Annotated in this window: 31 protein-coding genes and 1 pseudogene (1 of these 32 cut by a window edge); 5 read left to right on the top strand and 27 right to left on the bottom strand. The window is 50.6% G+C overall.

Annotation, left to right across the window (positions count from 1 at the left end):
• The 13 genes and pseudogenes from BLR64_RS17115 to BLR64_RS17055 form a co-directional block, all read right to left on the bottom strand.
• A pseudogene (locus BLR64_RS17115) lies at window positions 1-436 on the bottom strand (hypothetical protein); the annotation flags it as partial.
• Between the two features lie 320 nt (window positions 437-756).
• The gene (locus BLR64_RS17110; RefSeq protein ID WP_090715976.1) at window positions 757-1,974 is read right to left on the bottom strand and encodes an NAD(P)/FAD-dependent oxidoreductase; all 1,218 of its coding nucleotides are present in this window, start codon (window positions 1,972-1,974) and stop codon (window positions 757-759) included.
• Between the two features lie 14 nt (window positions 1,975-1,988).
• Entirely contained in the window at window positions 1,989-3,227 is a 1,239-nt protein-coding gene (locus BLR64_RS17105) for an FprA family A-type flavoprotein (RefSeq protein WP_090715975.1), read from the bottom strand.
• Between the two features lie 266 nt (window positions 3,228-3,493).
• The gene (locus BLR64_RS17100) at window positions 3,494-4,630 is read right to left on the bottom strand and encodes a DUF4179 domain-containing protein (RefSeq protein WP_090715973.1); all 1,137 of its coding nucleotides are present in this window, start codon (window positions 4,628-4,630) and stop codon (window positions 3,494-3,496) included.
• Window positions 4,623-5,150 carry an RNA polymerase sigma factor gene (locus BLR64_RS17095; protein ID WP_244157740.1) on the bottom strand — a complete coding sequence of 176 codons (528 nt, stop codon included), beginning with the start codon at window positions 5,148-5,150 and terminating at the stop codon, window positions 4,623-4,625. Before BLR64_RS17095 ends, BLR64_RS17100 begins: the two co-directional genes overlap by 8 nt.
• 326 nt (window positions 5,151-5,476) lie before the next feature.
• Window positions 5,477-6,982 (bottom strand): glycoside hydrolase family 30 protein, encoded by a 1,506-nt coding sequence (locus BLR64_RS17090; RefSeq protein WP_090715970.1) that lies wholly within the window; start codon window positions 6,980-6,982, stop codon window positions 5,477-5,479.
• A 283-nt stretch (window positions 6,983-7,265) separates the two neighbouring features.
• Window positions 7,266-9,908, bottom strand: a complete 2,643-nt coding sequence (locus BLR64_RS17085) for a beta-glucosidase H (protein WP_090715969.1) — start codon at window positions 9,906-9,908, stop codon at window positions 7,266-7,268.
• Between the two features lie 1,035 nt (window positions 9,909-10,943).
• Entirely contained in the window at window positions 10,944-11,804 is an 861-nt protein-coding gene (locus BLR64_RS17080; protein ID WP_090715967.1) for an NmrA family NAD(P)-binding protein, read from the bottom strand.
• The gene (locus BLR64_RS17075) at window positions 11,801-12,232 is read right to left on the bottom strand and encodes a MarR family winged helix-turn-helix transcriptional regulator (protein ID WP_090715966.1); all 432 of its coding nucleotides are present in this window, start codon (window positions 12,230-12,232) and stop codon (window positions 11,801-11,803) included. The genes BLR64_RS17080 and BLR64_RS17075 overlap by 4 nt, the downstream gene beginning before the upstream one ends.
• Window positions 12,233-12,376: 144 nt before the next feature.
• Window positions 12,377-13,117, bottom strand: coding sequence for an SDR family NAD(P)-dependent oxidoreductase (locus BLR64_RS17070; protein WP_090715964.1), 741 nt, complete (start codon window positions 13,115-13,117; stop codon window positions 12,377-12,379).
• Between the two features lie 414 nt (window positions 13,118-13,531).
• Window positions 13,532-14,614 (bottom strand): hypothetical protein, encoded by a 1,083-nt coding sequence (locus tag BLR64_RS17065; protein WP_090715963.1) that lies wholly within the window; start codon window positions 14,612-14,614, stop codon window positions 13,532-13,534.
• A 40-nt stretch (window positions 14,615-14,654) separates the two neighbouring features.
• Entirely contained in the window at window positions 14,655-16,055 is a 1,401-nt protein-coding gene (locus BLR64_RS17060) for a sensor histidine kinase (RefSeq protein WP_090715961.1), read from the bottom strand.
• 1 nt (window position 16,056) lies between these two features.
• Window positions 16,057-16,716, bottom strand: coding sequence for a response regulator transcription factor (locus BLR64_RS17055; protein ID WP_090715959.1), 660 nt, complete (start codon window positions 16,714-16,716; stop codon window positions 16,057-16,059).
• Between the two features lie 166 nt (window positions 16,717-16,882).
• On the opposite strand from BLR64_RS17055, the gene BLR64_RS17050 reads away from it, so the two are divergent.
• Together BLR64_RS17050 and BLR64_RS17045 are read left to right on the top strand one after the other, a co-directional pair.
• The gene (locus BLR64_RS17050; protein WP_090715958.1) at window positions 16,883-17,368 is read left to right on the top strand and encodes a MarR family transcriptional regulator; all 486 of its coding nucleotides are present in this window, start codon (window positions 16,883-16,885) and stop codon (window positions 17,366-17,368) included.
• Window positions 17,369-17,524: 156 nt separating this feature from the next.
• Complete coding sequence (locus BLR64_RS17045; RefSeq protein ID WP_090715956.1) at window positions 17,525-18,934, top strand: DHA2 family efflux MFS transporter permease subunit; 1,410 nt, start codon at window positions 17,525-17,527, stop codon at window positions 18,932-18,934.
• Between the two features lie 28 nt (window positions 18,935-18,962).
• Here the strand turns inward: BLR64_RS17045 and BLR64_RS17040 are convergent, their stop codons facing one another.
• On the bottom strand, window positions 18,963-19,748 hold the full coding sequence (locus BLR64_RS17040; RefSeq protein ID WP_090715955.1) for a helix-turn-helix transcriptional regulator: 786 nt from the start codon (window positions 19,746-19,748) through the stop codon (window positions 18,963-18,965).
• A gap of 253 nt (window positions 19,749-20,001) precedes the next feature.
• On the opposite strand from BLR64_RS17040, the gene BLR64_RS17035 reads away from it, so the two are divergent.
• Genes BLR64_RS17035 through BLR64_RS17025 form a run of 3 tightly spaced genes read left to right on the top strand, consistent with a single transcriptional unit; the run spans window position 20,002 to window position 23,722 of the window.
• Window positions 20,002-20,922 (top strand): ABC transporter permease subunit, encoded by a 921-nt coding sequence (locus BLR64_RS17035; protein ID WP_090715953.1) that lies wholly within the window; start codon window positions 20,002-20,004, stop codon window positions 20,920-20,922.
• Window positions 20,919-21,878 carry a carbohydrate ABC transporter permease gene (locus BLR64_RS17030; RefSeq protein WP_244157738.1) on the top strand — a complete coding sequence of 320 codons (960 nt, stop codon included), beginning with the start codon at window positions 20,919-20,921 and terminating at the stop codon, window positions 21,876-21,878. Before BLR64_RS17035 ends, BLR64_RS17030 begins: the two co-directional genes overlap by 4 nt.
• Before the next feature lie 53 nt (window positions 21,879-21,931).
• Window positions 21,932-23,722 (top strand): type 2 periplasmic-binding domain-containing protein, encoded by a 1,791-nt coding sequence (locus BLR64_RS17025; protein WP_090715952.1) that lies wholly within the window; start codon window positions 21,932-21,934, stop codon window positions 23,720-23,722.
• A gap of 67 nt (window positions 23,723-23,789) precedes the next feature.
• Here the strand turns inward: BLR64_RS17025 and BLR64_RS17020 are convergent, their stop codons facing one another.
• From BLR64_RS17020 to BLR64_RS16960, 13 genes are all read right to left on the bottom strand, one after another.
• Entirely contained in the window at window positions 23,790-24,578 is a 789-nt protein-coding gene (locus BLR64_RS17020) for an alpha/beta hydrolase (protein ID WP_090715951.1), read from the bottom strand.
• A gap of 28 nt (window positions 24,579-24,606) precedes the next feature.
• Window positions 24,607-26,040 (bottom strand): family 43 glycosylhydrolase, encoded by a 1,434-nt coding sequence (locus tag BLR64_RS17015; RefSeq protein ID WP_090715949.1) that lies wholly within the window; start codon window positions 26,038-26,040, stop codon window positions 24,607-24,609.
• Between the two features lie 179 nt (window positions 26,041-26,219).
• Window positions 26,220-27,137, bottom strand: coding sequence for a carbohydrate ABC transporter permease (locus BLR64_RS17010; protein ID WP_415841092.1), 918 nt, complete (start codon window positions 27,135-27,137; stop codon window positions 26,220-26,222).
• Window positions 27,138-27,158: 21 nt separating this feature from the next.
• Window positions 27,159-28,133 (bottom strand): ABC transporter permease, encoded by a 975-nt coding sequence (locus tag BLR64_RS17005; protein ID WP_090715947.1) that lies wholly within the window; start codon window positions 28,131-28,133, stop codon window positions 27,159-27,161.
• A gap of 97 nt (window positions 28,134-28,230) precedes the next feature.
• Entirely contained in the window at window positions 28,231-29,931 is a 1,701-nt protein-coding gene (locus tag BLR64_RS17000; RefSeq protein WP_090715982.1) for a type 2 periplasmic-binding domain-containing protein, read from the bottom strand.
• Window positions 29,932-30,041: 110 nt separating this feature from the next.
• Window positions 30,042-31,808, bottom strand: coding sequence for a sensor histidine kinase (locus tag BLR64_RS16995; protein WP_341833388.1), 1,767 nt, complete (start codon window positions 31,806-31,808; stop codon window positions 30,042-30,044).
• Between the two features lie 28 nt (window positions 31,809-31,836).
• Window positions 31,837-33,408 carry a response regulator transcription factor gene (locus BLR64_RS16990; RefSeq protein ID WP_139172010.1) on the bottom strand — a complete coding sequence of 524 codons (1,572 nt, stop codon included), beginning with the start codon at window positions 33,406-33,408 and terminating at the stop codon, window positions 31,837-31,839.
• A gap of 219 nt (window positions 33,409-33,627) precedes the next feature.
• Entirely contained in the window at window positions 33,628-35,187 is a 1,560-nt protein-coding gene (locus BLR64_RS16985) for a response regulator (RefSeq protein WP_244157743.1), read from the bottom strand.
• Between the two features lie 22 nt (window positions 35,188-35,209).
• Window positions 35,210-36,922: a sensor histidine kinase gene (locus BLR64_RS16980; protein WP_139172008.1), complete on the bottom strand. Its 1,713-nt coding sequence runs from the start codon at window positions 36,920-36,922 to the stop codon at window positions 35,210-35,212.
• A gap of 60 nt (window positions 36,923-36,982) precedes the next feature.
• On the bottom strand, window positions 36,983-38,686 hold the full coding sequence (locus tag BLR64_RS16975; protein ID WP_090715938.1) for an extracellular solute-binding protein: 1,704 nt from the start codon (window positions 38,684-38,686) through the stop codon (window positions 36,983-36,985).
• A 95-nt stretch (window positions 38,687-38,781) separates the two neighbouring features.
• Entirely contained in the window at window positions 38,782-39,660 is an 879-nt protein-coding gene (locus BLR64_RS16970; RefSeq protein WP_090715936.1) for a carbohydrate ABC transporter permease, read from the bottom strand.
• An 18-nt stretch (window positions 39,661-39,678) separates the two neighbouring features.
• The gene (locus BLR64_RS16965; protein ID WP_415841095.1) at window positions 39,679-40,638 is read right to left on the bottom strand and encodes an ABC transporter permease; all 960 of its coding nucleotides are present in this window, start codon (window positions 40,636-40,638) and stop codon (window positions 39,679-39,681) included.
• A 354-nt stretch (window positions 40,639-40,992) separates the two neighbouring features.
• On the bottom strand, window positions 40,993-42,105 hold the 3' portion of the coding sequence (locus BLR64_RS16960; RefSeq protein ID WP_090715932.1) for an alpha-L-arabinofuranosidase C-terminal domain-containing protein. Its footprint extends 834 nt past the window's final position; only the last 1,113 of its 1,947 coding nucleotides appear in the window; its start codon lies beyond the right edge, outside the window; the stop codon is at window positions 40,993-40,995.

The following is a 42,105-nucleotide window of genomic DNA, read 5'->3' as shown; positions in this document are numbered from 1 at the left end:
AAACAAACTCAATGCCCTCCATTTTGGAGATAAGCAGCGAGTAGATCATGGCAGGAATGTTTAGCTCCTGCGGCCGACCACGGTGGTTCTTTTTCCGAAGGACGTGCAGGACCGGAGCCAGATCTAAGTGTTCAAAGATTTGGCAGTATTTATTTTCTGGGCGCATCAGGAGCAATTCCTCAAAGGAAAATAGCTCTTCTTGTCGAATTGAATAGATAGGGATTACCTCTTTTCTTTCTCGGGTGTCGGTTTGGTCGCCTATAACTTCGAGAATTTGGGGAGGTACTCCTTTTTCTATGCTCAAAAAATCCAAGCGCAGCAAGGGTTTTGGATTATGAAATTGTCTCCTCTTTACACTTAAATCGCCTGATTTTGGTCTGAGCGGGCACTTAGTTGTATTCGTTACACTTAAATTTCCTGAAAAAGTCCGTTTCACGCTAAACGGCCCATTATAGTTGTATGGAATACATTTAAAGTATGGATAGGTACAGGGGCGCTGGGTTTAGTTGTATGGACTACACTTAAAGTGTGCTCAGGGACGGCAGCGCCGGGTTTAGTTGTATAAACAGCAGTAAGCTACAATACCCGGTCATCCTCAACATAAGCTTGATCCGGCCTAAATCACGTACTCTGGGGTCTCTCCAGTTCACAAAACCAGCAAAACTTACAATGGCCGCGACTCCACAGCCACACTACTTCGCCGCCACTCCACTACTCGACTACTCACTTCCGTACTACTCACTTCCTACTAATCTCTCACTCCACCAGCGCCGTCATTCCGGCAATAACCGTCCCAAGACTGCCGCCCGCCACATCCAGCCCCTCCAGGCTCACGCCTTGCTCGACCGCTGACTTATACAGCAGCGAGGCTGCCGCACCGTCCCAGGCGAGCGCCCCGGCCAGCCGGTTATCCCTGACGTAAATTCGTGTGTACACGCCGTCTACTTCGCCCGCCGCTGACAGGTCACACTGCCGCTCATCCGTGTTCCCGACCGAGAACAGCGAGCTGCCAAAAGCGTTAAACAGCGTCACCGGAACCGGCCGGCGGTAATCGGCCGGTTCTGCCGCAGCCATATTCATTCCGGCCACTTTGCCCTGCTCAATCGCTCCGCCCCACAGCCCTTCAACCAGCCCATCCAGCTCGGCAATATCGCCGGCGGCATAGATATGGGGAGCACTCGTCTCCAGATGTCGGTTCACCAGCACGCCGGACCGGACATGTATCCCGGTCTCCCGCACAAGCTCCGTATTCGGCACGATGCCGATAGAGTACACCACATGTTCGCAGGGAACTTCCGTTCCATCGTCCAGCGTTACGCCGGAGACTGCTACATCACCGTTAATCGCAGTAACTCCAGCGTGCAGCTTAACCTCCACACCGGCCTGCTCCATAATCCGGCGCAGCCGCTCTGACGAAGCCTCATCGAGCTGACGGGCCATCAGGCGCGGGGCGGCTTCAACAATCGTCACCGGATAACCGGCCTCATGCAGCGCCCAGGCTGTCTCCAGCCCCTGCACCCCGCCGCCGATGACTACGGTGCGCTGCCCGGCAGTCAGCTCTTCTTTTAAACGATCGGCATCACCCAGATCCCGGATCGTGTGGACGTTCTGCAGTCCGGCACCGCCTACGGCCAGCGCCCGGTTACGCGCACCCATGCACAGCAGCATCTTATGGTAGGTTACCCGGCGTCCGTCTGCCGTCTCTACCTCCTGCTCCTCCGGATGAATCGAAGCAATCCGGCTGGCAGTATGCAGAGTGATCCGGTTATCGCGGTACCACTTCTCCTTCTTGATCAGCACCTTGTCACTATGCAGGTCGCTGAACAAGCCCTTGGTCAGCTTGATCCGGTTATAGGGCAGGTGGCTCTCCTCCCCAAAAATCGAAATCTCCGACTCCGCATCCTGGTCGCGGATCGCCTTTGCGGCATGAACCGCCGCTACACCGCTGCCGACAATGACATAATGTTTATTCATCTCCGTCCGCCCCCTTAGATTGCGCTCAGCAGCAGGTCAGAGACGAATTCGGCGGCGTTTCTGATCTTCTGTGTCTTCTCAGCTTCTTTCGGGGAAAAGCGGACGCGGATCGGGAATTCCACATGCGTCATTCCGGTGGACTTGATTACGTCGGAAGTGCTCTGGACGGTCATATTGGTTCCGTTCAGGTAATCCTGGATAACCTCAATCGCTTCACCGCTCCAGCCGTAGGAGCCGAAAGCCGCAGCCAGCTTGCCTTCCAGATTCATCAGCTGCAGCTCCTTAAGCAGCGGCTCCAGATTGCCGATCATATCGGCGTAACGGGTCGAGCTGCCGATGAAGACAGCGTCCGCCGCCTCGATGCTGTCCAGAATAGCAGCCATCTCGCTTTTATCCGCATCCCATACCGTTGCTTCGATCCCGTTCTCCTGCAGCGTAGCCTGCAGAATGCCGGCCATTTTCTTCGTATTGTTTTTGATGGTCGTGTACACGATAGCCGCTTTCTTGCCCTGGGTCGTCTCCCGGCTAAGCTCGGCATACAGATCAATGTACTTGCGGACGTCCTCGCGGATCAGGAACCCGTGCGAAGGGGCGATCATCTCAATCTCCAGATCCTTGACGGCTTCCATCAGCGTTCTTACATATCTTCTGTGCGGATGGATAATGGCGCTGTAGTAACCTTTGAAATCCTCCGTGATATCAAACCCGGCCTCATCGCTGAACAGCTTCTCCACTGCAACATGGGTGCTGAAAATGTCACACGGGTATAATATTTTATCCTCTATACAATAAGTAATCATCGTTTCAGCGGTATGCAGATAAGGGGTCTCCTTGAACAGCAGCGTTTTGCCGCCGATATCCAGCGTATCCCCGTCCCGAACCACCAGATAATTACGGCTGTGCAGCTTGTACATTTCCTGAATTTCCGGCACCGCAATCTCTGTGCATACAATAGTAGCGTTAGTCGCCCGCATAGCCAGCGCAGCCAGCCCGCCGGAGTGATCCGGCTCGGTGTGATTAATTACGATGTACGCAATGTCCAGCGGATCAATCAGCTCTGCCATCCGGTTCGCATATTCACGGCCAAACTCCATATCCACAGTATCAATAACAGTCGGCTTGCCGGTTTTCAGCAAATAGGAATTGTAAGTCGTGCCCTTCGCCAGAATCAGCCGGTGGAACGGCACCTCGCGGTTGTCGATTTTTCCTACCCAATACGTATCCTTGGCAATCTTAATATCCGAAATGTTCATCTCTCTTCGCCCTCCAATGGATCTTGTTTGTCTATCAGCACCCTCATTCTATAACGGGCACCGGGGTCAAAAGGAGGACTCTAATCAAATTTTGAAAAGTTTAAAAAAGCGGAGGTTACACATTTGAATATACACGGTTTGCGGGGGAGCGTTGTGTCTTGAGTCACGCTGGATTATATTGATTGAGGAAGCATTTTCGTTAAAAGCATACAAAGGGACATACCCGGTCAAGCCATTTCATAGCTTACGGATATGCCCCTTTTTTGTTATTTTGCCACTGGAAGCTCGATCTTCAGCTCTAGTCCCTTGATGAACTGCTTCTCCTCCACCGTCTCCGCGAAGTCATCCTCTACTATAAAAGGCTTTAACAGCAGATAGGAGGTGGTTCCGGATGTTGTTGCATATCTCGCGTCGAAGCTGAGTGCGTTGGCAGAATACTGGCCGTCCCCGTTCAGAGCCGGAAGCTGGCGCCCCTGATCGTCATAAACGGCAAGCCGGATCTTGTTCAACCGTTTTTCTTCCTTCTCTGTCAATGTATCTGCGTTGAACAAGGCTATGGAATAATGAACTCGGGTCGTTAAAGGAGTACTCTGCAGTTCTGCCACTGTAACGGATAGCTCGTCATTAGCGGACAGAGCATCAGGCTGCACATTGATGATGTCTTCGGTTGTTTTTTTGAACGGAATATCCAGCTTGAATTCGTGGTCGATTCCTTCCAGAGATAGCAAGGCTTCAGCCGTAAAGGTATCAGGAACAGTGCTGCTGCCGGATGCTTCAAACACCTCTTCAAAGATCAGCATATCCGGATGGGCTTCACCGGCGCCTGTAAAATAACCGCCCTGCAAAATAGAGCCGGGATCACCCTGCTGTTTGCCGTCTACCGTGAGCGTCAGATTGCTGATAGCATCGCTGAGCTTCACCTTCTTTTTACCGGTATCAAATTCGCCGTTCTTCAGATTCGGAGCCTCTACCTTCAGCAGAAATGCTGCCCGGCTGCCGTCAAAGACAGTTTCGGTGACCTCAAGCTTCACATCCCTGTATGACACCTCACTGTTCACACTGGAGGCCAGTCCGAGTTCGCCGGCGTTCCGCAGGCCAATGTCCCCTTCAATCGAGCTGAATAAGCTTCCGATAAGCGGTATGCTTTTGATCGAATCGGCCATAGCCGGGGATACAAAGCCTGAGGCAAACAGGCCTGCACCGAGAACGAAGGCTGCTGCTGTGGCAGAGCTCAACCGGCGGAGCTTCGACTGCGGTTTCCTTCTGCGTCCGGCCGGCTGCTCCGGCAGTGAAGCATAAGTCTCATCCAGACGGGCACGGACAAGCGGAGAGATGGGCATACCCGCAGCTGCATTTCCCTCCTTCAATCCTTGGAATTCCTGATCCAGGTTAAACTTATCCATAGTTTATCGTCCCTTCTTGGTTAATTGTAAAAACCTTCAGCAATGCTTCTCTCGCTCTCGCAAGCCGCATTTTTACCGCACTTTCTGAAATTTCAAGCACACTGGCGATCTGCCGCAGCGGCAGATCTTCAAAATAATGCAGGATGACCACAATCCTCATCTTCTCTTCAAGGCGTTCAACAGCCTCTCTCAGATCAACCTTGTCATATTCGTCCGAAGGGGAAGCCGACTCCGGAACCTCAGCGTACACAACCGTACGGGAACGGCGCGACAGGATGGAGTTACATTCGTTCATCAGAATCCGGAACATCCAGGTTTTGACGAACTGAGGCTCACGCAGGGAATGTATTGATTTGTAAGCCTTCAAAATCGTTTCCTGCAGCGCATCTGCTACATCTTCTTCCTTGCCCAGCATCGATTTGGCCATATAGTACAAGGAATTCTCCAGCTGCTTAACCAGGCTGATAAAAGCTTCACGGTCGCCCGCTTTGGCCTGAACCGTAAGATTGGCTAAATCCAATGTCATACACTCCTTTCTTCTTGTTGGTGTTTATTCTTTATAGATTGAACCGGTAAATCTCCGATTTGGGATTAGCCGTGACTCCAGAGAATGTTTGGACTTCCGGCCGCTGTTGTCTACAGATTTCTTGATTTATAAGTTTTAATGGTTGAAATCCGCAGACAAAGGCGGTCGCTACCGCTCCTACAGTTCCAAAATTCCCCTCCGCCACTTTTCCCTTAATTAAGTTTTTAAGTTCAATCTATAAATTAGACCCGCACGAGGGTCATATGGTCACAAAGAAATAAAATTCATATACATCATCGTACGCCTGGTTGTGTTCCGTCCTATGGCTGCCATTTGAAGGTCACCGCCGAACTCGCTTTTAAAGTAAAGGTAAAGGCACGCTCTCCCCACTGCACGCTGAACGCACGGTCCTCATCCGCCGGATTGAGCGCAATCAGGACAATGGAGCCGTCGGGATTACGGTAGGCGACATTCTCGATCCCGCCGGCCTGCGTCGAGCCGATGCGAACCGCTCCGGGATCAGTGAACCGGCTGGCATGTCCCAGCGCATAATATTCCACATTCCGTGAATAGCCTGACTCCCCTTGACCGTCTACGGTTACAACACCGCGGCAATTCGTACAGCCTCCGTTCGCCGGTCCGCCGTCAGGATTGAGAGCCAGATTCCACAGCAGTACTGCCTTCGCCCAGTTACGCGGCCCGCCGATGATCAGCTTGGACATCAGCCAGGTCAGGTTATCGCCGAAATCCTCACTCCACGCGCCTCCGCTGCACTCCGTTACATAGATCTCTTTTTCGGGATGGGCTTCGTGCACCTTGCCCATCACTTCCGGTGAACCCGCATAACAGTGATAAGCTGTGCCGTCAGTGTAGGCGTTCGCTTTTGCATCACTAAGTACGGTCTGCGTATAGCTCTCCGCGATGTCCCAGTTATGATCGAACGCCACAATTTTGGACATAATGCCTTGCTTGCTGAACTCCGGCCCCAGGAAATTTCCGATAAAATAAGCCTGCTCTTCCGCTCCCATACTCATGCTGGGATAATCCGCTGTCGTGTATTCCGGCTCGTTCTGTACAGTCAGTGCATAGATAGGGATACCCAGCTTCTCATAATCCTTAATATATCGTGCCAAATACTGCGCATAGGCAGAGTACACACGCGGTTCGGCATAGTTTAAATACCATCCGTTATGAATCTGCTCCCCGTATTTCATCCAGGGCGGCGCGGTCCAGGGCGTTCCCATAACCTTCACCGTTTCGTTCGCGTCAACAATACGCCGCAGCAGCTCCGTCACATCCTTGTCTTTGGCGGCGGAGAACTGCTCCAGCCCGTAATCCTCCCCGGATTCTGTGTCATCATAAGTGTAGCTCGCCGGGTTCCCGTCTGCATCGACCGAGAAATCGGAAGCGCCAACGGAGTGGCGGACAAAGCTCAGGCGTATCCCTTCGGGCGAGAACAAATCCTTAACCAGTGCCTCGCGCTGAACCTCAGACATTTGCTTATTAATCAGAAAAGCGGAAGACCCCGTAACGGAGGCCCCAAAACCGTCCATTGTCTGATATTCCTGGTCCGGATTCACCGTAATAACGGGTTGTCCGGCAGCTGAGTGTACCTTCTCACCATCCGTGTCTGCCGAATCCCGGAAAAAGAACGGCTCCTGCGGAGCAAGCAGACTGGACTGATCTCCCGTTGTCACCCAGGCATTCACTTCTATCTGAGACAGCCCGGTCTGTTCAGGTTTGTAATTGTACAGTATCACTGCGGTCAAGGCCGTTAGTGCGGCGGCGGCTGCAGCCACCGCTAATAACAGTTTGCGTCTGCGCATATCGGGACCTCCTTAATATGACAAGTAGAAACGGCTTCGCCGTCCTTAAAAAGGCGGCAACCGTTTCTGCGGGAAATATCAGACCTGTATAGATCTGCAAGTTTATACTTTCTGATATTTTTAAAAAAAGAAGCCGGAGGTTTCATCCCCCGGCCCGATCCATGAATCTGCATCATTGTCCGTTACACAGCTGTGCTACCCGTCACACACTTGGCCAGCTATGCTTTTTCTTGCCCGGAAATTTCTGCTTCATCCTTTGATCTTGTATTCCATTGCATTGCTCTTATTTGATCGTCAAGCTGGTCTTCAAACGGATATCGTCCGAGGCGCTGCCGACATAAACCGGTATATTGCCGGAAGGCATGACCCACTTGTCCGTTTTTTCATCCCAATAAGACAGTGCTTTGGCATCCAGCTCGATCTGGACGCGCTGCTGCTTGCCGGGCTTCAGTTCAACCTTGGAAAAGCCGGCCAATTGCTTCGGTGCGGTCTCAACCTGGGTTGGCAGCTGGCCTACATACACCTGAACTACCTCGGCACCAGTAACTTTACCGGTATTCCGGAGATTCAGGGACACCGTCATCTTGCTGTTAGCGCCTTTGCCGCTTACATTCGCATGAACATTGCGGTAGTCGAAGGTTGTATAGGACAAGCCGTGGCCAAAAGCAAATGCCGGCTTGATACCGGAATCCTCGTAACCGCGGTAACCCACCATAACGCCTTCACTGTACTCGCCCTTGCCGTTCACTCCCGGGAATTGTGCAGCAGACGATACCGGCGTGCTGTCTTCGTTGACCGGGAACGTAACCGGCAGCTTGCCGGACGGATTCACATCTCCGAACAGTACCCGGGCAATAGCGTCACCCTGCTCCTGCCCGGTGAACCAGGCCTGGACGATCGACTTGACCTTGTTCTTCCATCCGTCCATCTCAACCGCCCTACCGCTCATGGATACCACGATCGTATTCGGGTTAGCCGCAGCCACCTCGGAGATCAGACGGTCCTGGTTATTGGGCAGATCCAGATCCGAACGGTCGTAGTAGCCTTCACTTTCATAGGTGCGGACAACAACTACGGCAACATCGGATTTTTGGGCCAGATTAACGGCTTCCTGCATTTTGCTGTCTACTGCACCAGCCGGCGGCTCCCAGCCGAGCCGGACGGTACCGCCGAAGTCGGTGGAGGCACCTTCCTTGTAGTATGTTTTGTATTCAATTTTGATCTCATGACGTTCACCCTTGGTCAGGGTTACAGCAGCCTTTTCTGTCTTCAGTTTGGTTCCGTCGCTGTCGATCAGCAGCTTGCCGTCCAGATACAGCTTGCCTGTGCCGACACTGGTCAGGCTTAGATTGTACTCACCTGTCATTGGAGCAGTCAAGTAACCGTTCCAGCGTGCGGACATCATGCTGTTCAGATTGCCCGGTGTCTGCGGCAGCTTGGAGGACTGTCCGTTCAGTCCTTCAAAGTTATAAAAACCAAGATTCAGGTTGACCTGGCCGTCTGTCCGGGTAAGCGAAGGCTCGCCTTCCATTTTGTTGTTAGGCCAGTATTCCCCGCTAAGGCCTCTGCCTTCCCCGTCTCCTGCAGGAGTCAGGACCGACGATGGAATCGCGGAAGGGCCGTTGACAATATCACCGGTCCCTACCGGATCAGTACCCGGTGCATAGCTGACTTTAACGCCGCTTCCGGCGCGGTCGCGGATGGCATCCAGCGGAGTGACCGTATACGTAGGATTAACAAGGGAGCTTCCCCCGACCGTAGTGTAGTTATCGGCATCCGGGCCGATGACTGCAATCGACTTCAGCTTGTCCTCATTCAGCGGGAGCGCCTTGCCTTTGTTCTGGAGCAGCACCAGGCTGTCCTCGGCAATATCAAGCGCCGCCTTGCCGTGCTCCTCTGCCGGAATCTGGACATTGACCGGCTTGCTGTCAAACAGGCCTTTGTCGAACATCTGGTTCAGAATTCTTCCGGCCATAAGGTCAAGCTGAGCTTCGCTGACCTCTCCGTTCTGAACGGCTGTCAGCAGCTGATTCCCCCACTTGCCGTACGGCTCACCCGGTGTTTCGAGATCAAGCCCGGCGAATGCCGATTTGGTTGTGCTGAGATTGGCACCGTAGTCGCTCATGACAAAGCCATCGAAGTTCAGCTTGTCTCTCAGGACATCGGTCAGCGCATATTCGCTTTCACAGGCTGGAGTGCCGTTGATTTTATTGAACGAGCACATTACGGAAGACAGGCCTGCATCCTTGATTGCCGCTGCAAACGGTCTGGAGTAGATCTCCATAATCGCCCGTTCGCTGGCTACGGAATCCACGGTGAAACGGTCTGTCTCCTGATTGTTAAGCAGGTAATGCTTGGCTGTCGCCATGACCGGATGGCTCTGCACAGCATTCACATAAGCCACGCCCAGCTTGGACTGCAGCAGCGGGTCCTCCCCGAGAGACTCAAAGTTACGCGAGCCCCATGGCAGCCGGGCGATGTCGAGCCCCGGTCCGAGCAGCACGTTATGCGTTGTATTGAACGCTTCTTCTCCGACCAGATCGCCGTAAAGAGCTGCTGCTTCAGTATCCCAGGTTGCAGCAAGCGCGATTGGCGCCGGGAAAGCGGTAGATTTCTTGTTCTGTATATCAGGGTTGGCAATACGTACCCCTGTCGGCCCGTCGGCCATCGTCAATGCGGGAATGCCAAGCCGCTCCAGCGAATCGTTATAAAAGCCATAATAATTGTTCACATTACCTGTGACAAAATTGACTTTTTCCTCTGTAGTCATTTCCTTCAGCAGCAGCTCCGTACGCTCTTTGGGAGAATGCGTAGCGTCCAGCCATGGTCTGGCAGAATCCGCTCCGGCCATCTGCAGAGGTGCAAGTACGGATATACTGATTGCTGCGGCGGCAACCACCGCGTGTAGTTTAAGCGATACTTTCATATTCTGTGTTCCCTCCTGGATGTCTCTGTCTAATGACCCGTCCTCACATTCCAGTCTGTCCAGCTGCCGGACAGTCCTTGTTGATCGGCAATCCGAGTTATGCACTCCCCTCCTTCGTCCTGTAATTCTGGAATATGTATAGGCTTCATGCTGGGATGTGCCTATGTCTTTCGTGAGCACAGGCAGCTTTTGAATTGCCGGGTATAACAGTAGCGCAGTTTTTTGTGTCTTGCATCCGTTATTTTCTGGTAACGGGAAACCGGCTGTACCCTGTTTTACTGAAATTTTCCTGAAAATTAGCTGAATAACGCTGAAAACCAGGACTATATTCCCTTGCAGGTTCGTAACTTTATTGTAACCTTTTTGTAACTTTTGAGGCAAATGGATCATGAAAATAGGTCCGCTTAAAATAACCAATACAGGGTTATTTAGGGTAGACCGTATTTAATTACCTCATTATTATCCAGGTATTTACACACGATACATGCCGGAGCTCCCTCTGAGTCCACGCTGAAACCATATTTGTATTCATAATGAAGTTATGGTGAGGCGATGCCGGGTCCATCAAACATGATCTGTCCGAATCGGCAGACAGCCTATGCTTCCGTTGCCAGCTTTTCTGCGTAAGGCTTCAGGCAGCCGCTATTGCTCCTCCAGTTCACAAATCCCCCTCCACTGCGCTTCCCGACCCTGGTAATCAAACTAAGTGGAAAAATGCCATCTATTTCTCCGTTAAACTGTGCTGCTGGGAATCTAATTGGAAAAACGATACTTAATTTCAGCGAAAATAGCTCCAGAACAATAAATCGTCCGAAATAAATGCTCTTTTTCCACCTAATCGTCACAGAAGCCGGGGATCACCGAATTTAAGTAGCAAAAATCCAACTAAGCCTCAAAGGCTCTTTCCCTCACCCAGTGAAATCTTGTATTATGCCGCTCGCAAGCCTCCCGCCCGGATAAAACAACGCAAAAAAACGGCGTTCCTCTACGGAACAGCCGTTTCTTACATTCGTTTCTTACATTTTTAGAATGTAGTTAAACCGTTTCGAAACATTCCAGATTCTCCTCCACAAACTCCCGGAATGTCCTCGGCGCCCGCCCTGTCAGCTGCTGAAACTCCCCGCTTACCCGCTGAGCCGTACCCATCCTGGTCATAAAATACAGGGCTACCGTCACATTCACATAGGCTTTATCCAGTCCCCGCTCTTTAATGTAGTACCTTCTATATTTCAGGAACCCAGGCTTGGCATATGTGATCTGCCGTTCTGTTGCCTCACTCAGGATCTGCGCCACCTGATAATAGTCGAGCGACTCCGGTCCAGTTAGCGTGTGGGCGGTATTGGCATATTTCACAGGATCGCCAAGCAGCACAGCGGCAGCCAGCCCGAGATCCGCCGCATCAATAAAGCTGGTTTTGCTGTTGCCCGCCGGTATATAAATCTGATTCAGCCCGCGGATTTCGGCAGCGTGAATGCCCGATATATTTTGCATGAAAAACCCCGGACGGATATGCGCATAAGGAATTCCTGCAGCTTCTATGTATTTTTCAATTTTATAGTGGGGCGGAATGGTGTTCTTCTCGATCCCCATCAGCGAGAGAAAAGCGACAAGCCGGATACCGTGAGCCTTCAACGCATCAATAAAAGGATACAAATCCTCCGGTTTCCCCAAATGCGGCGGGCGCATCAGAAATACCCGGTCCACCCCTCCAAGCGCAGTAGCAAAGGTAGATGCATCTGTAAAATCAAGCTTCACACACGCTGACCGGCCGTGAAACCGTTGCTCCAGTCTCTGCACATTTGTCCCGGCTGCCACAGCCTGCTCTCCCCTGTTCAAAAGCTCATCCACTACATAGCTGCCCACATTGCCTGAAGCACCTGTAACTAATATTTTCATGACCGTCCATTCTCCCTGCTGATGATTTCCGTCGCCTGCTGCATAAGCTCAATAAATCTGGCGAATTCGGCGCTGCCCATCTGCTCCTCCAGCAGCTCCATACTGCGGTAATATTCCTTTGCGGTGGACTCTACGAGCTCCCGCCCCACCGCTGTCAGAGAGACGGTATAGCTCCTTCCGTCTGTGGCGGATGCAGCTTTATGCAGATACTGCTGGCGGACCAGAGAGTTGATCATAACGGTAACAGACGGCTTGGATATCCTGAAAAAGCTGCTGATCATCAGCGGCGTAACCGGCTCCTCCTGCTTCTCCACAAAGATAAGCACGCCCATCTCGCTGGACCTGACGGGAATATCCTTCTTCACATTCATCTGCTGCCGGCAAAATAAACCGATAATCTCCGCGCTTCTTGCCGCACTCCCTTTCACATGCCCACCTCATTTAGTTAGTCTGGTTAACTACATTCTCACATAGCAGCTCCCTGCTGTCAATTTGATATAAAAAACCTCTCCGGCACCGGAAAATTCCCGGGCACAAGAGAGGTTGCCGTTTCTATAATTCAGCCTATGCTTCTACCAGGGCAGCGTCTCCCCGGCGTAATCAATCAGAGACAGCCCTTCCCCGGCATAGCCGGGATCAAGCCGCTGCTCCACAAGCTTCAAGATACTTCCGGCGGACTCGTCCGGTGTCAGCTTGCCCCCTGTATCCAGCTTGCCCTGCATATAAGTCTGAACATGGCCGGGATGAATGACCATCACCTTGCCGCCCTTGGGTGCAATCTGGTTGTGAATCAGATGGGACTGCATATTGAGCGCCGCCTTGGACATGCAATAGGCATACCAGGCGTTCCGCCAGCAGCTGCCGATGCTGCCTGCCTCGGAAGAGATATTGACGATGAGCTTATGTTCACTTCGCAAAAGCGGCTGAATCAGCCCGTTCGACATTCTCAGCGCCCCCAGCGCATTCACGCGGAACACCTGATCCATCTCCTCAAAATCCAGCTCGTCCTCAATCGTCGCCTGCATGTCACCCAATATAGCCCCGTTATTGATCAGAATATCCAGCCGGTCAGTGACCGCAGCCACGGCTTCCAGCGCTCTGCTGACACTGTCCGCAGCGCTGATATCAAGCGGAACACGCTTCATACGTCCCTCACTTCCCTCCTCCAGCTGCTCCAATTCACTCCCGGCTCCGGCGTTTCCGGCCCCTGCATATTGTCCGGCAAATACATAATAGCCTTGTCCCAGCAGTCCCTTAACCAGGCTGAGCCCGACTCCCCGGTCTGCTCCTGTAACGAATGCCCATTGTGGCATCAGCTTCTCCCCCTTATCGAGCTTCATCCATTCCATTGTAGAGGATTGAAGCGGAGGCAGATATAATCTAATGGCCGTTGTTTATGGCATAATGACAGATCATACTCATCTAAAATGAACATGCTTTTGATTTGGTTGTATGATGGGTGGTTGTACTTTGTACAATAGATTCATCCTTTGGATGCCGGAAAAGTCATTCTATTGCATTTTGTACAATTGATTTCCGGAAAATAGAGCGAATGCTCCAAAAATCAAAAAATCTGCTGTACAAAATACAGCAGATTCTATCTTCAGACCGATTTAATCATGATCCGTTGTACAAAGTGCAACAGAATGTCTCCTCACCTTATACTTGAGATGGCCGCAGCAGCATCTGCCCTCATACCTGCTATAACCGCGGCAATGAGTGCCTGCTCACTTCCCCGCCGGCTCATAAATCAGGCAGCGCAAGGCCTGATTCGGATATCGGAGCTCTGCCGTATAGCTGCTTCCGTCTTCCAGCAGCAGCTTCACGGCGACCATCCCGCGCTTGTTATTATTCTCTGTACCGGTCAGGCTGGCCTTGACGATGGTGCGCTTCTCTCCCTGCTTGTTCATCACAATCTGGGTAGCCTTGTGAATCCAGCTGGCATCCTTCGCTATACGGTTGGCAGCTGCGTCATCAATGGGTGTTCTTTTCAGCGCCCCATTGATGACCGTTGTATCCAGCATATCGCCGGTCTTGGCGTCGATAATCACATGGTACTCCTGAAATTCTTTCTCCTGCCCGCGCAGGGTAGCGGCTTTGTATGGAGCAGAATGAACGGTCCAGGCCGGCTGCTTGTCCGCTCCAAGCTCAGCCAGAAGGGCCTTTGTCTTCAGCTTGGAAACATCTGCATCGAACAGCTTGTTGACACTTTCTGCAGCCAGCCGCTTCGCCTCAGCCTCGCTGATGTCCTGTGCCAGGGGCGGGACAGTTACATTGTGCCGGGCGGCGATATAATTCAGCCGGTAGGACCAGTCGATCAGCTGCAGCAGCTCTTCGTCGGTCATTGTCCGCTCCGGGTAAGTGTACGTGTGCGTCTCTATATCCACATACACCTCCGCCTGTCCGGCCTTAAGCGGCAGCGGCTGCTCCGGGCGAAGCCCTTCATACACATATTGATCTTCCAGCACCAGTCTGCGGTTTATTTCTGCTTCGGTTATTTCCCTGCCCGAGATACCGGGTTCAAGTCCGGGCTTATTGATGTAATCATAAATCTGCTTAATCTGCGCTTCGCTCATATCTTTTAGCAGATCGGCTGTTACCGTAGATACCGGGGCCGGAGCCTCAAACTTTAATACAGGAATGGCGCTGCCGCCCGCAGCCGGCTGAGCCTTGGCCTGAACGGCCGGACCGTTCCCTGCAATGACCCGAGAATTTACAATGCCCGGGACGACAAAGGCACTTAGCGTGAGCACGCCCCCTGAGAATAAAACAACAGCTCCGGCATACCATTTCTTTTTGTTCAATTTCATTACCTCCATCGGGATCTGAGTTGTTAAATCTGTCTTTAGCTTAATCCCGGGATGTTATAGAGTAGGAGGCCGAGTTGTTAGGAAGTTGTAAAATAAGCCGGATGACTGTCCCTTGTCCAGGCACAGATTCCAGCTCGACCCGGGCCTGATGCGCTTCGGCAATCTGCCGGCATAAGGACAAGCCGAGACCGGCGTTGCCATACAGGCGCGAACGCGCGGGGTCTGCCCGGTAGAATGGCTCGAAGGCGCGTTGGCTCTGCTCCGCCGTCATTCCGCTGCCGCTGTCGCGCACCTCCAGCACAGCTTCTCCCTTCTGCTCATAAGCCAGCAGTCGTATTGGACTGCCCGGCTGGGAGGCGTGAACCGCATTCTCGATCAGGTTCACCAGAAAGGATGCCAGCAGATCGGCGTCCCCCCGCACGGCAGGAATGGAGCTGTCTATCTCCAGCGGAATGCCGCGCTCTTGTAACTTATGCTCCTCTGTCTGACTCACCGTCTCAAACAGATCAGCCACCTCTACCTCGGAAAGTAACAGAGGCTGGTGCCGGAGAACAGACAAATCCAGCAGCTTAAAGGCCAGATTCTTCAGCCGGACCGTTTCGCTCCAGATGTAACGGCCGGCCTGAATCTGCTCTTCCTGGCCGATGTTGGCCGAGGTAAGAAACTCCGCAAAGCCCTGCATGCTGGTCAGCGGCGTGCGCAGCTCATGGGCCAGATTATCGACCATCCGCTGCTTCTCCTCCGCCATATCGGAGAGCTCGGTCATCCGCTGCTCCACTGCAGCAGCCATCCGGTTGAAGTGAACCGCGAGCTCCCCGAATTCATCCCTGCTGTGCAGCTCCACCCGGTTCGGATAATCGCCTTCGGCGATCGTGCGGGCGCTCTCTGACAGCTGCTTCAGCGGCTTCGTCAGACTGCGGATCAGCAGATAGAGCAGCAGCGCCAGCACCGGCCCGGCAATCCAGTTGATCATCACGAAGAACCGGTTCAGCTCCTGCTGCTGGGCATACAGCCCGCTGATGTCGCGGCTATAGATCAGCTCCAGATCCTGATACGGAGCAGGCAGCGGCATCGACAATTTTATGGTCTGCTCGGCAGTCTGCTCCTCTTGCCCGTCAACCTTCCCGCCGCCGGGGCTTGGATAAATCAATCTGCCGTTCTCGCGCAGCTCAAGGCCGATTCCCTGGCTGCGGTAATAATCCCCGTACGACTGCGCTACACTGGCAAGCAGGACAGGTGTAAGGGTGTTGCCCCGCGCGCGGATCGAATCGAGATTTTCAAATATATTGTTTGCGATTAACGTCTGCTCGCTCGCCGCCCGTCTGGTTTCGCTGTCCATATTCAGCTGCCAGCTTTTTTTCATCACCATAATGACACTTACATCAAGGGCAATAATAAAGAGAGCAAGCACGGCGAGCAGAATCTTATGCCAGAACCGCATGCTAGACCTGAACCTCCAGGCGGTAGCCCAGCTTGAATACGGTTTTGATCCGCTCTTCCCAGCCCAGTTTTTTGCGCAGCTGACGGATATGGACATCTACAGTGCGGGTATCGCCGGCAAAATCATAGCCCCAGGCCAGCTCCAGCAGCTTTTCCCTGGAAAGGGCAATATTACGGTTGCGGATCAGCACTTCGAGCAGCTCAAATTCCCTGGCAGTCAGATCGACCGCCTGCTGGTCCACACGGACCTGCCGCTCCGCGAACCGCACCTCCACCCCATCGCAGACAAACGCCGGCACTGCCTGTTCATTCCCGCGCAGCACGACATTAATGCGGGCCAGCAGCTCCAGCATTTCAAACGGCTTGATGATATAATCCTCCGCGCCCAGCTCGAACCCTTTGATCCGGTCAGCCAGCGCATGTTTGGCCGTAATCAGAATTACCGGGATCTGCAAATGGGCAATACGCTGCATCACTGCAAACCCGTCCAGTCCCGGAAGCATCACATCGAGCAGAATCAGATCCGCCCGCTCCTGCTCCAGCATGTCCGCCGCTTCCAGACCGTTATAAGCCTTGGCATACGTGTGTCCGACCAGTTTAAGGTTCATTGTAATCAGGTCACTGATCGGCTGTTCATCTTCAACTACTAATATATGGGCCATCTAGTAAAGTTCCTCCTGAACAAATCGTTAAGCAACAATGTCTTGTTGAGTCTAGCATAACAGACAATTTTTTGTAAAAAGATAATATATGAACTAAAATCAAGTTATACTAATGAAACGCGTTTTCTTTTAAAATCTCAATGATCTCATACGGGGGCGAATAGCCATTAATAAACAGGATCAGGTCATGCTGCAGTTCCGGGACTTATTTAACAAGATGGCCTGGATTAATAAATTGAAGATGGAAGAGAATCTTAAAGGCTGTAAGCCGTCCGAGGTTCACTGCATTGAATATATCGAAAAAAATGCGGAGTCCAATGTGACCAAGCTCGCCGAATCTCTCTATATGACCAAGGGTGCGATCAGCAAATTAACCAAAAAGCTTACCGACAAAGGCCTTATCGAAAGCTACCGGAAACCGGACAACAAGAAGGAGGTCTATTTCAGGCTGACTGAGCAGGGCAGAACCATATTTGATATTCACGAGGAGCTGCACAACGAGTTCCGCGAGCGGGATCAAGCCGTATTTGAGCAGGTAACCGGGGAGCAATATGACAGTATGCTCAGCTTCATCAATACGTACAGCCTGCATCTGGATGCGGAAATCAAGAAACAAGGTCTGGATATCAATAAGTCAGACAGCTTTGAGTGATAACTAGCTAAACCAACAGCAGCTCATTTCTATAAAAGCAGCCCAATTCGATAGAGAACGGGCTGTTTTTTATTCTCCGTTTTTTGTTGACAAGGAAACTATATCAGTTTATTGTTTTGTTGACAAGGAAACTAAATTGCTTTTAAGGAGATTAACATGGCAAAAGAGAACGTACAGACGACAGCATTACCCAAAGAAATCCTCATGGCAGCCTGGGCCATTGCCCTTGGAGCGATCGCCCCGATGCTTGACTCCACGATGGTGAACATCGCTATAGATCAGCTAACCAGGGATTTCAATACAACCCTCCATATCATTCAATGGGCGATTACTGGCTATGTTCTGGCACTCGCGGTTGCAGTCCCCGTATCCGGCTGGCTGATGAATCAATTTAACGGTAAAAGAGTATTTACCGGGGCCGTTATCGCCTTCGGTATTATTTCTGCGCTGGTCGGCATTAGCTGGGACATCTCCAGCTTCATCTGCTTCCGTCTGCTGCAGGGCTTTAGCGCCGGAGTCATTACCACCCTGATATTCACCCTTCTGGTCAAAACCGCTGGTCAGGACAATCTCGGCCGGGTCATGGCGATCGTCAGCACCCCGATGATCTTTGGGCCCATCCTGGGACCGATTATCGGCGGGTTTATCGTGCAAGGGGCATCCTGGCACTGGATTTTCTTCATCAACGTGTTCGTTGTTGTGATTGCAGTACCCCTGATGATAAAAAAAATCCCTGACTTCGAGCCCTTCAACAAAGAAAGTAAGCTCGATCTGTTCGGGATCATTGTCCTGTCTTCTATGAGTGCAGCCCTGATCTACGGCATTACAAAAGCAGCCGATCATGCCTCCTTCAACAACAGCAAAACCATACTTTGGACCGGCATCGGCCTTGCTTTGGCTGTTATCTATCTGGCATATAACCGGCTTAGAAAAAATCAGACGGTCCTGCCGCTGAATTTATTTGCCCACACAAGCTTCACGGCCTCCAGCATCGGCTTGTTCCTCGCCAACATTGGCATCATGGGCCCCATGCTGATCCTACCCTTGTTCTTTCAGAACTTCCGTCATTTCACGGCGATTGAAACAGCAATTGCACTTATTCCGCAGGGTGTCGGGATGCTTATTACCCGGCCTTACCTTGGCAAAATGATCGATCAAATCGGTGCCAAATACGTGGTGCTCGTCAGCCTGGCTCTCTCCCTGATCGGATCGATCCCGCTTATCTTCATTACCGGTCATACAAGCATGATCTGGATTTCCATCGTTTTGTTTCTCCGCGGGGCCAGCATCGGGGGCATCAGCCTTCCATTAACAAGTGAGGCCTATACAGGGCTGGGCAGCAGGCAGCTTCCGGAAGCCGGTGTAGGAATTAATATTATCGAAAATCTTGGCGCAAGCTTCGGCTCTGCCGTCACCGCCACCGTTGTCGCCACAGTCATCCAAGGCCTGCAGCCAACGGTAGCTAACGGGCTAAAGGCTTACCATGCCGGGTTCCTGGTATCCGCCGTTGTGCTTGCGTTTATATTGATTCCGGGCTTGTTTTTAACGGATAAGAGAAGGGCTTAAAGGATGCCCTTTTCCCCCCTCTCCCCTTTTAATTTGAATCTGCCGGAAGATTCCGGTTGGTAACTTGGAATTTTCCGGGGGTTAATCCCGTAAATTGCTTGAACTGCCGGCAGAAATGCTCCACATTATGATACCCGCAATGGAAAGCGACTTCAGCGATGCTAAGGGTGTTGTGGAGCAGATACTCTTTTGCCAGACGGATTCTGCTGTTAATAACATCTTCTATACATGAGATGCCAAAGGTCTTTTTATATATACTCTGTAAATAACCCGCGCTGAGCTGCAGAGATTGGGCCATTTTTGAAACCGTCCAATGCTCCCCCGGATTCGTCTGAATAGCGGTGCGGAGCTTTAACAGGTTGTAATATTGGGCCCGGAACCCCTCATGATGATAAGACTCCAGCAGTTTATTAAAAAGCGTGCGCAATAAGCAATCGACAGATGATTCCTTATAATCCCTGTTGAAGTTATGTTCAACGATCAAGAGTTCAAACAGCTTGCTGCAGTACTCCGGATCATCAAGTGCAAACGGGACACCAAACGGCAGTGTCGCTTTTGAAATATAAGTCTCATCAGAAGAAAAACGAAGCCAGTCATTAACGTATTGCCCCCCGCAAGCCCGGTAATAAATCTTCTGGTGAGCCTCATAGAGAACGGCACAGTGTGCAGGGTATTCCTTCAGGTGCCCGTTAACCCAGAATTGGGCAGGTGTCTTGGTAATAACCAGCAGCCAGCACGGATGGCCCTGGGGAATATCGAATACGAAATTGCTCTCATGCGTTGCATCTGTCTCAATGTAATAAATCTGGTTCATCCGGCCCTCTCCCTCCGCTCCTGCCTGCTATTTAACCTCTCGGTATTCTATATAATAGATTCCGCCCCCGGCAAAAACAACCGCTAACGAAGCAAATCTGGCCACACCTAATAATAGATCAATAACCAGTGAGGATAGGTCATTGTCCGCAGGAAAATGAACCTTTATCATAAACCCATAGTTGTGTAAGCGTTAACAAAAAGGTAAAGCCTGTTTTGTTGAACGCGCAAAATAGACATAAGGGGTGGATTGGATGCCTGGTCCCAAATATAGTACGGGAAGCAGATCAGTAAGCAAATTTCTTTATATCCTGCCATTTATGATTTTACTGGCCGTTTTTGCCTATTATCCGCTGTACGGATGGGTATATGCCTTTTTCGACTATATGCCGCCCATTCCTTTGTCCGAGTCGCCTTTTGTCGGCTTTAAATGGTTTCACTCGCTGGTAGAAAATCAAGTCAAAATTGATCAGCTGCTGCAGGTGGTCAAGAACACGTTCGGTATAAGCGGACTCGGTATCCTGTTCTCCTGGCTCCCCATGATCTTTGCCATCTTCCTGACTGAAATCAAGGCGGTCCGCTTCCGGAAATTTATCCAGACCGTTACCACCCTTCCCAACTTCATCAGCTGGGTATTGGTCTACTCTTTAGCCTTTACGATGTTTTCGAGCGAAGGCATTGTGAACGGCTTTTTACATCAGATCGGGCTTGCGGATTCGCCTATACTCTTCCTGCAGAGCTCGGAGCATGTCTGGATCACCCAATGGGTCTGGGTCACCTGGAAAACACTGGGCTGGTCAGCCATCCTGTACATTGCCGCCATTATGGGGATTGATGAATCCCTCTACGAAGCCGCCTATGTAGACGGAGCAACGAGAATGCAGGTGATCAGGCATGTGGTGCTGCCGAGCATGCTGCCAACCTATTTCGTGCTGCTTATGCTCCAGATCGCAAGCTTCCTTAACAATGGCCTTGAGCAATATTTTGTGTTCCAGAATGCGTTTAACAAGGAGAGTATTCAGGTTCTGGACCTCTACGTGTACAACCTGGCCATGGGAGGCGGAAGCTACTCCGTTTCGGTTGCCATCAGCATGCTTAAGAGCCTGATCAGCGTAGTGCTTCTCTTTTCCGTAAACGGACTTTCAAAACTACTGAGAGGAGAGGGCATCGTATGAGCGGCATGGGAACGGAAACGGCAGCAAAGAGCAGCCGTCGCTTGTCCAAAAAGAATAGAATGCAGGTCAGCACAGCCGACAAACTGATCTCCATTACCATCTATGTGCTGTTCTCTCTTTTTACCTTCGTTTGTATCTATCCCTTTTATTCCATCATCATCAATACAATCAGCGCAAACGATCTTAGCGCCAAAGGGGAGGTCATCTTCCTTCCGAAGCAAATTCATTTTCAAAACTACATTGATGTGTTCAAGATTCCCGGCCTATGGAATGCCTTTGTCATTTCATTAGGCAGAACGGTAATCGGAACCCTGTTGACAGTGGGGGCTTCTGCATTTCTGGGCTTCATGTTCTCCCAAGACGACATGTGGGGCAGAAAGTTCTGGTACCGCTTCACCATTATCACCATGTTCTTCAATGCCGGTATTATTCCCTGGTATTTGACCATGCGGTCTCTGCATCTCACCAACAGTTTTCTGGCATACATTCTGCCTTCCATCGTTGCCCCCTTCTTCATCATTCTGGTAAAAACCTTTGTGGAATCCACGCCGAAGGAATTGCAGCAGGCAGCCAGTATTGACGGAGCCGGAACGATGACAATCTTTTTCAAAATTATTCTGCCGATCAGCAAGCCTATTCTGGCGACCGTTGCGATCTTCTCGGCAGTGAACCAGTGGAACTCCTTTCAGGATACGCTGCTGCTGGTTACGGACAACAAGCTGTACAGCCTGCAGTTTATCCTCTACAACTACATTAATCAGGCCAGCTCACTGTCCACCATGGTTAACCTGCAGAATGCCGGCTCAACAGCAATGGCGAGCCTCGCAACCAAGCAGACCACTACGTCGATCCGCATGACGGTGACGATCATCGTTGTAGCGCCCATTCTTCTGGTCTATCCGTTTTTCCAGCGGTTTTTTGTGAAGGGAATTATAATCGGGGCTGTGAAAGGCTAAGGCCAGCCGGGGCACCGTTATAATACAAGCTTACTACTTCAGGGGGGTTGTATATGAGTAAAAAGAATAAACTGCACAGCAAGACTGTATTTGCGCTCGCAGCCTGTATGCTTCTGGGAACAACAGCTTTGAGCGGATGCGGCGGGAATTCAGGCAATTCTGGGGCAGCAAACGCAACCGATTCTGCGAATCAGGCAAACCAGTCTGCAGACCCGGGGAACGGCCCCGATCATAGCAAACCGCTTACGATCACAGTCTTTAACAATGCGGCCAATTATCAGGGAGAGCAGACGGGCTGGTACGGCAAGCTGATTAAGGACAAATTTAATATCACTCTCAATATTCTCTCTCCCCAGGTCGCAGGGGATCAGCTCTACAAAACAAGATCGGCAGCCGGGGATCTCGGTGATCTGTTGATTATTGACAACAGTCAGCTGGAGGAGCTGATTCCTGCCGGACTTATCATGGATATTACGGATAAGGTCAAGAATACGGAGTACCTGTCCAAATATGTAGACCAGCATTTCCAGCCTTTTAATGCGGCCTTTGACAAGGTGAATCCGGACGGTAAAATCTACGGCCTGCCGACCTTTGTGGCCGATACCTCGCCGACCACCTTCTCGGAGGAGATCCCTTATTCCAGCCCGCTCATGCCCTGGGATTATTATAAGGGGATCGGGTCGCCCAAGCTGAACAATCTGACTGACCTTTTGGATGCGCTGCAGCTTATGCACGAGAAATATCCGGCTACGACTGACGGAAAACCTATTTCGCCTATTACGCTATGGAAGGATTGGGATAACGGGAGCATGGAAAACGTCCGCTGGCTGAGCAACTGGTACGGCTATGAGCAGCCGGACGGAACCTCAACCATACAGCTGAATGCCAAGGGCGACATCGTTCCGCTCATTGATGATAACAGCATGTATAAGAAAATCCTCCAGTTTTATTTTGATGCCAACCAGAGAGGGCTTGTCGATCCGGATTCACCAACCCAGGACTGGAACAAGGTGTCCGAGAAATTGACCAATAAACAGGTGCTCCTGTTATGGTATTCATGGCAGAGAGGGTTCTATAACACGCCGCAAAGAGGCGCGCAGGGTGACGGAAATGTAGCTATTCCGATCGGCGACACCCATATTATTCAGAACAGTGATGCTTATTTCGGCAACGGACGCGTCTTTGCCATCGGCTCCAAAGCCAAAGATCCGGACCGTATTATGGAATTCATGGACTGGATGTCTTCCCCGGAAGGGCTGCGCTATTACACCAACGGTATGGAAGGCTTCAATTATGAAAAAACCGCGGACGGTAAATTTAAGCTGACTGAAGTCGGCCAGACCGCCTTTCAGGATAATACCCCAGTTCCCGACGAGTACGGCGGCGGCGGCTATCAGGATGGACAAAGCAAAATTAACAGCATGATTATCGGTGATTTTGCAGTGGATCCCGATACCGGCGAATTCTACAACAAGGACTACTGGAACGCAACAATAGAGGCTAATAAAACTACGCTTACTACTGAGTGGCAGAGCATGTTCAAGGCTACCAACCCGACTGATTATTATCAGAAAAATAATATGATTGATATTGTCCCTAATATCAATACGAGCCTCGGCACCGACTCTTCCGACATCAAGAATAAACGGAGCCAGATTTCCGATTATGTAAAGGATACCTCCTGGAAAATGATTTTCGCCAAAAATCAGGCGGAATTCGACCAGCTGTGGACCAAGCTGAAATCGGATGTGAACGGTCTCGGCTGGACGGATGTGTTTGCTGCAGATACAGTGAAGGCCGAAAAAATCGTGAAATTGCGCGCAGAGGCAATGGCCAATAAATAAGCAGTAAACAAAGCAGGGCAGTGACTCTCCCGTTAACGGGAAATCACTGCCCTGTCTTCTTGCTTCATTAAAAGAGACGTTTAGCCAGCTGGTACAATCCGCTTTTCCAGACAGGCCAATCGTGATCGCCCTGCTCCTCCACCCAGATATGCGGTACAGCATGCTGCGACAGGTATTCGTGTGTCCTGTCGCTGACATGCTTCAGCGAATCCAGATTCCCGCACGATATCCATAGGAGGTGCAGCTGCTCCGCAGTCCGCTTAGGCTCCGGAACCAGTATTTCAGGCTCCCTGGTGTTCGGCGCCGGAGAGAATGCCCCGATCCAGGCGAACCTGTCAAGATTGCCGAGTCCGATATTCAAAGCCTGCCCGCCGCCCATGGATAATCCGGCAATGGCCCGGTGCAGCCGGTCCGTCAGGACCGGATAATTCGCTTCAATATAAGGGATAAGGTCCCCGAACAATTCCGTCTCGAAGGTTTCGAATGCCCGGATCTTCTCGGCATCAAAAATATCCCCCTCCGCCCGGTCATCCCACATTGCTCTTCCATTGGGAAAAACGACGATCATCGGCCTAAGCATCCCGTCAGCATACAGATTATCAAGAATGATCTGAGGCATACCATGCGTGTACCACTCATTCTCATCTCCGCCGATTCCGTGCAGCAGATAAAGCACACTGTATTCCTGATCAGCTGAATATCCGGGAGGCGTATACACTCTGGCTTGCCGGTTACGGCCTACCGTACCGGAAGGGTATTCAATCATCTTCATTATTCCCCGGGCAATAGCTTCCCGCTCGCTGTCAAATCCAGCCGGCGCCTCTGACACTTCAAAATCCTGGCTATTTCTGTTCATTGCTGCTCTCTCCTTTATTCAGCATAAGTTATTCCAGGGCAATCGAAGCCAGGCTGGCACTTCCATTACCGGTAAATGTGAAATACAGGGCCTGCTGCCCGTCAGGAATGCGGATATCCGAGGCGTATTCTGTCCAAATGTTGGTGAAGCCTACGGGTATTTGACCAAGGGACGGTCCATCCCACGCTGTCTTCACTTCAAAGAAGCCCTGGCAATAGCCCCGCACCTTGATCCGCACCCTTTGAATGCCACGGCAATCAAAATACTTAAACCCGGCCGTAGCCGAATCCGTCATGTTGGCAATATAACCGGTCTCCTCATCGCCGTCCCGCCCATCCTGCGTGATTTTCGGGAAACGGCTGTCCATCCATGCTCCTGAACGGCCAAAGCCGCCGGTATACATTTCTTCAGCCTTACAGAATAAGTGGCATGCCAAATATGCCGGATATTCCCCTCTGCCTTCAAACGGCCCCCGGTTAGGACCACTGGATGTTATTTCAACCTGGGGAATCGTTCCGTCTTCGAGGAAATGGATGGGCTCAAGACAGCCTTGCCGGGAAAACGCAGTTCCATTGGTATGCCGGTGGTAAAAAATATACCAGGCTCCATCAACTTCTACGATGCTGCCGTGGTTATTACCGCCGTAATACATCGGTTTGGCAGCCGGCTTGTATTTACCGATATGAAGATCGCAGTTGCTTACGATTACTCCCTGGTACTCGAAGTTCTTCGTAGGATGTTTGCTCGTCGCATAACACAGCTCATGCATGACAACCGAGGAATAGATGAGATAATAGGTGTCTCCTCTCTTCCGGATGGAAGGCGCCTCGAAGAACGCATGTCCTTCAAAGCCGCTTCCGGTACTGTAGGGCTCACTCGGTGCGACAAATACAGGCTCTTCCCGGATGGTAAGCATATCGGGTCCTATTACAGTAGCCATGGCCCCGCTTCTAGACTTATCTCCCGGTGCGCAAAACCCGGTATATAAATAGGTCAGTTCCCCTTCTGTAAGTACACCCGGATCGAACTGGGGCTCATCGCCCTCCCGTTCTCCGAGACGTGTCCCGTCGGCATATTTCACATGACCGTAGAAGCTGAATGTGCCGCAGGGCGTATCGCATACAGCCACCGAAACGATGGGAAGCTTATCAAGCACGTAGTATAGGTAATACCGCCCGTCAGGTCCCACCGTAACATCGGGGGCATACAGGCACATGCTTCCCTCCGGATTGAGCGGGTCATCCGTGGAATGATAGATTACCCCTTCATACCTCCAGTCGGACAGATCCTCCGCCGGTGCAGACCAGCTGACATAATCATTCAAGCAAAACACATGTCCGTTAAACCGGTCATGCGAGCCGTAAATATAAACCCGGCCGTCAAATACATAAGGCTCACCGTCAGGGATGTATTCCCATGAAGGAAGGTACGGATTCATTCCTTGTTTTTTTGCCAACGTCATTTCACCCTTTTTAATAGAAGATATTAATAGACAATTCGATTATAGGTACGCGGGAGGATTGAAGTCCATGACCTAAACCAACCTATCATTGACCTATCCTCATATTCTTATAGTCAAAGAAAAAGCCGCCGAAACATCCGGCAGCCTGAACAGTAAAGGTATAAGCGGCTTCCCTGTCGTCAGCCCTTTACACCGCCGACCATCATGCCCTTGACGAAATATTTCTGCAGGAACGGATAGACCATAATGATCGGCACCGAAGCGACGATCGTCATCGTGGCCCGGATCGACAATGGCGTAACCGCACCCTGCTGCGAACCGTTCGCTCCGTTGATCATGCCGTCCATGCTGGAGGTACCCGCGGTGGCCGTGGAATTTTGCAGAATCTTCTGCAGCTCGTACTGCAGTGTACTCAGGTTGATCTTCGACGAATTGTACAGGAACACGTCAAACCATGAATTCCACTGATAGACCCCGGAGAATAAAGCTACGGTAGCCAGTACAGGCATGGTTAGCGGAAGCACGATACTGATAAAGGTTTTGAAATCGCCGGCTCCGTCGATTTTCCCGGATTCGAGAATGCTCTCCGGCAAATTTTCTATAAAGGAGCGGATAATGATCAGATTAAATACACCGATAAGGCCCGGCAGGATGTAGACCCAGAAGCTGCCGACGAGATTCATATCGCGCATCAGAAGGTAGTTTGGAATCAATCCGCCGTTAAAGTACATTGTCAGAATAAAGGCAATTGTAATGAATTTGCGCAGCACATAATCCTGCCGGCTGATTGTGTACGCCACCATGGCTGAACCCAGTACCGTAACAACTGTACCAATCACTGTGCGCAGTATAGAAATCAGGGTGGCATGGAAAATGGTTGCTTCTTTAAATACATACTGATAATTATCCAGGGTTAAAGCGCGCGGGAACAGGTATATCCCGCCCTTGATCGAATCCTGCGCATCATTTAAAGAAACAGCAAGTATATTAATGAACGGATAGAGTGTAACGATCATCAGCAGAATCATAAAGATAAAGTTGCAAATCTCGAATACTCTATCGCCCCTGGATGTCCGAATCCGGTTTCTTTTCTCCACTTCGATTCCCTCCTTCTTCGTCTAGAACAGCCTGGACTCGCCAGCGCGTTTGGCAACGGAATTCGCCACGAACAGCAGAATAAAGCTGACGATCGTCTTAAACATGCCGGCTGCGATGGAAAGAGAGAAGTTGCTTTGGGCAATCCCGTATTTCAGCACGAAAATATCGATATTCTCCGAATAGTCTACATTCATGCCGTTCCCCAGCAAATATTGCGGTTCAAATCCCGATTCCAGCAGATAGCCGATGTTCATTATAAGCAATACGACGACAACACTTTTAATGCCCGGCAGCGTGATGTAGAACATCCGCTTGAACCGTCCTGCACCATCCATTTCTGCGGCTTCATACTGCGACGGATCGATGGTGGTCATGGCCGCCAGATACACAATCGTATTCCAGCCGATATCCTTCCAGACCGAGCTTGCCCCGAAGATTCCCCAGAAAAAATGCGGAATTCCGAGAAACAAAAATTCCTGCCCCTTGTCAATGAACCCTGCCCAGATCAGCAGCTGATTGATAATACCGTCCGGGGACAAGGTGGTTTGAATAATGCTTGCCGCCACCACCCAGGAAATAAAGTGGGGTAAATAGCTGACCGTCTGTACGATGCGCTTAAAGGCAACCTGACGGATTTCATTCAATAATAATGCCAGCACTATGGCGGTCAAAAAACCCAGAATAAGATTAATCGAGCTCATGGCGAGCGTATTTCGAAGCACCCGGAGGAACCGTTCATCACCAAACAAAAATTTGAAGTGCGAAAAGCCGATCCATTTCTGATCCCAGAAGCCGAGCGCCGGCCGGTAATCCTGGAAAGCGATTGTCCAGCCCCACAGCGGCAGGTATTTAAATATAAACAGCCAGATCAAAAAAGGAACCGACATAAATACCAGTACCCGCTGCTTCACCAGTTTGGTCAGAAACAGCCGAAGACCTGCAGGCTTCTGGTCAGTCTTTATTTCAGGTGTTGCCAGTATCGTTTTTGTATTCATCTCATTATCTCCTCCAGCCCCTGTGCGGATTACCGAGGAAAAAGGGCAGCCATAGCCATACCAACGCTCCGGCCGCCCTTCATCTCATTTACTTGCTTTATTTGCCCATATCCACTTTCTTCTTCACTTGCTCGGTTGTCCATTTTTCATAGCCGGCTGTGTCCAGCTTGCCCCATTCCTTCTGGAAATCGCTCCAGATGGAATCGAATTTATCCGGGGAGGACAGGACCAGCTTCGGATAATATTTTTTGGTCAGCTCATCTTTATTGGTCTCCCACATCAATTCCGGTGAATTCTGCTCCTTCACGAAGCCCCATGCCGGATACCACGGACGATCAATAGGCTTGGCGAACATTTGGGTATAGGTCTGAGCGTCATATTTGCCCAGGATCTCTTTATCCTTATCGGTAAGGCTCATCTGGAATACTTCCGGCTGATAACCTACGCCTCTGGCATTGCCGTCAGAGAGCGTCGAGTTGTTGCCATAGCTTGGCCAGTTCCAGCTGTAATACTTAAAGCCGAATTTCTCGTTAAAGGCCTCATCAATTTTGTTGATCTGCTCCTGAGTCCGGTAGTAGCGGCCTTCTTCATTGACTTCATAGGTTTCGCCTTTGATCCCCCATGTGATAAGGATCTGATTTTCTTCCTTCAGCATGTTGTCAAAATACTGGATGATCCGCTCCGGATTTTTGGCGCTGACGGTAATACCGACCCCGCGGTTGGTAACCAGGCCGCCAGGACCGTCAACATAAGCATCGGCTATACTTTCGTCAAAGGTAACCGGCAGCGGGAAGTAGTTGTAGCCGTCAAGCGACGGGTCCTTCCGGGCCGCATCCTTCAGAACATTCAGCGCGGTCTGCACCTGCCAGCGGTAATCGAAGAACCCGAGCACCTTATGGGAGGTCAGCTTGGCAATATATTGATCGTAGTTATCGACGAAGGACGCTTTGTCAAACATCCCCTTCGAATTAAGCGTATTTAGAGCCTGCAGCCATTGCTTGGCTCCGTCTGATCCGGAGTAGGTTGTAGCCTCGAGTGTAGCCGGGTCCACCATCACGTTACCGTCATTCGGATATCCCAGCAGATGCATCGGCGGGTTGGCGGTGGCAAAAAATCTCCAGTCATGGGTAAGCGACACCATGCCGGTCAGTCCTTCATCCTTATGCTTCGCCGCATAATTCTCAATCAGTTCCATGTACTGGTCCAGCGTCTTGATCTTTGGATATCCTGCTTCTTCCAGCACCCGGCGCTGTACCCAGAATGCGGCTGTCGGCTCGGGGTCCGGTACAAAATCGCCGACCTGGGCGGACATCGGCAGGAAATACAATTTGCCGTCTGCGGAACGCATCTGGTCAAGGTCGTCGCCGTACACGCGCTTGATGTTCGGTCCGTACTTCTCGATCAGATCGTCGAGCGGAATAAACGCGCCTGCGTTCAATACCTCTTCAATAGCCGCGTCGGGAATCAGTACATCCGGATATTCGTTAGCGGCAATCATGGTTCCGATTTTGGTATTCAGGTCACCGACGAGAAACTCCAGCTTGAAGTTGGTGCCTGTCTGATCCTCCAGCATTTTGCCGATCGTCGTCTCGTTGGTGTTGCCATCCTTCGAGCCGGCAACGCCGTTAAAGATCGTATAAGTAACCTTATCCATCTTGACTTCCTCAGTGCCGGCATTCGCACTGTTCGTTGAATCGGGTTTGCTGTTTGTTTCCGCACCGGCATTGTTCGCGTTATTGCCGGAACAGGCTGTTGCCAAAGATGACAGCAGTAGCATTGCAAGACTAAGACGAAGCATTTTTAGTGTTTTCAAAGTCTTTCCCCCTCGTTATCAATTCCTTGCTTCTCTATTATAAAAGCGATTACATTTCCTGATTACCCTCAAGAATATAGACAGTACTGTAGAAATTATTGTTCCTTTCCGCCTGGATCGGGTAACCGGGGAATACGCAGTTCGATCTCTGTTCCCTGCCCGGGAGCGCTGTATATCAAAAAATGGAACCCTGCACCGTAGATCAATTTGGCGCGGTAGATTACATTTTGAATCCCGATCCGTTCGCCCATGATTTCATTGGTTTCAAGGTAACTGTACAGCTTGCCGATTTGCCTCTCGTTCATCCCCGTCCCGTTATCCCTGATTTTAAAAATCAGATTCCGGTCTTTCATAGTGATGGCAATATGAATTTGTCCGCCCTGTTTTAACGGCTCAAGGCCGTGAATGCTGGCATTCTCCACAAAAGGCAGAAACAGCATCTTCGGCAGCTTGCAGGCATAGGCCTCCGGCTGTACATCAAGCGAATAGTCAATGCGGTCCTCGAAACGGTATTTCTGGATATCGAGGAAGCAGATGATAAATTCCAGCTCTTCCCGGACTGTAATCATATCTTTGTTCCAGGTGAGCGAGCTGCGGAAAATCTTCGCCATGCTGTGAATCATGGCCGCTGTTTCGTTCTCGTCCTTCAGAAGACTGCGCATGCGGATTGTCTCCAGCGCATTGAACAGAAAATGCGGATTGATCTGGCTTTGCAGCGCATTAAGCTGCGCCTTGCTGCGCTCCAGCTCCAGTGATTTCTTCTGGATCTCGGCTATGTATACATCATCTATCAGGGATTTGATCTGCAGAATCATCCGGTTGAAGCCCAGACTGAGCTGGCCGATCTCATCCCGGAAGTCAGTAACCGGAATCACCTCGAAATTTTGGCTGCGCACCTTCTTCATTTGTTTCAGGATTTTGACAATGCGGACATTGAAGGACCGGGTGATAATGACAATAACGAGGGTAGGGAGAATCATCATCAGACAGGCGGATATAAGAATGAAGTCACGGGATTTCCTCACCTCCCGGATCACTTCGTTCTCGTCCACCGTTCCGACGATACTCCAGCCTTCCAGATAGCTTACTCCGCTGTACCGGCTTGTGAATTTGATCCGGTCGCTGGAGCGGATCGTACTGAAGGCTGTCTTGTCTGACTTCTTCCAGTCGATGGAGGAATCAGTGGTATACTCGATGTCTCCTGAGGGATTCAGCAGATAGACAGCCCCCTGCATATTCAGATTATTAAAGATTTCGCCGATGTCGATGGTCTTGAAATCGATTTTGACGACCTTCTCCTTGTTCAGCCTTCCAGAGTAGTAATCCATCTTCCGGATCAGCGAGAATTCTTGAAACCGGCCGCTCTCGCTTTCGGTCCGGGTAAAGATCGGATGGGAGGTGTCATTGGCCAAAGCCTGCCTGTACCAAGGCTCCTCTCTCAATTCATCCGACAGGTAGCCGATATTTCCCGAGTGTAATAAGGTATCATTATCTACATAAATCGTCACATTCTGCAATGAGAAGGATAGCGGGGTATAGTTGTTCAGCATGCGCCGTAAATACGAGTCGTAAACCTCCAGATAATCGGCCGCATTCGCAAAGTCCCGGTCCAGAATTTCATTCGTGCTTAAATCGGCATAAAAAAAGGAAGACAATCCTACCGCATTATCAACCTGCTCACGGAAATCGTTGTTGATCTGCTCGATAGTCCGGTCGATATCACGAATCCGCTGATTTCGTACATTCTCTGTAATCGTATTGTAGAACAGCAGATTTGTAAGCACGATTGGAATAAACACGCACAGGAAATAGATCAACAGCATTTTGTTGCGCATCTTTATATGATTGAGCAGCCTGTCCACTTTCTTCCCCTCCTCCTCCTCACTCGGCTTACCGGCTGATAATGCGGTTCCGGTACTCGGTCGGTGTCATTTGCTCCAGCTTTTCAAACTGGGTAACAAAATAATCAGCGTTGCTGAATCCGATCTTCTGGGCAATTTCATAGATCCGCAAATCGCTTTGCCGGAGCAGGCGCTTGGCTTCCGTTATGCGTAGCTGCTGCAGATATTCATTGAAATAGCTTCCGTAGGTTTTCTTGAAAAGCTGGCCCAGATAGGCAGAATTCATATAAAACCGGGCAGCGATCTCCTTTAACGTAATGGATTCATGGTAATGCTGATCGACGTAGCATTTGATCTTCTGGATACCGCCCTTGCACTGGTTCTGGCTGAGCTGCCCCAGAAGTCCGGCCGCTTCATGGGCAAATAGCGTAAAGATGCGCGTAATTTCACCCAGCGTGATGTTCCGGTCATACCAGCCTACCGCCGCCTCCAGATAAATCAGTTCCTTTTCGTCACCCTCCAGGGTCTGGATCGATTTCAGGATGCCCAGCACACATTGGGTAACTGCCGCCTTCATCGCCTCCGGCGAGAAGCTTTTTTCCTGCATGAATTGGAACAGATGGTTTATTTGTTCAGCCAGCATCTCCGGATCGTTCTCTTCTACCGCATCAATCAGCTTACGGTACATTTCATCCTCCAAATGCCGGTAATTCAGCGTTCTGCCCGAAATATCCTCATACGCAATGACAGACTGCACCGGCATGAGATATTTGTGCTGCTGGACTTCCTTGGCTCCGAGATAGGAGTGCTTTATATCTTTTAATGAAGGAACACCAGGCCCGGCGTAAATACGGAACGGACAGGAAAAGGCTGTGCGGATCAGACCGGCAAGCTCCGTTAGAAACGCGCTGACATCCCCGCCGAAGGAACGGGCATACAGATCAGGCACGAGCAGGCCGTACGTCTGGTGATGCTCATACAGTACAGGCTCAAACACCGTTCCCGAGGCTGTATGTACAGCCTCGCGGATGGCCTTGCGCAGCGTATCCTTGGCCGGCAGTACATGACCGTTCCAGGGGAGGACATCATTCCACTCAAGCAGGGCGTAGGTGAATGTCAGCACAGCTTCACCTTCCCATGGAGTCTTCCAGGCAGGATCGTCCAGCACATCCTCCTCTCCCCGGATCAGCGCTTCAACCAGGCTCTGGTCCAGCCCAACCCGGGTACGGGCCTTGTGCCGTTCCTTTTCCTCCAGCCGCTCCTTAAGCTTGCCGAGCGTCTTCTCGAAGTCCTCCTGGTCAATCGGCTTGAGCACATAATCAAAAGCACCGTAGCGCAGGGCCTGCCGGGCATACTCGAACTCATTATATCCGCTGACAATAATAAACTCTGTATCCAGCTTTTCAAGCACAGCGGCACGAATCAGGCCAATCCCGTCGATAACCGGCATCCGGATGTCCGTAACCACCAGATCGGGTTTGTGCTCGCGGATCATAGCCAGCGCATCCTCCCCGTTGTCGGCCTCTCCGGTCACCACATAACCGCTGCGCTCCCAGTCAATCATTTTGATCAATCCCTTGCGCACAAACAATTCATCGTCAACAATAAGCGCAGTAAACATGGCCAGCACCTCTCTTCGGGTATAGTGGAGTTGTCTTTCTTTTATGCTAACCTCAAGCATGCTTCCATGACCAGAGTCTTTATCAAAAAGAGGGTAATATCTATACTTTTCAGGGAAAGGACTATAATTTGTACGGGTTGACTAGAGCTTTATTGTAAAAGTAAAAAAGCGCCGATCCTCCGTACAGAGAACCGGCGCAATACCGCGACAGCTGCAGCCTTACAATTTCCCCCTATAATCCTGAGGGGTCATTCCGAATTGTTCCTTGAACACTTTTATGAAATATTGGCTGTTGGCGTAGCCGAGCTGCTCCGAGATTTCGTAGATTTTCATATCGGAATTACGCAGATTCTCTACGGCCTGCTCCATCTTCATATTAAGAATATATTCGCTGATGCTGACTCCGCTCACCTGCTTGAACAGTTTGGATACGTATGCAGGATGGAGCGAGACGGAGTCCGCTACGAATTGCTGGCTTGCTTCCGCCAGATTGGCCGCAATACAGCTCTGTATCTCTTTGATGATGTCCATCCGGTTATTTCGGGTGTCGCGTTCGAGCTTGACCTGCAGCGTATCCACCAATGTCTCCCCCCAGCTGATCAGTTGGGATATTGAACGGAAGAGCGTTTTATCCAGGAGCTCCCGTCCAACCAGATCGGATAACAGGGTATGATTCTTATGGGCAATGTAATGAAAAGAGCCCAGGATCATGCTGCGGATTTCTTCAATATATTCTTCATTATAAGCAGGCAGGCTGTTGCTGAACTCTTTCATCTGCTGCAGTCTTTCTTTGTAGCCCTGCCACTGGCCGGTCTCCAGCAAATGCATCAGTGTCGGAGAAGCATACAGATCCTTAAGCGGCTGTACAGGTGAGCCCTTATGCTTATCCGTCAGGGAGATGAAATAGCCCTTGTCATTGCCCACCTGCTGTCTGAGCGCAGACAGGGAATCCTCATACATGGAGCGTATATGCAGTGGAAATTCCCCAGGGTACGACAGTATTACTGAAATGCCGCCATTCAGATATTCGTTCACACTGCTGTGCAGCTGGTGGGTGTTATGGGTCAGCTGCTTTAATATGATTTCCGGGTCCACAGTATCCCCTTCAATGCTCTTAACGAGAAACACCAGATTCTCATAGGCATCCCGGCAGTGCCATACCTTAAACCCCTCGCCCAGCAGCTCAAGGGCTATATTCGTAACCGCATATTCAAAGAGTAGCTGGCTTTCCAGCCCGAAATTCGTGAAATGCTCCTCCAGACGGATCAGGAACAGGAAAACACGGTCCTGCATCTGAAAGTTCAGCTGATATCCGTCCAGCTTATCCTTTAGCCGCTCCTGCGGGTAGGTTTTGCCTTGAATCAGTTCAAGCAGGAGCTTGTCCTTCAGCGCCGGAAGATGCTCCTTGAAGGCAAGCAGCGCCTGTTGATAGGAGGCGGTTCTGTCAAGCTCTGTCTGAATCGTCCTGATCGTGCTCTCCAGTGCAGCGCGCAGCTTCTGATGATCCAGCGGCTTGACCAGATACTCGACTACCCCGTGTTGAAGGGCTTCCCGGGCATATTCAAACTCTGCATAACCGGTAAGAAGGATACACTTTATCCTCCTGTGGGTGCGCTTCACCTGTTTTACCAGTTCAAGCCCGTTCATCCCCGGCATCGCAATGTCTGTAATGACAATATCCACCGGGACCTGCTCAATCAGCAGCAGGGCTTGGGCTCCAGAATAGGCTTTATATACTTTATCAATTCCGAATTCCTGCCAGGGAAAAGCAAGCTCCAGATCATCTACTACATATTGTTCATCATCTACCAGCAGTATTTGCAGAATAGGCTTCTTCCTCCTTTTCGATTCGTATCCGGTAACAGGTTCCTTGAGACGGGGCGGAATCCAGGGATAACCCGGAATGCTTGCCGAAGTACAGCCTCAGCCGCTGATTCACATTCCTCAGCCCGGTCCCAAGCTGCTCATTACTGATCATGTTCTCATCAATATGACGGCGGATCGCACCCAGCTTGTCCTCGTTCATTCCGGTTCCGTTATCCTTCACTGTGATCAGAAGGTATGAATCCTCCTCTTTCGCTGTAATGGAGATAACTCCAGGCCTTAAGCTCGGTTCAATTCCATGCTTAATGCAATTCTCCACCAGCGGCTGGAGAATCATCCTCGGCAGGCGGTATCTGCCCGCCTCTGCCGTAACGTCAATCTCGAAGATAATCTCTTTTTTGCGGAGATGCACCATATGAAGGTAATGCTCCACAAAATCCAATTCATCCTGAAGGGTGGAATCCAGCTGTTCAATTTTGTTAATATACCGGCAGTACGAGCCTAAATGAAGCGTCATAGCAGTCACAGCCTGATAGTCCTCAATGCTGGCCTTGCTCTGGATGAAATTCAAACAGTTATATAGAAAATGCGGATTGATCTGTGCCTGATACTGCTTCAGCTTCGCTTCCTTGACTTCAATCTCTCCCAGCAAGACCTGTTCAATCAGTTTCTGGGTGTTCTCTGCCATGCGGTTGAACGAATTGCCCAGCACCCTGAACTCATTAACCTGCAGATCAACGGCACGGCTCGAGAAGTCTCCCCTGTCAAACCTGTCAATGGCCTTGCGCAGCGTAATAACGGGCTTCTGTACCTGTCTGCGGAGCAGCAGCGTGTAGAACATAATGCCCACCAGCACAACCAGTACAGCGAAGAGAAACAGCCTGTTGTTGCGGTTAATCGGTTCAATGTACTGGCGTTTGGGATAGGCATCAATGAAATACAAATCCAGCATGTCCGACTTCATGTAGTTAATCAGGTACTCTGCATGTTTCTCATTAACGGAGATGGTACCGCTCTCCCCGTTGATCCGGGGGAGCATGTACTGCAACAGCTCTTCCGGAAATTCTGCCCCGGTCTGAATAAAAACCTTCTGTGAGGCATCATACAGAATCGGCGTGCCGGATACATATTGCCCCATCATCTTCACAAGATTCTCCAGAGAAATCCGCACTTCAATCAGCAGCGAGCTGATATGACTGCGCATAACATTGGAGTAATACCCTTTACCGTCCTTATCCATGTGCAGAATCCAGCGGTTGAGACCCTGCTGCGGGGGCATAAAGGAACTAAAGGAGAAGGACGAATCCGAGGATACCGTCTCTTTCTCATCCTCATAATACAGAATAACAGTATTCTTCCAGGTAGTGGAGGCTGCGTTCAAGGCCAGCTTATCAATGATAGTCAGCTTCATCTCATACTTGGCATACTGATCCCCGAACTTCAGAATATACGGATATCCACGCACAGACTGGTCCTGTGACAAAATAATGGTATTTGTCAGCACCTGTTCAAACTGCGTGGATAGCTGGGAGGTCATAAATTCAACCTCGTACATTTTATTTTTTCTCAGCTCACTCTGGATGTCCTTAACGTTCAGTCTGTATATGATCCAAAAAGCCCCCACAATAATCAGGAGCATCAGCATCAGGACTAAAGACAACCACTGAAAGATGGATAGGCGATATTTCACATTGGCTCCTCCGAATGAAAGGACGGCCTTAGGGGCCGCCCTTCTCTCCTTTTTCTGGTACTACTGAATGGATTGATACCACTCATTGACCTCTTCGGTCACTTTGTCGCCGCCTGTAGTTTTCCATTTCTCTACAAAGGTATCGAATTCGTCCACCGGCGCTTTGTCATAAATAATTTTGTTCAGCACTTCTTTCTCCAGCTTCTCAAGCATATCCCCGCGGGATAGCTGGGTTTCTGTAGGCGTACCTGTGAACATCTCAGGCATTACGCTGTCCTTCTGGTCGATGATAATCTTGGCCGCTTTGATCTGTTCAGGAATCCGCTCGGACAGATTCTTCTCATATTGATTGGACGGCTCTGCCCCGCCTGCCAGCTTGGCCAGCGTATTCATCATCAGATTCGGAATAATCGCTCCGTCATAAGTCAGGGTATAACGGATTGCATCGACCCAGCCGCCCGGAATCTTATCACTGTCCTGCTCTTTGAGAACGGTTCCGTCCGGAGCGATATCATAGTCGTAGCCCTTGGCGAAGCCGTCTACGAATGTTGTGCTCTCCGGATTGGCCCAGTTGTCAAACAGATAATTCTGATAGACGAAGAAGGCGTCTTTATGCTCCATATCCTTGTTGATCAGAACAGCACCGGAGGCGATCTTCGTGCCGTGTCTGCCCACCTTGCCGTCCGGGCCTGCCGGAAGCGGATAAGCCTTATACTCGGCATCCGGAACGTTCTTCTGGAGATCCGGAAGAGGCCAGCCTGTCATCCAGTAAGGACCGACAATAATTCCCGATTTGCCTGCTGTGAACGCTTCTGTCGCTTTGTTCTCGTCATACAGACCCGATTCGGAGGAAATATATCCTTCCTTCATCCATTTCTGCATTGTCGCCAGCCCCTGCTTCATCTCAGGCTGCACAGAACCGTAGGCCAGCGTATTATCCGCCGTCTTGTTCCACTGGTTAGGCATTGCGCCGAACATACCAAAGATCCATCCGGCTTCAGACATCCATGTATTCAGGTTATTTTTGAAGCCTACAGCGAGTCCCGTGGTATCCTTCTTGCCATTGCCGTCAGGGTCCTGATTCGTGAAGGCATCAAGCACGGTCTCCAGCTCAGCGAGATTGGTCGGCGCCTTGAGATTCAGCTTCTTCAGCCAGTCTTCTCTAATGTACATCACCGGGTCATTATTGTAGGCGTTTTCGAGAATCGGGATGCCCATACGTTTGCCATCTCTCATGTAAGGGTTCCATACGCTCGGCTCTTCCGCCATCGCCTGCTTATATACATCGGAGGCATATTTGTCGAATAGCTCGCCGGCATCCGTGAATTGGCCGCTATCAATCAGATCGGAAATGAGGGAAGGACTGCCCCGGAAAGAGATGATATCCGGCATTTTTTCCCCTGAAGTGAGCATCAGCCGCAGCTTGGTTTCATAGGCATTATTCTGGTCGCTTACGGTCCAGAGATACTTAATATCAATACCCAGCGTATCCTTGGCCCATTTGGTATGCACGTTATTCTCGATATTCTCGCCATTCTTAAATTTCAGGCTGCTTGCAATCGGAAATACAGTTGTAATAGTAACAGGTGTTGTATATTTACCATTCTCGAAGGGAGCTGAATACATCGAGTCTTCACCAGCTGCCGGCTTGTCTTCTCCGCCTGCATTCTCCTTGTCAGCATTGCCGCCGCAGCCTGTCAGCAGGCCGGCCAGCATGGCTGTGGATAACACGGCCATAGCAGAGAATTTCATTTTCTTTATCATTAATCTTGCACCCCTTTAAATAAAATTTAAGCATATTAAGTTCCTGAGTCAATCTTTTTTCAGCGCGTGCATCACCCCCTTCATAGGAAGGGCAGCTATTCTTTAACCGCCCCGAGGACAATTCCCTTTACAAAGAATCGCTGCAGGAATGGATAGACGATGAGAATCGGCGCCATTCCGATGAAGATCTGGGCCGCTTTGACCGTTCTTTGCGAGATGTTCTCAAGATCTTCTGGACGTACTGTCACCTTGCTGAAGTCCTGCTGGACAATGACCGACTGCAGGAAGGTAGCGAGCGGATAGTTGCGGTGATCTGTCATATAGAGCAGACCGTCGAACCAGGAGTTCCAGTGACCGACGATCGTAAACAGCGACAGCGTGGCAATCGCCGGCATGGATACCGGGAGATATACACTGAACAGTGTTCTGAAATGACCGGCACCGTCTATAAAGGCTGCCTCCTCCATCTCTTTGGGGACCGCCCTGAAGAAGTTGAGGAGCAGGATGATGTTCCAAACCGAGACGGCACCCGGAAGAATCAGAACCCATATCGAATTCATCAAATGCAGCTTCTGAATCAGAATGTACATCGGAACCAGTCCGCCGCTGAACAGCATCGTGAATACCAGAAGCCAGATATACATATTCCGGCGTCTGAACCGGGCGTTCTCTTTGGACAGCGCATAGGCTGCAAGAATGACTACCCCCATGCTAAACGCAGTTCCCAGCACTGTACGCTGCAGCGTCACCCAGATGGAACGGGTGAAATTCTCATTGGCTACGGTCTTGGTATAGGCGTCCAGTGTGAAATCTACCGGCCACAGGCCTACCAGATTGGCGTTGGCTGCCGACTTCCCGCTGAACGATACAGCAAGGACATGAATGAGCGGAATCACGCACAATGCTGAGATAGCAATCATGAAGATATAGTTGAACACGGTAAAAATACGGTACGATTTTGTTTTATGATACATGCCACGTTGGCCTCCATTCTAGAAAATACGGTAGTTAGCAAATTTGTAGGAGATGCGGTAAGCCGATACAATCAGCACAAAGCTGACAACGGATTTGAACAGTCCGACCGCTGTAGAGAAGCTGAACTTACCGTCCACAATGCCAAGTCTGTAGACAAATGTATCGATAATATCGCCTTTGTCGAATACAAGTGCGTTATAGAGGTTGAAGATCTGGTCAAATCCTCCATTAAGAACGTTTCCAAGAGCCAGCGTTCCAACCACGATGGTAATCGGCAGCATGGCCGGCATCGTAATGGCAAGTGTCTGCTGCCAGCGCCCTGCTCCATCCACTTCAGCGGCTTCATAGAGAGCCGGATTAATTCCCGCCAGAGAAGCCAGGAAGACGATGGTGTTGAAGCCGAACTCTTTCCACACATCACTTACAACCACAACAAATCTGAACCAGTTCCCGTCACCCAGGAAAAAGATCGGCTGGATTCCAAACACACTTACCAGTACCTGATTGATCAAGCCCCCGTCTCTCGCCAGCAGGTCTGACAGGATACCGCCCAGGATAACCCATGACAGAAAGTGAGGCATATAGACGATGGTTTGGACCGTTTTCTTAAACGCCATTTTTCTGATCTCATTCAACAGCAGCGCGAACAAGAAGGGAACGATCAGCCCGGCGATCATCTTGAGTCCGGCAATAATCAGCGTGTTCCAGATAATCTGAACGTTCTCCGGGATACTGAACAGGTATTCAAAATGCTCCAGACCCACCCATTTAGACCCGCTGAATCCTAATCCCGGCTTATAATTTTTGAAGGCAATCGCCAGGCCCGTCATCGGAATATAGGCGAATATCAAGGTTAAGATCAAAGCCGGCAGAACCATCAGATCAAGACTGATCGTGGATCTCCACTTGGATCTCTTGCGGGGCTTCCCCGCATTTATATCCAGTTTTTCGCCTTTTACGCTGGCGGGCGTAACCAAGTTTTTCATGCTTCTGCTCCCCTTTGCTGGTCAACGTTGTATCCGTTTACTTTGTTTATAGATTAATCATAACTAGTGGAGCATGGCAGATACATGATAAATACAGAACATAGATAACAATTTGATAACTACGGGTATACGTCCCGTAACGGAGAGCAGCGGTTCCCCAATGTCGGAGAACCGCTGCCTTATGAATGCATATTCTTTGCCGATAGATTTACTGATACATGCTATACACCTGTTCACTATAACGGCGGCCGATCTGTTTCAACTGAACAAGCCAATACATCTTCCGCACAATTTTGATAAAAGAGTGCACTCCCTGCAGCCTAGCCCGCGAGCTTCTGCGTCAGCTCACGTTCTTCGATAATCCATTTTCAGCACATGAAACGACTTGGGCCCCAATTCATACATCAACGGGTTGGCGGTCTCAAGCGGAGCGCAATGAGGGGCAATGTTACGCGGTGTCTGAATGGAGTTCACTTCTTCTTCCTGTCCCTGCATAACATACACCTCCCCGCGTCCGGTCAAGGTCATCTCCGTCTTCAGCTCCACCTGAACTGTACGCTCCAACGTATTAACCAGCTTCACATAGATCACCTGCTCCGCTTCGTTATACGACACCGTGAACGGGATCTCTTCCTTCTCATTTACGGTCTGCAGCAGCTTCGTCCCCATAAGCGTACTGTACATTTGCTGCACATAATAACTTGGCGTTCCGTAGCTGCTCTCCCCGTCGAACCAGATCATGTCCGGAGACCACTGGGCGTAGCCCAGTCTGGCAAACAATGGGGCATAGGAGGCAAGCACCACTATATCGGCATTCCGCTCGATTCCGGTCAGGAATGCGGCTTCAGCGAGTGCTGCCCCCCAGCTGTTAAAGTGCGGCGCGTTCATCCCATTACCATAGTGACCCGCATATTCCCCGGCAAACACCCTGATATCTCTGGGATAGTGATCGTAAAAATGAACATTACTGCACAGCCATTCGGGCTTCACATAATAATGCTCATCAACGGCATATACGAAATTCGGGTTGTCCTCGGTCCGTTTGCGGTAATATTCCCACGCCTGGCTATAATGTACAGAGCTGATATCCGGACCGGCGGAACCAATGAGCTGTACGGAAGGGTATTGTGCATGAATCGCCTGCTCGAACAGCTCGTATCTTGTGAAGAAATCTGCGTGCTCGCACTCCCACTGTTCATTGCCAATCCCGATCATCTCCAATCCGAACGGCTCAGGGTGGCCCATCTCCATGCGGAGCCGGCCCCATTCCGAATCCGCCGTCCCATTGGCAAATTCCAGCAGATCCAGTGCATCCTGAATATATTCCTGAAAAGCAGCTTCATCTACACCCACATGCTCTGTTGACTGGAACTGGCAGGCCAGCCCGACATTCAGCACCGGAATCGGCCGCGCACCCAAATATTCGCATAAGAGAAAGTACTCATAAAAGCCTATTCC

Source organism: Paenibacillus typhae (assembly GCF_900099765.1).
GTDB classification, from domain to species: Bacteria; Bacillota; Bacilli; order Paenibacillales; family Paenibacillaceae; genus Paenibacillus_AQ; species Paenibacillus_AQ typhae.
This window is presented reverse-complemented; position numbering and strand designations above follow the sequence as displayed.

What these genes read in the sequence shown, in the direction of transcription:
- BLR64_RS17110 (WP_090715976.1), bottom strand. Translation starts at nt 1,974, where the DNA reads ATGAATAAACATTATGTCATTGTCGGCAGCGGTGTAGCGGCGGTTCAT.
- BLR64_RS17105 (WP_090715975.1), bottom strand. Translation starts at nt 3,227, where the DNA reads ATGAACATTTCGGATATTAAGATTGCCAAGGATACGTATTGGGTAGGA.
- BLR64_RS17100 (WP_090715973.1), bottom strand. Translation starts at nt 4,630, where the DNA reads ATGGATAAGTTTAACCTGGATCAGGAATTCCAAGGATTGAAGGAGGGA.
- BLR64_RS17090 (WP_090715970.1), bottom strand. Translation starts at nt 6,982, where the DNA reads ATGCGCAGACGCAAACTGTTATTAGCGGTGGCTGCAGCCGCCGCCGCA.
- BLR64_RS17085 (WP_090715969.1), bottom strand. Translation starts at nt 9,908, where the DNA reads ATGAAAGTATCGCTTAAACTACACGCGGTGGTTGCCGCCGCAGCAATC.
- BLR64_RS17080 (WP_090715967.1), bottom strand. Translation starts at nt 11,804, where the DNA reads ATGAAAATATTAGTTACAGGTGCTTCAGGCAATGTGGGCAGCTATGTA.
- BLR64_RS17070 (WP_090715964.1), bottom strand. Translation starts at nt 13,117, where the DNA reads ATGCCACAATGGGCATTCGTTACAGGAGCAGACCGGGGAGTCGGGCTC.
- BLR64_RS17065 (WP_090715963.1), bottom strand. Translation starts at nt 14,614, where the DNA reads ATGAAATTGAACAAAAAGAAATGGTATGCCGGAGCTGTTGTTTTATTC.
- BLR64_RS17060 (WP_090715961.1), bottom strand. Translation starts at nt 16,055, where the DNA reads ATGCGGTTCTGGCATAAGATTCTGCTCGCCGTGCTTGCTCTCTTTATT.
- BLR64_RS17055 (WP_090715959.1), bottom strand. Translation starts at nt 16,716, where the DNA reads ATGGCCCATATATTAGTAGTTGAAGATGAACAGCCGATCAGTGACCTG.
- BLR64_RS17045 (WP_090715956.1), top strand. Translation starts at nt 17,525, where the DNA reads ATGGCAAAAGAGAACGTACAGACGACAGCATTACCCAAAGAAATCCTC.
- BLR64_RS17040 (WP_090715955.1), bottom strand. Translation starts at nt 19,748, where the DNA reads ATGAACCAGATTTATTACATTGAGACAGATGCAACGCATGAGAGCAAT.
- BLR64_RS17035 (WP_090715953.1), top strand. Translation starts at nt 20,002, where the DNA reads ATGCCTGGTCCCAAATATAGTACGGGAAGCAGATCAGTAAGCAAATTT.
- BLR64_RS17030 (WP_244157738.1), top strand. Translation starts at nt 20,919, where the DNA reads ATGAGCGGCATGGGAACGGAAACGGCAGCAAAGAGCAGCCGTCGCTTG.
- BLR64_RS17025 (WP_090715952.1), top strand. Translation starts at nt 21,932, where the DNA reads ATGAGTAAAAAGAATAAACTGCACAGCAAGACTGTATTTGCGCTCGCA.
- BLR64_RS17020 (WP_090715951.1), bottom strand. Translation starts at nt 24,578, where the DNA reads ATGAACAGAAATAGCCAGGATTTTGAAGTGTCAGAGGCGCCGGCTGGA.
- BLR64_RS17015 (WP_090715949.1), bottom strand. Translation starts at nt 26,040, where the DNA reads ATGACGTTGGCAAAAAAACAAGGAATGAATCCGTACCTTCCTTCATGG.
- BLR64_RS17005 (WP_090715947.1), bottom strand. Translation starts at nt 28,133, where the DNA reads ATGAATACAAAAACGATACTGGCAACACCTGAAATAAAGACTGACCAG.
- BLR64_RS17000 (WP_090715982.1), bottom strand. Translation starts at nt 29,931, where the DNA reads ATGCTTCGTCTTAGTCTTGCAATGCTACTGCTGTCATCTTTGGCAACA.
- BLR64_RS16990 (WP_139172010.1), bottom strand. Translation starts at nt 33,408, where the DNA reads ATGTTTACTGCGCTTATTGTTGACGATGAATTGTTTGTGCGCAAGGGA.
- BLR64_RS16975 (WP_090715938.1), bottom strand. Translation starts at nt 38,686, where the DNA reads ATGATAAAGAAAATGAAATTCTCTGCTATGGCCGTGTTATCCACAGCC.
- BLR64_RS16970 (WP_090715936.1), bottom strand. Translation starts at nt 39,660, where the DNA reads ATGTATCATAAAACAAAATCGTACCGTATTTTTACCGTGTTCAACTAT.